The sequence below is a fragment of the Spirosoma oryzae genome, from assembly GCF_003002825.1.
Taxonomy (GTDB): domain Bacteria; phylum Bacteroidota; class Bacteroidia; order Cytophagales; family Spirosomataceae; genus Spirosoma; species Spirosoma oryzae.
Genome location: NZ_PVTE01000007.1, coordinates 1 through 57671, shown reverse-complemented (window position 1 = coordinate 57671; position 57671 = coordinate 1). Strand labels below are relative to the sequence as shown.

Genomic DNA, 57671 nt, shown 5'->3' with positions numbered 1-57671 from the left:
ATGTGTCAAATAGGTCTCATAATGGCTTATAATCGTACCAACCTAGGAATTAGCCCAGCTTAGTCTGGGCTATTTTGTATCCCCACCGCCCCGAACCCCTCGGCGTTGTACCGCCCAATCCCCGCCAGCACGGCCAATTCTAAAATCTCCTTCGGGCCGCTTAACTCGAACGTGAAGCCGAACCAGCCACGCACTTTCGTCTCCGCCCGCGAATCTTCTTTGATCGTGACCAGCCTGGATTTGGGCTCCCGGCTGGGTAGCAGTCGGTAGGTTATTGCCGATGTGACAAAGTCATCGGTGGACGAATCACCCGCTAAAACGGGCCGGGGAATGCTGTTCCACTTCGCCAGCAGGTTGTCGATCAGTAACGGTCCGAACTGTACGTCGGCGGGGTGCAGGTACTGATCCATGCCACGTTCATCCTTTTCGGCAATCACCACGGGTGAGAGCGTACGCAATTGGATGGTGTTTGTGGGAATCTCCACCGGCACGGCTTCGACACGCTCAATGATGAACTCTGCACGATGTCTGGGTGTCGCGATAACGCAGCGCTGGTCCTGAAACAGACCCATGATGAAATGCTGGGCTGCGCTATCGATAAAGAAGCTAACCACCCATTCGATGTGGGGCGTTGTCACCCACAGTCCCCCCGCTCTGGTATCGACGCGCGCGTTCGGGATAATCAGGTCCGAAAACGTGAACAGCTTGAACCGGCGTGTACTCGAATATTCGTAGCCCTGGCCGTGCAGAAACGTCGCGTACTGCTGATCAGCTTCCGCCAATACGGCATAGATGAACGCGCTCAATCGGTAGGCGTAATTGAAGGGTACAAGCGTCTGGCGGGCGACAGGTTTTAAAGTGATTCTGAACTGCATATCTGTTTATCGGCGTGGGTAGCGAAAGGTAAATTGGCGGCTTCGGTTGTTTTACTTGTTTCAACGCCTGTGTTTAGGCAACGGTAGGTAAATCGTGACCCAAAGGTGACTTCTGAAACGGCAATCTATTTGCCTAACCACACTTTTTTATGCCCATCGTTAAAAACCAATACGCACGCCTGAAGAAAATCAATGACTACCTGACTAGCTGGGGCGGCAAACCCAAATCGAAGGCAGACCTGCTTGACCGGTGCGGTTGCTCAGAACGTACGTTTCGCGAAGACATCCGACTCTTACGGGAGGAATATGGGGCACCGATTGCCTATGACTATCGGCAGCAGGGCTATTACTACACGCACCCTTTTGAACTGGCGGCTACCGTAACGCTTACAGACAAAGATCTGGCAACCTTGCATACGGCGCTGGTGACGCTGCAACAATTTCAGCACCTGAGTCTGTTTGATGATCTACGCGGCACGGTCGACAAACTCGACAAAGCCGTTCGGTTTCGCAGTAGTCAGGCCGACGATTTCGGACGATACATTTTCTTTGAATCCGTGCCGTATACCAAGGGGAGCGAATGGGTCGATGCTTTTTTACAGGCGATTCATCAGCGGCAGGTTGTGCAGTTCCAGCATCAGCGCTACGATACCGAGGTCACGAAAACGCACCAGATCTACCCCTACGTGGTCAAGGAACACCGGAATCGGTGGTATGTGGTTGGCTGGCGGCTGGCCGATGAGCAATTACGCGTGTTTGGTCTGGACCGGATTATTGCCGGCTCTATCGAACGGCTGGATACAACCGTAACACCACCGCTGTTCGATGCTGAAGCCTACTTTCGTCAGGCGCTGGGCGTCGCTGTCTACGATGATCCGGCCGAAACGGTTGTGTTATCCTTCACGCGTGAGCAGGGCTTTCGTTTTCGGGCACAACCGTTTTATCCGTTTCAGGACGACGACATACTTGTCGACAGCGACACCGAGTTCCGGGTACAGCTACAGATTATCATCAACGATGAACTAGTTTACGAACTGGCCCGGCTGGGTGGTTCGGTACGGGTTTGTTCGCCCCCGAAGCTACTTGATAAGCTGGTCTATTTTCATCGGTTGGCGCTGTCCCGCTACAGCGATTCGAGCAGTGTCCTGTAAGCAGGTAATTACTTCAGCACCTTAGTAATCTCATTCAGCTTTTCCATTTTCTGGACGAAGTCGCCTTTGAGCTGATTGCGGATGGCCGTCAGGTTGTCCAGCGTTTCCTGTAGGCTGTCGGGCAGAATGTCTTCCAGTACTTCCCGGAAGCGCTTGGCAAAGGTTGGCGACTTGCCATTGGTTGAAATGGCAATTTTCAGGTCGCCTTTCTTGACGACCGAACTCAGGTAAAAGTCGCAGAGGTCGGGTGTATCGGCGACGTTGACCAGAATCCGGCGGGCCTTACAGTCGATCTGCACCTGCCGATTTACGTCCTTGTCGTTGGTCCCGACGATGACCAGGTCTTTGTCGTTCAGATACAGACTTTCGTACGGTTTCTCGATCAGTTCCAGCAGTGGATACTGTTCGGCCATCGCGCGCAGCTCGGCCCGAATCTCGGGGGCTACCAGCGTAACGCGGGCGTCGGGCGAGTTGCCGAGCAGGGCCGTTGCTTTTTCCAGCCCCACGTATCCCCCACCCACGATGAGAATATGCAGGTGATTGGCTTTGACAAAAATCGGGAACAGCGTATTCATAGTCGTTCGGCAGGTTAGGGTACAAAAAAACTGCGTACCGGTCAGTGACAAACTTACGGTACGCAGTTACGCGAATAACAGATGCTATTAAAACTTCACACCCACGTTGACGCTCAGAATCCGGCGCTGGGTGTTGCTGGTATTGGCAATTACGTCCGCAAAACCGTAGTGGTAGGTGAAACCGACCAGCAGCGGACCCGCATCAAAACCGAGGTTCGCAATCCCGTTGATCGTAGCCGCCCGGAAATCGCCCGACTGGAAGTTAAACGCGTTGTTGTTGACGCCCAGCGGAGCGGCATATTCCGCACCAACGGCCAGCCGCACCGCCGAGACACCCCGCTCCGACTGCGCCAGTTTCACCCCGATCAGGGCTGGAATCTGAATGTACTTCTGATCAACGTTCGAGGTAATATCCTTCAAACTGGCCCCGTCGCCGGCCTGGTAGAAATCAGAGCTTGAGGTCATATACTCCGCACCGATCTGACCGTAAACCCGGCCACCACCCCGTACGAAGAAACCAGCCTGATAGCCCAGCCGTCCGGCCAGCCGATTCGATTGGACCGTCTCGCCGGCAAAGCGGGTCGAGTTGGCACCGGCGTAGATACCAAAGGTGAAGTGCTTGTAGTTTTCGCGACGTTCCCGCCGTTCCTCCGCTTCTACGCTCCGCTGCCCGTCTTCGAATCCTTCATCATAAGCCTTGCTCAAATCGCGCTCATCAAACATGCGGCCGTTGTTACGGTCGTCACCCCGACGATCTTCGTACCGGTTATCGTAGCGCCGGTATTCTTCGTTACGCCGGTTGTAGTCGCGACGCGCGTCAATCTCGTCACGCATGCGTCGTTCGTCATCTTCGCGCATCCGGCGTTCATCGCGGGGTGATGGCCGGTCGTTGCGATCGTCGTAGTTGTTGTAGCGTTGCCCGTAGGTGATGCTTGCGCTGCATACGCCAGCAAGCAGCAGACAAAGTTTTGCAGAGTTTTTCATAGTACGTTGACTTGGTTTATGTCCGATGGGACTATCTGTTGTTTAAAACCGACCCGTAGACTGATTGTTTGGCAGTTCTGTTGACCTACCTTTTGTTAGTTACTGAAACGGCCACCCCGTTGAGGGCGGCCGTTTTTACAAAGTGACTGGCCAGTTTAGAACCGGAAACCGAGGTTCAATGCCAGCATACGGCGCTTGGTATCCGCACCATTGTCGAATACATTTTGCAGACCCAGGTTGTAGTTAGCGTCCAGCGTAAGTGGTCCAAGGTTGATACCAACCCCAGCCAGACCGTTCAGGATCGTGCGGTTCAGATCGTCACGACCCAACTGGAAATTATTCTGACCAACTGCAACCAGAGCAGCCAGCTCAGCACCTACCTGCAGGCGAACACCCAGCGCACCACCCAGACGCAAACCTACATAGGCCGGAATGGCTAAGAACGTTTGATCAATCTGACCACTTGTGTTACTTACGGTTGTACCTGAACCAGTGCCTGTACGAATCAGATTCGACGATGAACGACGGAATTCAGCACCGATTTGGCCAAACACGGTACCTGCCGACCGGCCGTACAAACCGACCTGATAGCCCAGCCGGTATGCGTTGTCCTGAACGGGTTCGTTAACAAAGCGCGATGCGTTCACACCGGCGTAGATACCAAACTTACCTTCTTTACCCCAGGGACGATCGTCATCGCTGCGACGTCTGTTTGTCGACATATTGTCATTTCCTGTCGACGTTGTCGTCACGGTTGTCGATCCGTAGGTATTAGTACTCGGTGCCGTTGCTGCGTTGTTGTACGTGCCCGTCATATTGTCGTTCATGTTGGTCGGTGTGTTGACCGTTGTTGAACTGACGTTTGTCGCATCGGTTGCAGATACCGGAGCGGTTGTGTAGTTGTACGACGTTGTGGTTGTTGACGTACTTTCCGTTGTCTGAGCGGTAGCCATGCCTGCTGTCAGCAGAATGACGCCTAGTAGTGTAGCTTGCGTTTTCATACGTTGCTGGTTTCTTTACTGTTTGTACAAAAAAAGGGTGTAATCGAAATTACACCCCATTAACAGGCCACTACCAGGCAATGTTTTAGACTATTCTAATTTTTGCCTGTGCGGGCCAGGCTGCTGTACGACGTATATGGGTCCGTTAAATCGTCCGAAATGCCTTGAATGCATTGATAAGACCATTTGTTGATGCATCGTGACTGTCGATGCTGGTATCATCCTTTAATTCGGGTAAAATACGACTGGCCAGTTGCTTGCCCAGTTCTACGCCCCACTGATCAAAGCTGAAAATATCCCAGATAATCCCCTGGGTATAAATCTTGTGCTCGTACATGGCGATCAGCGCACCGAGCGTACGAGGGGTCAGCTTTTTGAACAGAATCGAGTTGGTCGGGCGGTTACCGGAGAACTCTTTGAACGGCGTCAGGAAGGAAACGTCGTCGGCATCTTTGCCAGCCTTACGCAGTTCATCAGCGACCTCATCGGCCGTTTTTCCGTTCATCAGGGCTTCCGTTTGCGCAAAGAAATTCGCCATCAGGATATTGTGATGCTCGCCAATCGGTCGCTGACTGATGGCCGGTGCCAGAAAATCGCACGGGATCAGCTTGGTTCCCTGGTGAATCAGCTGGTAGAACGCGTGCTGCCCGTTGGTACCGGGTTCGCCCCAGATAATCGGCCCCGTCTGCCACGTTACCGGCTTCCCGTCGCGATCGACCGATTTGCCGTTGCTTTCCATGTCGCCCTGCTGGAAGTAAGCCGCAAAGCGGTGCATGTACTGATCGTAGGGCAGGATGGCCTGGGTCTGCGCGCCGAAAAAGTTGTTGTACCAGATACCGACCAGCGCCAGCATAACGGGCAGGCTCTCCGCCGGGGGCGTATCCCGGAAATGCAGGTCCATCGCATGACCACCGGCCAGCAGCTCTTCAAACTTGTCGAAGCCGATGTACAGCGCGATCGACAGACCGATAGCCGACCACAGCGAATAGCGTCCGCCGACCCAGTCCCAGAACCCAAACATATTGGCCGGGTCAATCCCGAACTTTTCAACAGCCTGCTGATTGGTCGACAGGGCCGCGAAATGCTTGGCGATGTCGGCTTCCGAACCGCCGTTGTCGAGAAACCACTGCCGCGCCGTCTGCGCATTGGTCATAGTTTCCTGCGTCGTGAAGGTTTTCGACGCGATCAGGAACAGCGTATTCTCGGGCTTGACGCGCTGTAGGGTTTCGTAGATATGCACCCCGTCGACGTTCGACACGAAGTGAACACGCAGCTTCTTATCGTCGGCGTATGGTTTCAGGGCTTCCGTCACCATGACCGGACCCAGATCTGACCCACCGATACCAATATTGACGACGTCGGTGATGGTGTCGCCGGTATAGCCTTTCCATTCCCCGGACCGAACACGTTCGGTAAAGGTTTTCATCCGGTCGAGTACGGCATTGATCGCGGGCATCACGTCTTCCCCATCGACCATGATCGGCGTGTTGCTGCGATTGCGCAGGGCGACGTGCAGTACGGCCCGGTCTTCCGTTCGGTTAATTTTATCGCCCGAAAACATACGGCTGATGGCATCGGCAAGGCCAGCCTGATCGGCCAGTTGCAGCAGCAGGTCGAGCGTCTGCTGCGTGATCCGGTTCTTCGAAAAATCGAGCAGAATGTCCTCGAACTGCCGTGTAAACGTAGTAAACCGGTTGGAATCTTCGGCGAACAGGTCGCGCATGTGCCGGTCTTTCAACTGATCGTAGTGCTCCTGTAGCTGCGAGTAAGCGGGCAGCGCGGTAAAGGGGCGGTTGATAAGCATAGGTCGTTCGGGGTCGTTTGTTCGGCGCGAATATCGGAGGATTTGGGGCAACTCCACGCGCTTTTCCCTAGTTTTGCCCCCTTGTTTTATCCAATAGATGTCAAGGTTTATGACAGGATTACAGGATTGACGGGATTTTCTTTAGTTCTGCGCATCAGGTTGATTGACTATAAGAAGCTGACCGCTCTTTGGCAAATTTCCTTACCCCCCACCCCCTGAAGGGGGCTTAGTCGATAGACGAGCAAAGCACCCTTCAGGGGGTGGGGGTAGAGCAGGCCACTAAGTGACACGTACTCATCGTGCGATTAAATCCTGCCAATCCTGTAATCCTGTCCAGTCCCCTTCCTGTTTGCATGAATCAGCGAGTAACGTATTCTGTGGTGTTTGGCGTGGTGGGTGCGCTGTTGTTCATCCCCTTCCTGGGTGGCGTGCGCCTATTCGACTGGGATGAGATCAATTTTGCCGAAGCGGCCCGCGAAATGACCGTGCTGGGCGACTACCTGCGCGTTCACATCGATTTTAAACCTTTCTACGAGAAGCCGCCGTTCTTTTTCTGGTGTCAGGCGCTGCTGATGAATATCTTCGGCGTGGGTGAATTTGCCGCCCGGCTACCCAACGCCATCTGCGGAATCATCACACTGATTTACCTCTATAACCTGGGCCACAAGCTGCATGGTCACCGCTTCGGTATCCTGTGGGCGCTGGCCTACCTCGGTTCGGTAACGCCCCACCTCTACTTCCGATCGGGCATTATCGACCCGTTCTTCAACCTGTTCATTTTCGCATCGCTGGTCAACGTTATCCTGGCGTCGTGGAAACGCGACCGGCAGGCTGGCCCGATGATCGTTCCCAAGCCGGTGACGTCGTATCTGCTGACGGGTGGACTCGTGCTGGGTATCGCCATTCTGACAAAGGGACCGGTAGCGTTTCTGGTCGTCGGGCTCGTACTGGGGGTATACTGGCTGCTGGGGCGCTTTCGATGGTTCATTACCCCCTTGCAGTTCACCGGTTTTGCGCTGATGGCCATGCTGCTGCCGGCGCTCTGGTTTGGCCTGGAAACCTATCTCCATGGCCCCGCTTTCGGACAGGCCTTTCTGGATTACAGCATCCGGCTGCTCAGCACACCCGATGCGGGACACAGTGGGTTTCCGCTTTACCACGTCATCGTATTGCTGGTCGGCTGTTTCCCGGCGTCGATCTTCAGCATTCGCGGGCAGGGTAATCTGTTCCTCGAACGGAGTTACCAGCGCGATTTCCGCCAATGGATGCTGATTCTGTTCTGGGTTGTGCTGATCCTGTTCAGCATCGTACAGTCCAAGATCGTGCATTACTCGTCGCTGTGCTATTTCCCGCTGACCTATCTGGCGGCCCTGACGCTGTCGCAGCTCGAAACGGGGCGTATTGCGTTCAACGGCTGGCTGCTGACGGGGCTGCTGGTCGTGGGAAGCCTTTTCGTCATTGCCTTCACGGGAACGCCCATCCTGGCGCAACACATGGACATTGTGCGCGCCTTCGCGGATAAGGATGCGTTTTCGCAGGGAAATCTGAACGCCAACGTTCGCTGGACATTGTGGGCTACCATCCCCGGCATCTGGCTGGCCATCGTCCTGGGTGTCAGTCTGTGGGGGTATACCCACCGGCAGGCCCGCGCTGCAACGCTGACTCTTTTCGGTGGGACGGCGGTATTCCTGACGTTGGGGCTCTGGTTCTACGTTGGGCGAATCGAAGGAATTTCGCAGGACGCAGCGATGCGCTTTTTCGAGCGGGCACAGGGCAAAGATGTCTACGTCAGCACGTACGACTACCACAGCTACGGCCCTTATTTCTATGCCCGGTCGCAACCGGTACAGAATAAAAATTATTACAACAAAGAATGGCTGTTAACCGGCCCCGTCGATCGGGACGTATGGCTTATACGCAAAGCCTCCGACACCCCTACCCGGCTCGACTCATTGCCCGACGTCCGCAAGACCGGCGAAGAAAACGGCTTTGTTTTCTACCTCCGCAAGCGGAAGCAATAAAAAAGGAGCGGGGACCGACAGTGATGCCGGCCCCCGCTCCTCTTGCGTAAATATACTATTTGTGAGCGTCTTTAACCGAATCGGCTACAGCTTCGCGGTAATCTTTGCGCGCTGAATCCAGTTCTTTTTGCTCTTCGCGCACTTCTGAGGTATCCCCTTCGCGTTGCGCTTCAATTACATCTTCTTTTTGCTCCTGTACTTCTTCCGCTTTGTTTTCTTTTTTCGAATCGCAGCTCGTCAACGATGTTGCGCCGATGAAAGCAAAGCTCAGTGCCAGAATCAGGTGTTTCTTGTTCATGTCAATTGATATGGTTTGTCAGCATGAACGCCTATACGTTTGTATTGTTTAAAAATTGTTAAAAAATTTTCACGGCATACAGATAGTACTCAGTTCGTCTTCGTCCATAACGAAGGCGTTGAAGTCGACAGATCCGCGAATACCGCGTACCGCACCGGCATCGTTATGCTGCCAAAGATACAGATTATCACCTGGATAGGTCCGCAGATGGGCCGCTGAGTAGTCGGCGATCCAAAGCGGATACTCGTCCAGGTTTCCCTTGATGTACCGCTTGTACAAATTTCCGTTCGTGTAAATGATGGGCCGGACGTGGTAATGTTCCTCAACCGTTTCGAGCCACAGCCGCAGGCCGTTGATAATCGTCGAATCCGATTGCCGGTTGACCACCTCGAAGTCGACCACCGGCGCAAAATCACCGGACTGTAATTCGACGCGCCGGATAAAGTTGGTTGCCTGCTTAAGCGGGTCACGTGTGGGGTGGTAGAAGTGATACGCCCCCCGGCGCAGGTTGGCTTTCAGCGCCCCGTCCCAGTTTCGTTCGAAATGCCGGTCAGACAGGGTAGCGCCTTCCGTTGCTTTGATAAACACGAACTGAAGTCGTACGCCGTCCGACTCTACCTGCCGCACCCGCTCCCAGTTGATCCGGTCGTTATGGCGCGATACATCGATCCCGTGAATGGTGTAGCGCATGGGCAGTTGTATGCCAAACGCGCTGACCGGTTTCCAATCCATCTCGGGTTCGCGCCGAACCTTCCGCACAACGGTAATAATCGTCAGCAGCAGCAACAATCCGCCCACCAGCCACAATCCATACCGTTCCAGTACAATACGCAACAGCACCCGTATTCGCATATAACGCTATTCGCTTTTCATCCCGTTTCGGCAAAGGTAACGGACAAACGCCAGTCGGGCGGGGTAATAGCCATTCGACCATCGCCCCGCCCGACCGGCGTTCTAAAAAATGTGCGTGCTTATTCGTTGGTAGCAGGTCCTTCGCTGCCTTCCAGCTTCACGATCTTGTTGTAGAGACCCAGCAGCAGAAACGGTGCTGCCCACTGCCCTACAAACAGGCTGCGATCGCGGTCGCCCTGTGCCTGCAAGTACAGCGAAACGGCCATTGAACCAAGTGCCGACCACAGAAACAAGTCTGAAGGTAGTTTTGAGGTTTGCCGTTCGATTGCTTTGGCTATTGGGCCTTCTTTATCGGATGTTCCATCGTTTTTCGCCATGACGTGAGTTCGTTTAGTTATACGCTGAGGTTAACCGCCCGATCACGCGCAGGGTTTAGAAAAACGTACCACGTCATCCAGTTTCGACCGAAACCTATTTGTTTGGCTGGGGAGTAGTGCGCAGGTAAGGTTTTACGAACGTAACCCCCTTCGGAAACTTGCCTTCCAGTTGATCGTTTGACACGGCCGGCGTGACAATTACATCGTCGCCATCCTGCCAGTCGGCGGGGGTAGCGACCTGATAGTCGGCCGTCAGCTGCAGCGAATCGATCACGCGTAGCAGTTCGTTGAAGTTCCGCCCTGTCGAGGCTGGATAGGTCAGCGTCAGCTTGATTTTCTTGTCGGGTCCAATCACGAATACCGAGCGCACCGTTGCTTTTTCGCTGGCATTCGGGTGAATCATGTCGTACAGGGTCGCCACGTTCCGGTCGGCATCCGCGATGATGGGGAAGTTCACTTCCGTACCCGTTACGTCTTTGATGTCGGGGGTCCAGCGATTGTGCGAGTCCAGATCGTCGACTGAGACAGCGATTACTTTCACGTTCCGCTTGCCGAATTCATCTTTCAACAAGGCCGTGCGGCCCAGCTCGGTGGTGCAGACGGGCGTAAAGTCGGCGGGGTGCGAAAACAGCATACCCCATGAATTGCCCAGCCATTCGTGGAAGTGGATGTGGCCCTGTGTTGTATCGGCTTCAAAGTCGGGAGCAATGTCCCCAAGACGGAGTGACATAGTGTTCAACGGTTTAGTTTACAAACTCGATAAAGTTAATATAGTAACCAAGAAATGTAAAAACCGGCTATTGACCGGTTTCACGGGGTAAACATATGGACAAACGGGGAAAGTTCAAATCAGCTTTTCCTCGACGGCAATCCGCACCAGTTCGGCCGCATTCCGTACCTGTAACCGGCGCATCATGTTGGCGCGATGATTATCGACCGTACGAACGCTCAGTTGCAGCCGCTCGGCGATTTCGCGGCTGCTCATCCCATCGACCAGAAACTGGAGAATCTCCTTTTCCTTGTTCGACAGCCGTGACGGCTGCACGTCGCGCCCCTGCCGGTTGCCTTTTTTCAGCTGCTGCATGTAGCCGTTGAGGATGATCGACGCAACGGGCGAGCTGTAATACTTATCCCCCCCGGCAATCATCCGGATGGCTTTGACCATTTCGTCCGACGATGAATCTTTCAGAATATAGCCATACGCCCCGGCTTCTACGGAGCGCAGAATGTAATCTTCGTTGTTATGCATAGACAGCATCAGCACCCGTACACTCTTGTAGAGCCGGGAGATAACCTGCGTCGTCTGAATACCCGACATACCGGGCAGCGAAATATCCATCAGCACCAGATCAGGCTGGGTATTATTGGCCTGGTGGTTTTTCAGCTTTTCGAGTGCTTCTTCTCCATCGCTTGCTTCGTCGACTATTTCCAGTCCTTCAGCCTGTTCCAACAACAGTCGGATTCCGTCCCGAACGATCGAGTGATCGTCAACGAGCATCAATTTAGTTGGTGTCATACTGCGCAAATTGCATCTGATAGGGTATGCTGACGCGTAAACGCGTGCCTTTACCCGGCGTTGATTGAATGTTAAGTTTTCCTTTGAGTAACTCCGCCCGTTCGCGGATATTGTGTAGCCCCTGCGAGGGTGTTTTGCGCTCGTCAGGCCGATTTATGGGGCTTATAGCGGTGACATCATTAACTACAAAACCACGTCCATCATCGGTTACGATCAGGTGGATATAGTCGTCACGTTCGATTAATTCAACGACGATGTGGCCTGGTTTGCCGTGCCGAAGTGCGTTACTGATGGCTTCCTGTGTCACCCGATAGAGCATAATTTCGACATCTTTGTTGAGTCGAAGGCTGCCTTCCATATGGTGCACACAGCTTGTTTCAAAGGTAACGTCAACGCCACTGTTTCGGTTGCTTTCGGTCAGCATTTTCAGCGCCGGCAGCACCCCGAAATCGCTCAGTACGGTTGGCATCAGGTCGTTGGAGATCGCCCGTATCTCCTGAATCGTCTGCATAACCAGTTGTTTCAGATTAGCCATGTTCCGGTCGTAGCTAACCGTCTGTCCCTCACCGGTCGACAGCTGGGCTTTGTGCTGCCGCTTCATAAGCCCTTCCAGCCCTTCCAGTTGCAGCTTGATCGCCGTCATCATCTGGCCCAGTCCGTCGTGCAGTTCGCGCGACAGCCGCTTTCGTTCTTCCTCCTGCCCCGCGATCAGGTACGACGTACGCATGCGCTGCTCGTCGATTTCCCGTTTGTATTCCTGCCGGGTGGCTTCGAATAATTGCTGCCGGGTTTCCTGCAGCGACTGGTTCGCGGTTCGTAGCTGGTGGTTGGCGGCTTTCGTCCGGCTCTCCGCTTCGACAAGCTGGGCGACGGTTTGCCGGAGTCGGGCCGTAGCGGGCCGGATAATGAGCAGCCCAATCGCCAGTACCATCAGAATCGTGAATCCGTACAGATACAGCTCAATTGTCTGAAGCTGCTGCAAACGGGTGCGCAACTCGCTGTTGTACAGCTGAATAATCGTGTCGACTTTACGCAGAAAAGGGTTTTCGTTCGCCAACAGTAGGTTCAGGCTAGCCTGCGCCTGTGGCGTCTGTATCTCCGCTACGTTCTTCAGCGTCAGCAAGTGCCGGACACCATGCTGAAGCGCCTGAAATTCGGGCTGTATGGCGCGGTAGAGTTGCTGAACGGTGTCGGAATTGGTTAGGCTGATATTCAGGCTAGGGATGGTACCGGACCGACCCTGAATGTGGCTTTTTTCAAATTCATGAAACACAGCCCGCAGTTCGGACTGATTGGCCAGGAAGCGATCTTCTTCGTTGCGGTCGGCCATTTGCAGCGCCTGCTTGACGATCTGCTGGCTCTGGTGCCGCTGAAAAGCCGCATAGCGAATGAACAGCAATTCGTTACGAACTTTGGTTAGCCGCCACTGCGTCACTGTCTGGCCAACCGTCAGCAGTACCGACAGGATGACAAGCAGTGAAACATAAAGCCGAGTGAATCGGAATGGAATTGCCCGCGAGGTTTCCGTGTTATCGTTGAGTAGGTCAGACACAGGCCATTGGATCTGAGTGCTGAAAATTGAGTAAATGTAAAGAAAAATTGTAATTTCACCCCACGTTTGTCCTGGTAACATCTGGTAACATAACGCTCATGAATCGTCTTTTCATTCTTCTGCTGGTCAGCCTGGCCGTTTTTTCGTTCCGTGCACCGATTGCGCCCGTACGGCCTGTCACCAACACTACCCCTGTCGCTGCCGAGCCGGTCAAGCTGTCGTGGGAGTTGCTGCGCGATGTCACGTTCAAGAAAAAATGGTATGCTGAAGAATCGGTTTACATGCTTTACCCAACCTTCGGCCAAGGGGTGCAAAAGCTTAACGGTAAGGCAGTTGAACTAACAGGCTACGTGTTACCCGTCGATCTGGAATCCAACCTGTACGTGCTGTCGGCCTTTCCGTACAGCGCCTGTTTCTTCTGCGGTGGTGCCGGTCCGGAATCGGTCGTGTCGCTGAAGTTCAAGAAAGCGGGTCGCAAGTTCAAAACCGACGAACGCCGGACCTTCCATGGTACGCTGAAACTCAACGCCGACAATATTTACGAGTTGAATTATATTCTGGCTGACGCCGAAATGGTCGAGCAGTAAGCCTGTTTCCTACTATACGTTTTGGCCCCGCTGGTAGACATCAGCGGGGCTATTTTTTTGCCGTATACGCACGGAACCATCCACGCTAAACGTTAGCCACACGGTATGCACTGGTCTGATCTATTACCCATTCCGCCGGGCGCTTTTCCCATGGGGAAGCCCATTGCAGGGCGCACCAAAGCCGCCATTCAGGCCGCTATCGATGCGTCGACCACACCGGGCGAGCGCTTTGTACTCGTCGGCGAATACGATTTCTCGGCCGACCCGGACAAGCCGCTTGTCATTCAGAAAAACGTCGAACTCATCGGCACGGCGGGTACGGTATTCACCGGCAAACGCAGCAGTGGCGCACTGGTCAAGATCCACAGCATCAGCAAGGGGCTGACCCTGCGCAACATCACGTTCGTTTCGCAGGCGCTCACCAGCCCGACGGCTCTGGTCTATTGCAACGAGGAAGGCGACATCAACAACCTGCTTTTCGATACCTGTACGTTCATTGGCCATAAAAACGGCAACTACAATGCGGTGGGTATGAATGCCTGGTCAGCAGTTGGCAACAAAGGCGCTCGTTTTACCAACATCACGTTTCAGCACTGCACAGCCTCCGCCGGCCGGATGGGCTACGAGTTGCTGAGTCATAAAAACGACGGTGACCCGCGCATTACCAAGCTGCGCTTTATTAACTGCCGCGCCGAACAGTGCGGAACGGCCATCGCCGACTACGCCAACACGCATGGCATGGGCTTTTCAATTTCCGGCGACATTGCCGACGTTACGCTAACCAACCCAGTCTGCATCGACACCCTGTTAGGCATCGAACTGGTTGGCACACGCCGGTTCACCGTAGCCAACCCCCGAATCAGCAGTCAGCGCGTAGTCAAAACTACCGACAATCAACTGATCCGGTCGACCGGTATCAGCCTGAGCGACGGGGGCAGCCGGGGACAATCCGCGCAGGACGGGCGCATCACGGGCGGGGCCATCACGGTGTCGGGCCGAGTCATCAACGCCTTCTACGCCGACGCCGTTACCATGGCGGGCGGTACGCACGTTGGCGGGCAGCACGCACAGTTGCAGCACGGTACGGGGCTTCGTTTTCTCAACGTCAACCTGGAATGCACGGGTAGCCATTACGTAGCCGAATTTGGCGATGAGCGAAACGTTGTAATCGATGGCGGCAACTGGTCGCGCAAACGGGCGACAGCCGCCCCCCGCTACGAACCCCTCTCCTTCGACAAAAGCTGCTCGGGCACAGTCCGTAACCTGCATATCTGGACGAACAAAGCCATCAAAAACGGGCAGTCCGACAACTACTTCGGCAACGAACCGTTTACCAAAAACTACCTCTATTCTGCCAGCCCCGCTGTCCGTTGGGGCAATATCGTCTGGAACGGTGCCAAACAACCGGATCATTTGTAGGGTCGTAATCGTGCCAGAGCGACAGTATACAGCGTACGGTATCCGCTTATTGACAGACCTGATCATACGACAGACTATCATGCGTACCACACTTATCAAATGGCTCATCACGGTTGTGATGACACTGGTCATTCCGATCTCCGCTGTCGTTTACTGGGGGGCAACCAACTTGCGGGGAAAACTCTGTATTGCCCTGACGGGACTACTAATCAACGTAGTATTGGCTTTCTGGTACAGTTGGCTCGACCGTCGTCCCAAAAATGTCAGTGATTGGTTGCGGCATTGAGCGTCTCCAATTTGGCAGGTGCCTGTGTTGAACCTGTTACAATTACCGTCTACTTCTATTCATAAACAGCATGGTACCAGACAATGTGGTTTACCCGGTCTTTCCCGGCGGGATGACGGCGCTACAGGACTATATCACAGCCAATAAGCGGGCCGTTCAATCGGCGATACCAAGTGTGTTCGTCGAATTTGTAGTCGATACAGACGGTAAAGTAATTGATAGCCAGTGCGTGATTCTGGCAAGTGGTGGTGCGGAAGCGGATCAGGAAGCCGTACGCCTTGTCACAGAAATGCCTGTCTGGCAACCGGGTACAATAGCCGGGCAGCCTGCGCCGATTAAAATGGTGTTGCCGGTTACTTTTATTCCAGGTGGTCAGTGTGCGATCTGACAAGAGCAGCCAACGTCAGTGAGTCTCCGACAAGAAAGCCCGGTCGATGCGATCGGGCTTTCTTGTTGACTGACAAGGGCTTTTACCGATACGCTGATGCTACAATCGGCCGTACCACGAGTAGTGCAGTCACCAACCTTCAGGAATGATTCTTCTTTCTAGAACGAACATTCATTAGCACAAGGGCATCCCCCCTGTTGACGAGAAGTCATTTAACGATCGCGCCTACCGGCCGGAGCCGCCATCCCTATACTCATTCGGTAGTTTGACCGTTTATGCCCGCTGTTTTGGTCGTAAATGCCCCATTCTGTTTGGTCACACAGCCCTATAATTGTACTGTATCAACAAAAAATTTAACTTATTCGCACAACTAAACCACTTTATCATCATGAAAAGCGCTATTGTATTCGTGGGCTGTTTACTTACTCTGCTAGCCTGTCAGCAGCCGTATGATGCCGTAAAACAGGAAGATGTAACGAAGAACCAAGCCGCTAAGGCGACCGGAGCACGGGCGGGTGTCAATGGAATCGTGGGAGCCAACTGGGCCGATCAGCGTGATAACTTCGCCAATGACAAGTTGGTACTGAGCGGACTAACGGGCTCGGAAACGTACGCAGGTGTGCAAACAACAGCCGACAAGGTACTGGGTGGCTTTCAGAATCTGGGCATCAATACTGTCCGGCTACCATTGAATCCGCAAACGGTATCGACGGCCTGGTGGTCGTCGTATCAGGGCGCAATCGATAAAGCACTGAGCCGCAACATGAACGTTATCCTGGCTGTCTGGGAGAACACATCGTTTGCCGCCAACGGGAAGATCACGGATTACAACCAGTTCTGGAGTCTGTGGCAGACGGTAGTTGCCAAGTACGGCACAACGGCCAATGTTTATTTCGAGCCGATGAACGAACCACACGGCTATAGCGTGACTGAGCTTAAAACGTTTTACAATGATTGGCTAAATCGTTTTTCATCGGTTCCTCGGGGGCGCATCGTGCTGGGCGGGGCTGGTTACTGTACCGACGTAAACAGCATTGGCTCCGATACGCAGTTCGATGGTTGCCTGCTGGGCTACCACAACTATGCCTTTTTCAACACGGGAATTCAAACGGTCAATGGTTGGGATGTTCGCTTCGGACAGGACATAAATTACCCTAGTCGTACGATCATCACCGAATTTGGTTGTCCCATGACAACCGGCAAAAATTACAACGCACTGGCTTCAGACGGTGAAGTGGCGTATCTGCAAGCTATTACCGACCTGATGAACAACCGGGGCGTAGCCGGCGTCTACTGGCCGGGCCTGCGCACCAACGATTCCTACAGCATCACCACGTTCGACGGTACCAGTCTGTCGGTTACGAATGCAACGGGGCTGAACCGGTTGAAATATGGCTGGAGCCTTACTACCAGTTCGGGTGGTCCAACGCCGTCGTTCTCCACAAGCGCCTATTATCGGCTGGTCAACCGCAAGAGCGGTCAGGTGCTCGACGTGAATCAGGCGTCAACGGCCAATGGAGCAGCTATTATTCAATGGCCGTACAACGGGGGTACCAACCAGCAGTGGCAGTTTGGCAGTCTGAACACCAACTTCTCGCTCAAAAACCGCAATAGCGCCAAACTGCTCGACGTCAATCAGGCATCGACGGCGAACGGAACGGGCATCATTCAGTACCAGCAAAACAACGGTGCCAATCAGGAATGGATCATCACCGACGTCGGTACGGGATACTATCGGCTGGTGAACCGCAACAGTGGTCTGGCGCTCGATGTCAACCAGGGGTCGACGGCAAACGGGGCTTCGATCATTCAGTGGCCGTCCAACGGAGGCACCAATCAGCAGTGGCAGATCGTGCAGCAGTAAGTAACGACCAGCCGTTTAGTAACCGATAAACAAGCATTTCTGTCATTCCGACGCCAGGGGGATTCTTCAGTAGCAACCGATTGATTTCCGCTCACTACGGATTCCTCCTGACGTCGGAATAACAAAAAATAGTAGCCTTGTTCCAGTGGTTGATTATGCCGACGTAGAATCGGGTTGGTGCTGCCGGATGTACTCGGAGGGCGATACGCCGTGGAGTTGCTGGAAGGCTTTGCGGAAATGCTTCAAATCTTCCAGGCCGACCAGCTCGCAGACCTCCGACACACGCAGCCCGCCGGTACTCAGCAACTGGGCCGCCCGCTTCATGCGGATGTCGTTGATAAACTCGATAACCGATTGCCCGGTGGTGCTTTTTAGCCGACGGAAAAATACGGACCGGCTCATGCCCATTTCGCGAATCAGCCACTGGGCCGAAAAATCGGGTGTAGTCAGGTTGCTTTCGACCAGACTCATCGCTTTCTCCAGAAACAGGCGGTCGGCGTCGGGAATGACGACGTTGGCCGGTTGCAGCAGCAGGTTTTGCTGGTAGTACTGCCGCAGTTTCAGGCGGTTGGTCAGCAACATGGTCACCCGCGCCACCAGCAGACTAGGGTTGAACGGCTTCCCTACGTAGTCGTCGGCACCCGTTTCCAGTCCTTCCAGTTCGTGCGCAGCCGCCACGCGGGCCGTCAGCAGTACCACCGGGATATGGCTGGTTTTGGGATGCTGCTTGATGAGCCGACACAGGTCCAGCCCATCGCGATGGGGCATCATGATGTCGCTAATGACCAGATCGGGCAGTTGGTGCAGCACCTGCTCCCACCCGGCCTGTCCGTCGTTGGCGGTGATGATGTCGAAGCTGGCCGTGAACAGGCTGACCAGGTAGTGACGCACGTCATCGTTGTCTTCCACGATCAGCAGCCGTTGTGTTGGCAACGGAGCCGGTGCCGGCGTACTCGTCAGTACCGGTTCGGAAGTCGGCTCGTCAACCGGCGGATTATCGGGCGACAGATCAGCGGGTGAGAGGTGCGCCGAGCCGAACGGAAGCTGCACGGTAAAGGTCGTCCCCTGACCGGGTTCGCTTTCTACAGCAATGGTTCCGCCCTGCCGCTCGACAAACTGCTTGACCAGCGACAGCCCGATACCGGAACCCGTCAGCCGGATCGTTTCGGCCTGCGACGCCTGGTAGTAGAGGTCGAAAATACGGTCCAGTTCTTCGGGGGCCATCCCCCGCCCTTCGTCGCAGATGTCGATTTGCAGATAATGGTCCGTCAGCTTCCCCGCTGCGTAGTGGGCCGGCTGGTCGGGACTTCCGCAAACGGTAACCCGCAGACTAACCCGACGCCCCGACGGCGTGTATTTCAGCGCGTTGGCCAGCAGGTTGATAACGATTACTTCCAGCTTGCTGCGGTCGAAAAAGAGCGGAATCGGTAGTTCGTCGCTTGCCGGCTCGCGGTCGTGCATATCCACCCGGATAATTTCGAACGTAAACTGAATCTGCTGTTCCTCCGCTTTGAGCCGAAACATCAGAAATAGCTCGGTCAGAAAGGCCAGCACGTCCTGCTGGGTTACACGCAGCGGAATAGCTGCCGACTCGACCCGCCGAAAATCCAGCAGCTGATTGACCAGCGACAGCAGCCGCCGGGTCTGCTGATGGACCAGCAATACTTTATCTTTTGATTCGGCAAACCGGGCCGCCGACTGCGCCAGTTCTTCCATCGGGCCCAGAATCAGCGTCAGCGGGGTGCGCAGTTCGTGCGATACGTTCGTGAAGAAGCGCAGTTTGAGATCGGTCAGTTCCTTTTCTTTTTCGTACTGGAAATGCTCGAAAGCCACCTTGCTCTTCAGCGCCTGCTGCTGCATCAGGATACGCCGGGCGACCCAGAGCGCGACGCCGATCAGCACGGTGTACAGCAGGTAGGCCCACCAGCTTTTCCACCAGGGCGGCAGAATGCGCAGTTGCAGGGTAGCGGGCTTCACCGCCCAGCGTCCTTCGCCATTGTCGCCTTTTACCATGAACGTATAGTCGCCAGCGGGCAGGTTGGCAAAGGTAGCCGTGCGCTGCCCGTCGGCGGGTCGGACCCAGTCATCGTTGTACCCGACCAGTCGGTACGCGTAGCGGTGCTTGCGGGGGTTGGCGAAGTTCAGTCCGACGAATGAGAGAGAAAAGTCATTTTCACTGTCGCGGATTTCGATGACCTGTGGTTTGTCGAGTGCTTCGGGAATAAGCACCCGCCCCCCAACCATTTCGCCGATGGCAACGGGTTTGTTGGCCAGCGCCAGCCCCGTCAGTCGTACAACCGGCGGGTAGGGATTGGGCTGAATCTGCTGCGGCTGAAAGTAGGTAACCCCGTTGACACCCCCGAAGTACAACGTTCCGTTATTAGCCCGCCAGGCCGCGCCGATCTTAAACGAATTGCTTTGCACCCCGTCGACCACGTCGTAACGCAGGAGCTGCCGCGTGCGCGGGTTAATCTTGAGCAGACCCGACCCACCACACCAGATGTACCCCTGCTGATCTTCAAGCAGACTCTCTATATCGCTATCGGGTAGCCAGTCGGTGCAGGGCCGGACCAGATCGGTGCCGTCTTTTCCCGGAATGATCTGGTGTAAGCCGCCCCCAATGGTACCGACCCAGATCGTACCGCTGCGGTCTTTCAGCAACGGCCAGGCGTAGTTGACCCGCAGACTGCTGGGATTGTGCTCGTCGTGGGCATATTGCCTGAGCAGGTCCAGCCCGTCGGGACGAATGCGCAGTTTCAACACGCCGGCGTCTTTCGTACTGGCCCATAGCACGTCGGTCGTTTTGTCGTAGAGCAAAAACGTAAACCGACCGGTAGGCAGCGGCCCCTTTTCCGGCGTATACTGCGCCAGTACCCGCCCAGTACGATCGATGCGTACCAGCCCATTGTAGAATGTCGCCAGCCATACGGTTCCGAACCGGTCTTCGGTCATGCTCTCGATATGGCGAAACGGCCCCGACGACAGCGGGTAAGCCGTCAGCACGTCGCGTCCCTGCCGCCGACGTAATGCGTACAGCCCATCGTAGCGCGTTCCCATCCACAGCGTACTGTCGGACGCCTGTAGCAGGCACGACCCGTCGATGCCCGTTACGTTGCCGGGCAGCGAATTGCTGAGGTAGTTGCGGTACGTTTTGCGGGTCAGGTCGTAGCGGGAAAACCCATTGCGGGTCGCCATCCAGAGAAGATTTCGCTTTTCTTCCTTGTAGATAGCGTTGACGTAGTTGTTGGGCAGTGTAGGCTGCTGACTGGGTTGCCGGTGCAGGTGCCCGAACGGTTTTTGCCGCAGATCGACCTTATTCAGCCCGTCGGCCGACACCGCCAGCCAAAGCACCTGAAATCGATCTTCCAGAATGGCGTGAATCCGCCCCGAGTTGATTCCATGCGGGTCGTCGTCGTGGGGTTGAAAGGTTGTTACCTTCCCCATGATACGCGGTCCCTGCCCACCCGTTGTTTGCAGCGGCACTACGGTTAGCCCGAAATCCGTACCGACCCAAAGTCGCCCGAACGAGTCGCGGTACAGACAGCCGATACTACGAAACGTATGCGTTACCGTTTCCACCCGGCCGATGGTTGTTCGGTTCAGTTCAGCGCGGGGTACCCAGAGCACTTCATTATTGGTACCCACCCACAGGTCGCCCTGCCGATCGAGGGCCAGTGTCAGCACCTGGTACGATGCCAGCCGTAACGCCAGTGTCGCCACGGGCCGGGACTCGGTAGCCGGTACCCGGTACAAACCCTGATCGAGCGTCGCAATCCAGACCGTGCCTGCCGAATCACGGGTCAGCTCGGTAATTTCGACCTGATCGGATGTCGCTTTCGGTAGCCGCACCTGGGCAACAGCGGCAAGCTGCCCGTCGGGCTGGTGTGTCAGCCGGAACAGGCCCTGTCCGCGCGTACCCACCCACAGATTCCCCCGGCGGTCGCTGCTGATGGTAGTTATTTCCGAGCGGGTCAGTCGTTGGTACACGGTTCGGTCGGCGGCTGGCAACTCGGTCTCATCCAGTCGCACGAAGCGATCCTGGTCGGGGCGATACAGGCTGATACCCCCGCCCTCGGTACCGGCCCAGAAGCCCCCCGCGCTGTCGACGTGCAAGGCCCGGACCCGGTTGTTCGATAAGCCGTTGGCATTGTCGATGGGCAGCAGGTAGGGTTTGATGCGATAGCCGTCGTAGCGATCGACGCCGTTGTTGGTACCGACCCAGATAAAGCCCTGCGTATCCTGCGCGACAGCCATCGCGTCGCTGTGCGACAGCCCATCATTCACCGTAATGTGGTCGAAGCGCAACTGAGCCGGGTCTTGTTGCGCGTAGCTAACCAGGCTGCTCGCCAGCAGGAGCATCGCAACCAGTAACTGGCCGACGAAGCCATTCATCGCATGGCCTGATTTTGCCGCTTTTATCCGTTGATGAAACATATCGAAGTACTAGAAGCCGCTACTGGCTTACCAGCACCCGACAACTAAGACCTATAAAAGTACCAGTTTTTACGGATTCAGTGATAAGGCATTCGGCAAAAGAAAAGGCCTGCTCAACCGTACCTTGGTAACCAGTTGGTCGTTTAGCCCCCCCTATTCGGCCAGTTTCACCCCCGGCTTCTGTGTTATAGCGATTTAGTTTTGCACAAAAACCAGTGGTAGGTATAAACGTCGATCTAATCGCAGTACGACGTCGTGACCTCTATAACCAAATCAAACTATGACTATAAGACTACGCTTAGTCTGGCTCCTGCTGTTGGGAGTGACTAATGCCGCCCTAGCCCAGTCGCTGACGGTACGGGGCAAGATTACGGACGCGCTGAATCAGGGAATTCCCGGTGCCAACGTGCTCGTGAAAGGCACAACCCGGGGCACAACGGCCAATGCTGCCGGTGACTTCACGCTCAACGTCAACAACAACGACGTACTGGTCGTCAGCTACCTCGGCTACACCACGCAGGAAGTAGCAGTCAATGGCCGGACGCAGCTGACGGTGACGCTGGCCGATGATAACAAGACCCTGAACGAAGTCGTCGTGGTGGGGTACGGCACGCAGAAAAAAGCGACGCTGACCGGTTCGGTTTCGGAAGTGAAAGGGGCCGATCTGGTCAAGAGTCCGCAGCCCAACCTGTCGAACTCGTTTGCCGGTCGTTTTTCGGGTATCGTTGCCAACAACCGGGGTGGCGAACCGGGCTACGACGGATCGAACTACACCATCCGGGGCTTCGGCACGACGGGCAACAACGATGTGCTCGTTGTCGTCGACGGTATTCCGGGACAGGTCGGTGGCCTGGATCGTCTGGACCCGAACGATATCGAAAGTGTTTCGGTGTTGAAAGATGCGTCGGCAGCCGTTTACGGTAACCGGGCAGCCAACGGGGTTATTCTGGTGACGACCAAGCGGGGCGGCACGGGCAAACCCGTTATCTCGTACAGCTACAACCAGGGCTTTACCTCGCCGACGCGCCTGCCCAAGCTGGCCGATGCACCCACCTACGCGACGATCCTGAACGAGATCGACTACTACAACAACCCGTCGGGTGGTCTGAACCAGCATTATTCGGCCGACGAAATCGAGAAGTTCCGCAACGGGTCCGACCCGATCAGCTACCCCAACACCGACTGGCAGAAGGCCGCGCTGAAATCGTTTGCGCTGCAAAACCAGCAGAACCTGAACATCAACGGCGGTACGGAAAACGTAAAATACTATGTGTCGCTGGGGACCATCTACCAGGACGGTCTGTACCGCAACGGCGCGACGAAATACAAGCAGTACAACTTCCGCTCGAACGTCGACGCGAACATCACGAAAGACTTCCGGGTGAGCCTGTTGCTGAACGGCCGTCAGGAGAACCGGAACTTCCCGATCTCGTCGGCGGGTAACACCTTCCGCTCAATCTACCGCGCGTTCCCGACGGTACCGGCCCAGTTTCCCAACGGTCTGTACTCAACCGGCGTTGAAAACAGCAACCCGGCCGTACTAGGTACCGACATCGGCGGAACGACCGTGAACCCCACTTCTATCTTCAACGGGATTCTGCGGGCCAGCTATAACTTGCCGTTCGTACAGGGTCTGTCGGTCGACGGTTTCTTCTCAATCGATAAGTCGTTCAATTTCAACAAGTCGTTCAGCATTCCGTACACGCTGTACAACTACGACCGGACGACCAACGCCTACAACGCGGTCCTGACGGGTGGCTCGGCCGGTCTGGCATCGCTGACGCAAAGCCAGACCAACATCTCCAACCTGACGCAGAACATTCGGCTGAATTACCAGCGGCAGTTCGATGCGCACAACGTCAACGCCTTCGTCGCTTACGAGCAGAATCAGCGTAACGAAGTTACGTTTGGTGCCGGCCGGATCAATTTCCCTACGCCGACGACGCCTGAACTCTCGCAGGGTGGGGCCGCTGCGACCGACCGTACCAACTCCGGCAGCAGCTACAATTTTACCCGCCGAAGCGTGATTGGTCGACTGGCGTACAACTACAAAGAGAAGTATCTGGCCGAAGTGCAGGCTCGTCTCGACGGTTCGTCGGTCTTCCCCGAAGGCAATCAGTACGGTTTCTTCCCCTCGATCTCGGCTGGGTACCGCATCTCGGAAGAAGACTGGTTCAAGAACAGTGTCCGCTTCTTCGACGACCTGAAAATTCGGGTGTCGCACGGTACGCTGGGGAACGACAACGTCGGTCAGTTCCAGTACTACAACAACTACTCGTTCAACAACCAGTATGTGCTGGGCAGCAACGTCATCACGCCCGGTATCGACCTGATTAAGCTGGCCAACCCCAACATTACCTGGGAGGTAGCCCGCAAAACCGATATTGGTCTGAACGCGGTATTCCTGAAGCATTTCAACCTTGAGTTGATCTACTTCCAGCAGCAGCGGTATAACATCCTGGCCAACCGCAACGCATCGGTTCCGAACACGTCGGGTATCGTAAACCCCTACGGTTCTGACCCGCTGGTACCAAGCGAAAACATCGGTCGGGTCAACAGCAGCGGTTTCGAGGGAACGCTGGGCTACACCCACGCCGGTACCATTCGCTACAGCCTGTCGGGGAACGTGACCTACGCCAAAAGCAAAATCATCAACATCGATGAAGCGCCCGGTCTGCTGCCGTATCAGCGGCAAACGGGTGGTCCGCTGTATACCTACCTGCTGTACCGGTCGCGGGGCATTTTCCGCACGCAGGCCGATCTCGACGCATACCCCCACCTGCCGGGTGCCCGCACGGGTGACCTGATTCTGGAAGACTACAACGGCGACGGCAAGATCACGGCCGACGATCAGGTACGGACGCCCTACGGCAACGTTCCCCTCCTAACCTACGGTATGACGGCCAACGTCGGTTACGGCCCGTTCGATCTGTCGATGGTTATCGCCGGACAGGGGCTGGTTAGTCAGTACGTACTGCCGGAATCGGGGCAGGTTGGCAACTTCTACAACAGCTGGGCGGCCAATCGCTGGAGCCCGACGAACACCGACGGTAGCTACCCACGGGTGGATACGCGGGCGTCGTCGTCGATCAACGGTGGTCTGTACAACAACACCTTCTGGCTGAACAATGCCTCGTTCGTGCGGCTGAAAAACATCGAGCTTGGCTACACGCTGCCCAAAGCAACCCTGTCGAAGATCAAAATGTCGGGTGTGCGGGTGTACGCCAACGCCTTTAACCTCTTCACCATCACCGGCGTAAAAGACTACGACCCCGAAGGTAACAACGGCAGCGGTCAGTTCTATCCGCAGCAGCGCATCATCAACCTGGGTCTGAACGTCAAGTTTTAAGCCTGCATCCCAACGCCATGAAAGCATTTACCAATCATATACTGACCGCCACCCTGGCGCTGACGCTCGGGCTGACGTCCTGCAACGACAATTTCCTGAACGTCACCCCGACCGACCGGGTATCCGATGCCGCGATTCTGACCGACGCCAATCTGTTCGAAGATTATATCATCAACCGCTACATGGGTGCCCGGCTGACCGACAAGGAAGCCGAGGGTACGCTGCCCGGTTTCGGTCGTGGCTTCGAATACGCGCTGTGGTCGTCGGTAACCGATGAGTCGATCTACAACAACGACGACAACACCTGGCTGATTCAGCGCGGACAGATCGCGCCCGAAAACACGGGTATTGCCGGTACATTCTGGGGGCGTAGTTACCGCAGCATCCGCGAAATCAACTACGCGCTGAACAACATCGGCAAAGTAACCATGAGCGACGCCCGCCGGCAGGTGCTGACGGGTGAGCTGAAGTTCCTGCGTGCTTACCGCTACCATGACCTGATCCGCAACTACGGCCGGGTGGTCCTCGTCGGCGACAACGTGTCGGAACTGGGCGACGACCTGACCAGTCAGGCGCTGTTCACCCGCGCCGATATCAAGTCGGGTATCGACTACGCCGTGGCGCAGCTCGATCAGGCAGCAGCCTTGTTACCGCAGAGCAACGACGGCAACTGGCAACTGGGTCGCGCAACGAAAGGCGCGGCCCTGGCCCTGAAGGCCCGCTTGTTACTCTACGGAGCAAGCCCCCTCTACAACGGCGCGTCGACCTGGACGGCAGCCGCTGCGGCCGCCAAAGCAGTGATGGACCTGAACAAGTATAGTCTTTACACGGGCGGCTATGGCAAGATTTTCACGTCGAACGACAACAACGAAATCATTTTCGGCCGATTGTATGCGCGGGGTGCCCGGCACGTTTGTCTGGAGATTGCCAACGGCCCCAACAGCTACAACGCCTGGGGTGGCAACGTACCGCTGCAAAACATGGTCGACGATTACGAGATGATCGACGGCACCAAAATCAGCGATAGCAACACAAGCTACGACGCCAAGAATCCGTACAAAAACCGCGACCCCCGTTTCTACGCGACGATTCTGTACAACGATGCGACTTACCGCAGCAGCACGATTCAGACCTTCACGCCGGGTGGTAAAGACAGCAAAGACGGCCCCTCGAACTGGAACACCTCGAAGTCGGGCTACTACCTGCGGAAATTCATGGACGACACGCTGCCGATCGACAACCCGTGGGACATCGCCGGTACGCAGACCTGGATTTATATCCGCTACGCCGAAGTACTGCTGAACTACGCGGAAGCGCAGAACGAAGCCGTTGGTCCGGATGCATCGGTCTACGCAGCCGTCAACGCCATCCGGCAGCGGACGGGCGTCGGTATGCCGGCCCTGCCCACCGGCCTGACGCAGGCGCAGATGCGCAGCCGCATTCAGCAGGAGCGCCGGATTGAGCTGGCGTTCGAGGAGCATCGCTTCTACGACGTACGACGCTGGAAGATTGCACCGACTACCGAAAACGTACCGGCCTACGGTGTTGAAATCGGTAAGAATAGCAGCGGAGCGTACACCTACAGTCGCAAGGAAGCCCTGACCGGCCGGAGCTTTACCGACAAGCAGTACTGGCTGCCAATCCCACGAGCCGAGATTCAGGCGTCGAACAACAAACTCGAACAAAACCCCGGTTATTAAATCACCCGTATTTCAGTCCCTGCGCTACGTTCTGGCGCAGGGATTTTTATGTTTGCGGCTCGCTCTATCATCCGCTCATCCTATGGCTATTCCCAGTACCCTTCGCTCGACTCTTCAGCTCCTATTATGCTATCCACTGCTCAGCATGGGCGGCTGTCAACCTAAAACACCCGCCGATAATTCGCCCAAACCCACGCCAACGACGAGCATTACCGTCACGATCGACCCCACCAAAACGTTTCAGACAATCAATCACTTCGGCGCATCGGATGCCTGGAGCTGCCAGTTTGTAGGGCAGTGGCCCGACGCCAAGCGAAACGCCATCGCCGACCTGTTGTTCAGCCGCGACACGTCGGCCGGTGGTCAGCCCAAGGGTATTGGCCTGTCGATGTGGCGGTTCAACATCGGCGCGGGAACGGCCGAACAGGGCAGCAACAGCGGCATCGGCGACGAATGGCGACGGGCCGAATCGTTCCTGAACGCCGACGGTACCTACGACTGGAACAAACAGGCCGGACAGGTGTGGTTTCTACAGGCGGCCAAACAACGGGGTGTTCCCAGCTTTCTGGCCTTTCCGAACAGTCCGCCGGTGCAGTACACGCTGAATGGGAAAGGCTTCGCCAGCAATAAAGTGCCGAACCTGAGTGCCGAAAAATACGATCAGTACGGGCAGTTTATGGCCGAGGTCGTCGCGGGCGTGCGCACCAAAACGGGGATCACCTTCGACTACGTCAGTCCCGTCAACGAGCCGCAGTGGGACTGGAGCGACGGCGGGCAGGAAGGAACGCCGTATTTCAATAATCAGATTGCCGGCATCACCCGGTCGCTGAGCAAAGCCCTGACGAATAAAGGGTTGCCCACCAAAATCAGCATCGCCGAAGCGGGTCAGATCGATTTTCTGTACAGCGACAATGGTCGGCAGGGCAAAGGCACGCAGATCGCCGACTTTTTCGACAGAACGAGCGCCGATTACCTCGGCAACCTGACCAATCTGGTACCCGCCATCGGCTATCACAGCTATTTCACGACCTCCCCGTACGGCGACGCGGTGAAGAAACGGCAGCAGTTGGCCAGTACCGCAGCCGGCCAGTCGAATCTCGGTACCTGGATGTCGGAATACTGCATTCTGGGCGACAACGCCGGAGACATCAATGGGTCGGGCAAAGACTTGGGCATCGATCCCGCTATTTACATCGCCAAAGTCATCCACAACGATCTGGTCAACGCCAACGTTTCGGCCTGGCACTGGTGGATCGCCATTAGTCCTTACGACTACAAAGACGGACTGGTTTACATCGACAAGGCTAAAACAGATGGCTCGTTCCAGCCGTCGAAAATGCTGTGGGCACTGGGTAACTACAGCCGCTTTATTCGCCCCGGTGCCGTCCGCGTCAACGTCGACCAAACGCAGAACAGCGCCGGCCTGCTGGTATCTGCTTACAAGAATACGGATGGTCAACTGGTTACGGTCGTCATCAACGCCGGCAACGTCGCCCAGTCGATTACCCCTTCGGCTTCTACCAGTCAGCCATCGAAACTAACCATGTACACCACGTCGGCAACGGCAGATCTGGCCCGGTCGACAGTCAGTAAAGCGGGCGATGCCGTAACGATTCCCGCCCGAAGTATCGTTACGCTGGTGGGTGATTTGGGCAAATAAATTGGTCAATGATTACCCCCAGCCCCCTAAAGGGGGAGCACTTCGCAAATAAACTTCTCCCCCTTTAGGCCGGGCCGACGTTTCGGGGCTGGGGGGTAAATGGGCCGGAGGAAATTTAGCCACCAGCATCGTCGAATCAAGAACTCAACAGCCCTTTGGGGGTAAAGTAATCGCTATAGCCTAGACATAATGAAGCTTGTCTTGACTGTAAGTGGTACTAAACAGCAACGCGGACGCCCCCAGTCGGGAACGTCCGCGTTGCTGTTTAGTACCGGCATTAGAACGAATACCGCAGGGTAACGCCGTAAGTGCGCGGGTCGCCGATTACAGCCCCGTACTGACCGGCATTGCCCGGCGCGGGCAGCAACTGCTCGAAATAATTCTGGTTCAGCAGGTTGCGACTCCAGATGAATACCGACGTGCCGTTCGACGCCCGGAAACCGACACGCGCGTTGGCCAGCGCGTACCCGTCGATATTCAGGTATTGCGATGGCGACGGACTCGATGAAAACGACGAGCGGTAGTACGTATCGGCGGCAAAGAAGTACCGGCCATCCTGCGCCAGAAACTTACCGGCCCCACTGACCTCACCACCAACCGAACCAGCCCACTTCGAGACGCCCGGCAGCGCACCACCCGAAATATCCTTGAACGCCTGCTCCCCCCCCGTTTCTTCCAGCGGCACCGGCGCGTTGGTAAACGTGATGTATTTAGCGTCGGTATACGCCACCGATCCGTAGAACGACAGCGTATTGCTGAACCGAACGTTTCCGTCGACTTCAACGCCACGTACGCGTACTTTTTCGGCGTTGGCCAGATAGCCCCGGTTTACCCCCGGTTCGGGCGTCTGCACCTGCGTCTGGTAGTCGCGAATGTCGCTGTTGTGGAAGACTACGTTCAATGTCGTGTTCGTCGTCGGGCGGGTCTTCACGCCGATTTCATAGTGGCGCACGGCTTCGGGATTCACCCGCGCCAGTTCCGTCAGCACCCGGCCGTTGGAAGTCGGTAAACCGCCGATGTTGATACCGACCGGCTTGTAACTGACCGAATAGGTAGCAAAGGCGTTCAGTCGATTGCTGGCTTTGTATTGTAGCGTCAGCTGGCCGGAGAAGTTGGTTTCGTCGACGTCGGTATCGAACGCCTGATTGGTATACACCAGATTTTTAAGCGCGAGCAGTGCCGGATCGGTGGTTTGCAGTCCGCCGTAGGTTACCCGGCTGTAATTGGCAATTTTCTTGTCGTAGTTGTAGCGCAGGCCGGGCAGCACGTGCAATTTGTCATTAACCGCCCAGTCGACCTGACCGAATACGGCCGCCGACGTGCTGCGGAGCCGGTTGGTCGTACGAATGCCGAAGCCGTCGAACAGGCCGGGCGTTTTCCAGAGGGCACTCGTCGTGCTTTGGGCAAAACGCCACTGCGCCGAACCGGCTTCCTCCGTCTGCACCGGGTCCGACTGCAAATCCTGGTAGAGATAGTACAGCCCCACTACCCCACTGACGCGCTCGGAAAACGTACCGGCGTAGCGAATCTCCTGCGAATACTGGTTGTGTTTGGAGTTACCCGCCGAGATGGTGAAGACAGGCAGACCGATATAGTCGCGGTCGTTGAGCGGGTCCCACTTCCAGTAGCGCCAGGCCGTCGTGCTGGTCAGCGTACCCGGCCCGAGCTTGATGTCGGCGTTGAGCGAGACACCCCCCAGCTGATTGTTTGCCTTCGAAGGCGTATCCTGATCGGTAATCCGGTCGAACGGATTCGGCGATGGCACGGTATACCCCAGATCGGCGATGATGTTGTTGAACTGCCGGTAGGCCGCCCGCTTCGTCTGAACAACCCCGGCGTATAGCACTGTATAGCCGTTGGGCTTCTGATCGGTATAATCGCCGGTCAGGTTGATGCGTACCCGGTCCGATGGCGTGTAGAGCAGTTGCCCGCGAAAGCCGATGTTGTTCAGCGAGTTGACCAGCTGACTCGAGCGAATATTGGTGATCGTACCGTTACGCTGCGTACCCGAAAACGACGCCCGCGCGGCAAATTTCCGGCTCAGTGGCCCCGTCACCGATGCCTTCGCCTGAATGAAGTTATAATTGCCGTAGCTAACCTCGAAGGTAGCGCCCGGCGTGAAGCTGGGGCCCCGCGTGGTAATGTTGAACGCACCGGCGGTCGTGTTTTTCCCAAACAGCGTTCCCTGCGGTCCGCGCAGTACTTCGATCTGATCGACATCGACAAAGTCGAGTGCTGTCACGGCCGGACGGGCATAGTACACGCCGTCGACATAAAAACCAACGCCGGGGTCAATGCCGTCGTTGGTCAGGCCGAAGGTCGAGCCGAGACCCCGGATGTTGAGGGTCGTATTGCGCGGATTCGAGGAATATAACTGCACCGATGGTACCAGCTCTTTGACGCGGTTGACGTTGAACGCACCCGCATCGTCGACGACCGCCCCGCGCAGGACCGAAATCGGGATGGGTACGTTTTGCGACGACTCCTGCCGACGGCGGGAGGTGATCGTTACGTCGGCAAGCTGACTGGGAGTTTCTTCCAGTTTAATCTCGGCCCCGTCCTGACTCAGTACTGTCTCCTGCGTCTGGTAGCCGATGTACGATACGATGATGGTGAATGGTAGTTTCTGCCCCGTAATCAGCGTAAACTGGCCGTTCTGGTTGGTCGATCCGCCATTCGTGGTTCCCTTGATCGTCACTGTTGCTCCGATCAGGTGATTTCCCGTTCGGGCGTCGATTATGGTACCGGTGACTGTTGCATTGATAACGGGGGCATTCTGAGCGATCAGCCAGTTGGGTGCGGTCAGCAACGCAAGCAGCAGGATCGTAGTAGAAAAAAACTTCATAACAGGTTGTATTGAAAAAAAAACGTAATGAATGCTAGGTGGTAGCGGTTTGTTTAGTGACTCGTATCAACCCCCGGACAAGCTGGAGTCGCCGGTCGATCTGCTCCAGTTGCCGACTGTCGGTTACCTGTACCGTCAATCGCCCGGTCGAGCGCACCCCATCGGCTTCGAACGACAGGTGTGCGATACGGGCCTGCTCCGAGCCGGTAGCAGCCGCCAGCACATCGCTGACGAACTGCACCCGGTCGAAGCCAATGACGTCGAAAAAGACCTGCCCGTAGGGAGAAACAAGTGCGGAGGAATTCATTGGCCTAGTGCGTTACAAAGTGTGGTATGGTCGGTGAAGCCTTCGAAGTTTTCATCCAGAAAGTGGTAGCGAATCTGCTGATTGCCATCGATCACGTACAGCGCCGGAATGTAAACGTCTTCCGAAATACCCGAGATACGATCCCAGATCGGGTCGGTTTCGGCATAGACGCCAAACTGCTGGGCAACAATCTTGTCGGCATCGTATACCAGCGTCATCGGTGCCTGTAGCGCTTTCTGGGGCAGATACCGGGGATGTTCGTTGGCAAAAACGAGCAACTGTCCCCCGGCCCGGTCGACCTGATGCGCCAGGTCAATCAGCGTTGTCAGGAACGGATCGGCGTAGCGGCCCCAGCACGGGCAGTAGAACCCGACGACAACTGGCCGCTGCTTCACCAGTTTGGGCAGCGTCAGTACATTGCCCTGCGCGAAGGCCGGTCGATCGGCCGTGCTCCAGTAGCCACCCACGTTGGCGATAGCGACAAGCGGTGCCGCGTCGGCAGTTTTCAGCGGCTGCACCCGCTCGATTGGCTGACGATCTTTCACAACCCGTACCTGTATGTCGCCCAATTCGTTTACTAATTCCAGTGTCATATGCTCCGTCGTTTTTGTTGTTTCGATTGGTTCGTTTTACGGTGTCTCGGATAAACCCCAGTACTCCCGGTGTTAGATAGACTAATAGTACTTTAAATCTATTGAAGTAGTAGGGTTTGCAAATAAAATGCTAGATTGCCCACGTTTCCAAATGATGAACTATAATTTTTCAGTGAACCATGATATCGAAACGTGCCAAATACGCCATGAAAGCCCTTATCCGACTGACCGAAGAGTATGGCAAAGGGCCGCTGATGATCAGCGAATTAGCTAAGCAAGCGGTAATTCCCCAGCGCTTCCTGGAGGCCATTTTGCTTGATCTGCGCAATCACGGATTATTGCACAGCCAGAAAGGAAAAGGGGGCGGCTACATGCTGCGCGTGGAGCCGGAGCGCGTTAATCTGGCGCAGGTCTTGCGGATTATCGACGGGCCATTAGCGCCTACCCCCTGCGTCTCGAAGAATTTTTACGTGCGCTGCGACGACTGTACGAACGAAGAAACCTGCCGTATCCGCTCGATCATGGTGCAGGTACGGGACGCTAATCTGGCCGTCTACGAAAATGTCACGCTGCGGGATATGGCAACGGCCGTCGCGCCGATTGAGTTATGAACAGCACCGACAGGGTTGGTCGACACTATTTGAAATAGCCCCATACTTCCCGGCTGGTCAGTATCGGTTTGGTAACGACTACGGGGACAACAAATTCACCCAGCAGCGTACGCCCGGCAAGCCGATCATCGGGCAGGCGATTGACGGGAATGTGGGGTTGTCGGCTTTCTTTTTGATTGGTGTAGGTGAAGGCGACGGGCAAGGCGTACGTTCCAGCGAACGTAGGATTTAAGGTGGGTATTTTTTCCAGCCCGGCCCGGACCGCTTCGGCAAAGCCCATCCCGGCATTGTCAGGACTCAGAATCGTTACGTTCCTGACCCTCCCCTGCTGATCGACGTCGAAGCCAGCATATACCCGACTGTATACGGCCTGTATCCAGGCGGCTCCGGGATAGACGATGTGCTGATGAAGGGCCTGGGCAAACACCGGGTCGTTACTGATCGGCACACTACTCGACACGTACGCTACCGAATCTCCCCCCGACCGCATCGCCCGGCTAGCACTGACAGTCATCAGGCTATCGTAGTAGGGTAAAATAGCGACAACGTCGGCTGACGTAAGGCGACGAGCCGGCAACCGGGGTGCCAGCTTATCAGCCTGCTCGTACAGGACAGCCAACAGGGAATTTTTCGTGAGGTTGATGGCTTCGGGCCGCGCATCCCCTTTGCGGATGAAATACTTCTCTTCCAGCGTGTAGCGCCCGTTGATGGTCGTTTCCTTTTCGTAGCCAGTTCGGGCCGACGCAGACGCGTACGGGTCCAGTCGCTTTGTCACGTTCAGGAGCAGCTTCGTTTTGCCGTCGTACAGAACCTTCGCGTATAGTTTGTAATCCGTACCGGCGGTTCTGTTTCGCTGCCGGACGAACTCCTCGTTACCAATGATGAATCGATCGGGCCGGAGGGTCTGCACGGTTGAGTCGCCCGAAAACCGACACAGCACCGCATTCTCGACCAGATTGTACGCAATGTCGCAGGCCATGTATTTGCCCTGCGCATCCAGCTTGACCCGACCCGGTTGCCAGATCGGATATGCCAGAAACGGACTGTCGGCATAAGTCAGCTTCTTGTAACTCGTCGCCGTAATTGTACCCGGCCCGTATTCATCCACGGTTGTGAATACGTATCCGTCTTTGTTCTGAAAGACCGTTAATTGACCATAGCTGCTACGCACAAACAGACAGCTTATACCGAACAGGAGCAAGCAGCGAATCATACGGGTATCGGGGATGAGAACAGCGTCGTTACGCGGCCTAAGTAACACAAAATCTACGTATAGTCATAAAATCTACGAAACACTATTCCCTTACCTACGCTACTGGGCCAGACTTTGTCATAGACAGCATACAGCGATCCTAGCCCTGACTTAACTCGCGCAGATCCAGGCGATCGCCCAGTTCGTAACACTGAATGGCCCGCGCGTAGTTACCCAGCCGGTAATAAGCGGCTCCCATGCTGTAATGCGCTTCGACATACCGGGAATTTAACTGGATTGCCTGCTGATAGCATTCGATTGCCCGGCCGTTGTTTCCCAGACTCCCGTAGGCAAGCCCCATATTATAATGAGCTTCCGCGTACTGATCATTCAACTCGATAGCTTGCAGGTAACACTCTACGGCCTTGGCAAAATTCGCCAACCGATGGTAAGCCAGCCCGATGTGGTAATAAGCAGCCGGTTCATGCGGGTTCAGATCGATGGCCTGCTGGCAACTCTTGACCGCTTTTGTGTAATCGCCGAGTTCGGCGTACTGAAGCCCCACCTGATAATACACGCTGGCGTTGCTGGGGTTTAACGCAATAGCGTGCAGGAACGCATCGACCGCCTTTTGGTGATCCATCATTTTCGCGTGGCACACCCCGAGACTGACGTGCGCTCTGGCGTAGGCTGGCTGAATTGAAATGGCCTGCTGGTACTGATGGACAGCCGGTTCGAATTGTCCCGAAGCCATGTAGGCCAGGCCCAGGTTGTAATACGCTTTGACGTAGCGGGTATTTAACGAAATGGCGGACTGAAATGCGCCGATGGCTTTGGCGTAGTTCGTTACCTCGGCGTACGACAGCCCCATGTTGTAAAAGGCTACCGCATCGTAGGGGTTTGAGGTGACAGCCTGCTGAAACGATTCGATTGCCCTGGCATGATTGCGCATTTCCGCAAACGCTACTCCCGTGTTGCAGTAAGCAGAAGCGTATTGTGGATTCGCGTTGATAGCTTCTTTATATTGATCGATCGCAAGCTGGTATTCTCCCCTATTAAAATGACGATTTCCCTGACTAAAATAGTATTCAGCGTTCGTTACGGACATAGACCTGTGGGATAGATAAGGTTGCAATGCGTCTAGCAAAAACCACACTAACTTTCGCAGCATTCGTTACCATAATTGATGCTACATTTTCTATGGGCATAGCTGATTAAATAGTAAACAAGGCCGTATTCAGCCTATGTCAACTACCGTATCTGTCCGGGCAACCGTACCTTTACCCACTGGTAGCATAGCCGGACGTCTTATGAAAATATTACTGGTTGAAGACGAAGTCAGCCTGGCATCCTTTGTACGAAAAGGGATTGAGAGTGAGGGCTACGAGATTGATCTGGCTTATGACGGGCTGATGGGCAAACGACTGGCAGCCAACAATATGTATTCGGTTATCGTGCTGGATGTCAACCTACCGCACATCAACGGCTTCGACCTGTGTCGATCCATCAAGCGGGAGTCGCCCCGGCAGCCGGTGCTGCTACTGACGGCGCTGGACAGTCTGCCCGATAAAGAAAGCGGTTTCGGTGCCGGAGCCGACGATTATCTGGTGAAGCCCTTCGAGTTTCGCGAATTGCTGCTGCGGATCAAAGCCCTGGCCCGGCGCGATAGTGCGTTTTCGGGTATGAAGACCGTACTGCGCGTGGGCAATCTGGAACTGGACACGGCCGCGCATATGGTCACCCGCGCCGGGCAGCATATCGAACTGACAGCCCGCGAATACGCGCTGTTGGAATACCTGATGATCAACCACGGACGGGTGGTCAGCCGGATCGACATTGCCGAGAAAGTCTGGGATCTCCACTTCGACACGAACACCAACGTTATCGAGGTGTACATCAACTACCTGCGTAAGAAGATCGACAAAGAGTTTAGCCCGAAACTGTTGCATACCGTGAAAGGAATGGGCTACGTGCTGCGGGGCTAGTCATGCAGATCAAACACAAACTCATTCTGTGGTTTTCCTCGCTCGTAGCGGGACTTCTGCTGATCTTTTCGGTCTACGTCTACAGTACTTACGCCAGCTTTCGCCAACGATCAATCGAAGACCGGCTGGAACGGAAAGCCCGCGTGACCGAACAACTGCTGACCCTTCGTGGCTCAGTAGCGGGCAGCGTCATCACGTCGATGCCGGAGCAGGCAGAGTACGTGTTTTCGCCCGCCGACAGTCTGATCTACGAAAGTCAGCAGACCAGCGATTTCGTGGCCTCACCCGCCTTTCGGCAGCGGGTCCGGCGGGAGCGGCTGGTTCGCTTTCAGTACGAGAGCAACGGGCACCTGTATCCCAAAGACGGCGTGGCGCTGACGTATGCCGGGGTATCGCCCGACCCCGCCGGACGGGTGTATGTGGCCGTCGTAACCGCTTACGATCAGGATGGCTACCAACGGCAGCGGAACCTGCGCGACCTGTTCATACTGGGCAATATCGTCGCGATTGGGCTGGTTATACTGGTGGGCTATTTTTTCTCCCGACAGGCGCTCAGGCCGCTCAACAACCTGATCGGGCAGTTGCAGCGCCCCGTCACGAACCAGCCATTCCGACTACAGCCCGATAACCCACGGGATGAGGTAGGCGTACTGGCCCAGGCATTCAACGAGCTATTGACCCGGCAGGAGCGACTGGTCGAGAATCAGCGTTCGTTTATCGCGCAGGCGTCGCACGAGTTGCGCACACCCCTGACAACGATAAAAGGCTGGCTGGAAACGTCCGTCCTGTACGATACCGACATCGACAGTCTCCGGCGGGGCATGACGCAGGCGATTACCGAACTGGACAAGCTGACGGCTTTATCGAACGGCCTGCTACAGCTCGCTCGGATCGACGGCGTCGACGCACAGATCGACCGGCAATCGCTGGAACTGGTCGACATTGTACTGGATGCCGCCGATACGCTGGGACAGCAACGACCGGGGCAGTCGCTGTCGGTCGAACTCAGCGACGGTATGCTCGAACAACCCACGCCCGTCACCGTTTGGGGCAATGCGCAACTTCTCCGAACCGCGCTGCTCAATCTGCTCGATAATGCCGCCAAATATTCCGACAATCGACCCGTTACGCTCTGTCTGGAGATGGATACCGAGGATCGAGCGCGCATCCGCATCGAAGACCGGGGTATCGGGTTAGCCCCCGGCGAAGAAGACCGGGTACTGCTGCCACTGGTGCGTGGTTCGAACGTGCAGACGATTGGCGGTTTCGGTATCGGCCTGACCCTCGCCTATCGCATCATCAGCCTGCACGGCGGTCAGTTACAACTCCGGCCACGACCCGGCGGAGGCACCATCGCCGACATCCTTTTACCAGTTCAATCGGTCTGATTGTGCCGCTGTTAGTTGTTGTGGCAGAATCAAGCCCCGCTAAATCAACCGATTGTGACGAGCTACCCCTAGTCCATCAAACATCGTCCACGGTTCGGCTGTACCGACGACCGGGTCCAGTCAAACTGAGTCGGCTTTTCGCTGTCGCGTAGCGGTTATTTGCCAGGACGGATGGCCATCAGAGAACAGGTAAAACGCACTTCGACTCAATCGGGTAAAGTTCAGCATACACTGTCAGAAACGGGCGTTTTGAGAGCTGACAAACAATTGGCCTATCCTGGAGTTAAAGTCCCCACTTGGGCGAAGCACTAACCAACAACTCGTTCATCGTACTGATAATGAAAATAGGAATCATTGGCGCGGGCTTCATTGGTAGTGCCCTTGCCACTCGGCTTACAAGCCTTGGTCATTCAGTAGCTATTGCCAATTCTCGCGGCCCGGAAACGCTGGGGGAAGTAGCTCAGAAAACCGGCGCGACTCCCGTTACTGCCCCGGAAGCAGCCCACTACGGTGAAATCATTGTGGTGACTATTCCGCTGAAAAACATTCCCGATCTGCCCAAAGACCTGTTCGAGGGCGTACCCGCCGATGTACCCGTCATCGATACCAGCAATTATTATCCGCTGTTGCGTGATGGACACCTCTCTGAACTTGAGCACGGCGAACTCACCGAAAGCGAATGGGTACAGCAGCATCTTGGTCGGCCCGTGGTAAAAGTGTTCAACAATATTATGGCTGAGCACCTTGAAAAATCGGGCAAACCCGCTGGTACCCCCGGCCGTATTGCGCTGCCTGTTGCCGGCGACGACCCCACGGCCAAGCAGAAAGTGATGGCCCTCGTGGACGAGTTGGGCTTTGATGCGGTCGATAATGGTAGCCTGCACGAATCGTGGCGGCAGCAGCCCGGCACACCCACCTACGGAGCGGATCTACCCGCCGGGGAGTTGGCGCAACAGCTGGAGAGCCTGGGCACCACCCGTACCGAACAGCAGCACGCACAGTTTCTGGCCAATCATGCTGCCCTGGAAAAGCAGATGCAGGCTCAGGGCGTCAAACTACAGTAGTAACCGTCGGGTCCGCTACCCCTGATGAAAACGAGCGGTTGTCGCACGACGCCGACTTCCGACAAAAGCCGCGCTCAGTTTCTACGGGCGCGGCTTTCTAGTATCACGACGGGATGGACTGTTATTGATACGTGAGCAGGTTCCATAAAGAATTTGTCTTTAGCCCTTGATGGCTACTTACAAACAGGCAAACCACGAGCCACTACAACTGACAATGCGTCGACCTCAAGAAGGAAGGCAGGAAACAGGTTGACACTGCCCGGACCGCTGGCGTGACGGCGGATCAGCTCGCTCAATTGGCGAGAGAGCCGGTATTTTTTGTCCTGTTTTCGGTCCATCCATCAATCGATGCCTTGTTCGTTTCCGAATGGTACGTCTGATTTTGTAAGATAGATTCTTCGCCGGATGACCGCTGGCCCTTTCTAATCTTAACTAATCTACGGCTAATATTCCCCTAATGGTGCCCCGGTAGCTTTGCCCCTGATCCATTCATTCAGGCATATGTGTAAGGGGATAATCTATTTGTGGGGGCTGCTGACGCTGCTTGACACCGGCGGGGGCAACACGACCCTGGCTCAGTCGACCCAGACCGCCCCAGCCGGGACCGACGTGCTGACGCTGAACAGAGCGCTGGAACTCGCCCGTAGCAACTACCCCAGCCTGCGGGGTAAGCTGGCCAACATCCGGGCGGCCGAAGCCGATGCGCAGGTCACCAACCTGAGCTTCCTGCCACAGGCGGGCCTACAGGCGCAGGCACTCAATGCAACGTCCAATCAGGTGCGGGGAGCGTACGTGTCCAACGGTGGGTTACTGTTACCCATCTCCGGGGTACGTACCGACGGCTTCAACAACCGGGCGGCTTTTACCAGCGGGCTGTCGATGGTCGTCGACTGGGAAGCCGTTACATTCGGGCGTCGGCAGGCCCGGCGCGATCAGGCCCGGCTGGCGGTCGAACAAACACAGGCCGACTACGAAGGTGAACTGTTTACGCATCAGGTGCGGGTGTGCGATGCTTATCTACTGGCACTCAACGCCCAGAAAGCGGTGGCGCTGCAAACAGCCAACCTGCAACGGGCGCAGGAGCTGCAACGCATCATCCGGGCCAGTACGGCCGGTGGCCTTCGGCCCGGCATCGATAGTGCCGTCACCAACGCCGAAGTGGCCCGCGCCCGCCTACAGGTACTGGAAAGTCAGCAACTGGCGCAGCAGCAGGTGCTTCGCCTGACCGAACTGGTTGGCCAGCCCAACCCCACCGCCCGGCTCGATTCACTTGTTTTTTACAATCAACTCCCCCGTCTACCGCTGTCACCCGGCAGCAACCCTACCCTGCATCCCCAATTACGCGTCTACCAGAAAAACGTCGACCTGGGCCGGGCCGGCGAAACGGTACTGCGGGCATCGGCACTGCCGTCGGTCTCGCTGCTGGGTTCGGTACAGGGACGGGGGTCGGGCATCGGCGAACAGGCGCAGGCCGACGGTTCCTTTCGTATCGACCCGTCGCCGGGGGCCGGTCTGCCACTGCGTTCGTTTAACTACATCGTCGGCGTAACGGCGATCTGGCGACCGACCGACCTGTGGCGAACACGGGCCTCCATTGCCGCCCAGCGTGAGCGGGTCAGCGCCAACCAGCAGGCGTATGAACAGCAGGCCCTCAACCTGCAGGCGGCTGGTCAGAATGCGGTACTGCAACTGCAACTGGCCCAGGCCCGCGCCGAACAGGCACCCATTCAACTCGACGCGGCCAAACAGGCATTCATCCAGTCGCAGGCGCGCTACGAATCGGGGCTCGACAATATTCAGGCGCTGACCCAGACGAGCGCCCTGCTGAACCGGGCCGAAGTCGATCAGGCACTGGTAACCAACAGCGTGTGGCGAGCGCTGCTCCTGCGGGCCGCCACCATCGGCGATCTCGATTCCTTTTTCCAACAACTTCCCCGCTAACCGCCATGATTAAAGCTGCGCTTGCCAAACCCATTACCGTGCTCGTTGCCCTGGCGGGGATCGTACTCTTCGCCGTGCTGGCCCTGCTGAACATTCCGGTCGATATTTTCCCCCGGCTCAACCTACCCACGATCTACATTGCCCAGCCGTACGGTGGGATGACCTCCGCCCAGATGGAAGGCTTCATTGCTACCCGCTACCAGAATCAGCTGCTGTACGTGTCGGGTATCAAATCCGTGGAAGTAAAAAATATTCAGGGACTTTGCCTGGTCAAGTGCTCCTTCTACGAAGACGTCAATATGGCGCAGGTGTCGGGGGAAGTGGCCAACCAGGTCAGCCGGGTGATGAACTACCTGCCACCGGGTACCGTACCGCCCACCGTCGTGCGTTTCGATGCGTCGAGTTTACCCGTCGGGCAATTGGTATTCAGTAGCCGACGGGCTTCGCTGGGGGAAATGCAGGACCTGGCCTCGACCCGTATCCGGCCCCTGTTCTCCCAGATTCCCGGCGCATCGGCTCCCCCACCCTTCGGTGGTAACGAGCGTACCGTCGTTGTCAAAGTCAATCCGGAACGGATGCGCAGCTACGAGCTGACGCCCGACGACATTGTGCAGGCCGTTGTAAAAAACAACCAGATTTCACCCGCCGGCAGCGTACAGATGGGCGACTACACCGTCATGACGCCCAGCAACACGGTCCTCGACAAGGTACCGGAATTCCTGAATATTCCGCTACGCAAAGGCGTCGGCCCGACCGTTTTCCTGCGCGACGTGGCTTCCGTGGAAGATGGTACCGACATTACCGTGGGCTACGCGCTGGTCAACGGCAAGCGGTCGGTCTATATCCCCGTCACCAAAGGCGCGGACGCCAGCACGATGAGTGTCGTCAGCGCGCTGAAGGCCAAACTACCGGAGATGAAGGCGCTGCTGCCCGACGACGTGCAGCTTACCTACGAATTCGACCAGTCGGTCTACGTTACGCAGGCAGTGCACAGTCTGGCGGTCGAGGGTGGTCTTGGTGCGATCCTGACGGGACTGATGGTCCTTCTCTTCCTGGGCGACTGGCGCAGTTCGTTGATTGTTATCCTGACTATTCCCGTCTCGATCCTAAGCGCGATTTTACTGCTGAACCTGACCGGTCAGACCATCAACATCATGACCCTGTCGGGACTGGCGCTGGCTATTGGTATCCTGGTCGATCAGGCGACGGTCGTAATCGAAAACATCCACCAGCATTTTGAAATGGGTAAGGCAAAGTCCCGCGCCATTCTGGATGCCTGTCAGGAAATGTCGTTTCCGCTACTGCTCATCACGCTCTGTATCCTGGCTGTTTTTGCCCCGGCTTTTATGATGAGTGGCGTACCGCGTGGCATGTTTCTTCCCCTGTCACTGTCGGTTGGCTTTTCAATCATTGCGTCGTACTTCCTGTCACAAACCTTCGTTCCGGTGGTAGCCAACTGGTGGATGAACGCGCATACGCACGCCCAGCCCCACGCGGAAAGCATTCTGCCCGATCTTAGCGCATCGACCGAACAGCAACAGGAAGCCTACGAAGATAAACACCCGGATACAGTAAGTGCTTTCGAGCGGTTCAAACTGGGCTATCTCAACCTGCTCGACAAACTACTGGGCCGCCGGGCACTGGTCATCAGCGTATACGGACTGATTTGCGCTCTTTTGATTGGTATCGGCTTCACGCAGATCGGGCAGGATATGATGCCCCGGCAAAATCACGCGCGCCAGTTTCAGGTTCGTATCGTGGGTCCGCAGGGCCTGCGTATCGAGCGGACCGAAGAGTTGACCAAGCGCGTCATCAAACAGATCGGTGCCATTGTCGGGGCGCAGCATGTGGCCATCTCATCAGCCTTTGTCGGTACGACCCCGTCCAGTTACGGGACCAGCGCGCTGTACGTATTCAACGCCGGCCCGCACGAAGCCGTCCTGCAGGTCAATCTGTCTGACGACTATGACGTCGAATCGCTCGACGCGCTCAAAGAGCAGATTCGACGGCGGGTGCATCAGAAAATGCCGGACGTACAGCTTTCCTTCGAACCAATCGACCTGACGGATAAGATTATGAGCCAGGGGGCCCAAACGCCCATCGAAATTCTGGTTGGCGGCAAAGACCTGACCGAAGGGCAACGCTACGCCAACCGCCTGCTGGGTCAGTTGCGAACGATTCCCTACCTGCGCGACCTGCGGATCAACCAGCCCCTGAGCTATCCGACGGTGTCGATTCAGATTGACCGTGAACGAGCGGCACAGCTGGGACTGAGCACCGACGAGATTGCCAAGTCGCTGGTAGCTGCGACTTCGTCGAGCCGTTTTACGGCCAAGAACCTGTGGCTCGATCAGGCGAAAGGGTTTGCCTACCAGGTGCAGATTCAGCTGGAGCAGGATCAGATGAAGTCCATCGCTGACATTCAGGCCATACCGCTGGTAAAAGGACAGCTCCGCCCGACACTGGGCGATATTGCGACCGTCACGCCCACCACCGTGCCCGGCGAATACGACCGGATTGGTCCCCGACGCATCATTACCGTATCGGCCAATATCAACAACAAAGACCTGGGCACCGCTACCCGCGACGTACAGCACGCCATAGCAGCCGCCGGCGATCCACCCAAAGGATCGGTCGTTGAACTACGTGGCCTGGCCCAGTTGCTTCAGGAAACGCTGAACAGTCTGCAATTCGGGCTAGGGCTGGCCATCGTCGTGATTTTCCTGCTGCTGGCGGCCAATTATCAGTCGTTCAAGGTAGCGTCTGTCGTGCTGGTCAGCATTCCGGCGGTGCTGGCGGGTTCACTGACACTCTTGCTGCTGACAGGCCAGACGCTCAACCTGCAATCGTACATGGGCATCATCATGTCGGTGGGCGTATCGGTGGCCAACGCGCTGCTGCTGGTAACCAATGCCGAATCGCTGCGCATTCGGTACCGCGATGCCCGGACGGCGGCACGGGTCGCCGGTGCCGCCCGTCTCCGCCCCATCCTGATGACCGCACTGGCCATGATTGCCGGGATGATTCCAATGGCGAGTGGACTGGGGGAATCGGGCGAACAAACGGCTCCACTGGGCCGGGCTGTCATCGGCGGGCTCCTCTTTTCAACCGTAGCCGCGCTGCTGATTCTGCCCGTCGTATTTGCCGCCGTTCAGCGCAAAACAACCTTCGATTCGCCCTCCCTCGACCCCGACGATCCGGGCAGTACGGCCTACGACGGTAATCAGCCAACGCGTACCGAACCGGCCACCCTCACCTACTAACTCGCTATCACTATGCCTGCATCCATCAATCTTCGCACCGGATTACCCGCGCTGCTCCTGACCGGCCTGGGCTTTCTGTTCAGTCAGTGCAGCAGCTCGCCCGCCGAAAAAAACGACATGGCCGAGACGCCAGTTAACGAAGAAATTCGCTACGAGACGGTTCGGGTTACGGCTTCCCGCCCTACAACGGAACTGAGCCTGCCCGGCGAGCTGGAAAGTTATTACGAAACCGACCTGTACCCCCGCGTCAGCAGCTACGTCAAGGCGCTGCATGCCGACATTGGCGATCAGGTACGCAAGGGTCAGTTATTGGCCGAACTTGAAGCGCCCGAACTGACCGCTAACCTGACGGAAGCCTATTCGAAGGTGAAAGCTGCCGAAGCGCAGTTTGAAGGAAGCCGGGGCATTTTCCAGCGAGTGTTGCGTACCAGCCGTACGCTGGGGGCCATCTCGCCCGCCGATCTGCAAACGGCCCGCACCAAAGCCATCTCCGATAGTCTGGGCATCGTAGCGGCTAACGCGCATTACCGGTCGGTGCAACAACTGGTCAGCTACCTGAAAATCACCGCCCCCTTTACGGGCGTTATCACCGACCGTCGGCTGTCGCCGGGCGCTTTTGTCGGACCGGGCGGTCAGAACGGTATCCCGATTCTGAAAATCAAGCAACTCGACCGACTCCGGCTCCGCATCGCCGTACCGGAAACGTATCTAGGCGATATTCGTACGGGCGCACCGGTGCAGTTTTCGGTCCGCAGTTTTCGTAATCAGACGTTTACCGGTAAGATCAGCCGAGTGTCGAACAACGTCCGGCCCGAAACCCGCTCAGAGATGGTCGAGATCGACTTTCCCAACCCCGGCGGCAAGCTAAAGCCCGGCATGTTTGCGTCGGTGCGTCTACCCGTCAGTTCGTCGGGCAAGGGCAGTTTATACGTCCCGAAATCAGCCGTCACCAGTACAATGGACCGGACATTCGTGCAGAAAATCGTGAACGGCAAAGCTGAGCGCGTAACGGTACAGAAAGGCGATGATGCCGTTGGCCAAACGCAGGTATTCGGCAACCTCAAAGCCGGCGACATCATTCTAAAAACGGCCAGCGACGATCTCGCCGACGGCACCGCCATCAATACCCAGCTGGTAGGGCAGTGATTGCTTAATCTTGCGGCTTTCTGATAGACCTAAAAGGTTTTGAAACCTTTTAGGTCTGCTAGACGAGCTAATCGCGGCTTCCTTACCGCTTCTTTTTCCCGGACCAGTTTTTCGAGTAGTTCGGTCTGCCACCCTGCGCTTTCTTCTGACTACCAACCAGCCGTTCGAGTAGGTCGGGGCGATTGAGTTTGGTCAGGCGATTGCGAATCCAGTCCTTATACTCGGGTTTATACCAGAAGAAATAACGGTTCTGCGCCTGCTTTTCTTCGCGCGTTTTCGCCGTCTTGACCGGCTTCAGCGTGTATGGATGAACCCCCGAATAATAGATCACCTCGGCGACGGTCATGGGCGTCGGCGTAAAATCCTGCACCTGTTCGAGCTGAAAACCCAGGTCTTTCGTTTCGGCCGCCAGATTCGCCATGTCCTGCTCTTCGCAACCGGGGTGCGACGAGATAAAGTACGGAATCAGCGGTTGACGCAGGTTGTGCTTGTCCGAAATGTCGTCGTACTTTTTCTTGAACGACTTAAAGTATTTGAACGACGGTTTCCGCATAATGCGCAGCGTATCGTCGGACGTGTGTTCAGGAGCGACTTTCAACCGACCCGACACGTGCCGCGTGATGAGCTGCTCCATGTACTCGTCGTGGTTGCCGTCCTGGTTATTTTTGTTGAAGTCATCGACCAGCAGATCGTATCGAACGCCTGAGCCAACGAACGCTTTCTTGATCGCCGGATTCGCGTCGACTTTCTGGTAAATCTCCGTCAGCGGCTTGTGCGAGGTATCGAGGTTCGAGCAGATGACCGGGTGGATACAACTCGGGCTCTGACAACGGGCGCAGATCGATTCATCCTTACCCTTCATCTTGTACATATTGGCCGACGGGCCACCCAAGTCAGAAATGTACCCTTTGAATTCCGGGTGCTTTGTGATCTCATCGACTTCTTTCAGCACCGACTCCTGACTCCGCGACGCAATGAACTTACCCTGGTGCGCGGAGATGGTACAGAAACTACAACCGCCAAAGCAGCCCCGGTGCATGTTCACCGAGAACTTGATCATCTCGTAGGCCGGAATCGGTCCCCGCTTTTTGTACTTCGGGTGTGGCAACCGCGTATACGGCAGATCGAACGACTTGTCGATTTCGGCTTCTTCCATCGTCTTGAACGGCGGATTGATGACCAGCACCTGATCGCCCACGCGCTGCGTGATCCGGTTAGCCTGCCATTTATTCGATTCGACTTCGACGATCTTGAAGTTAGCTGCGTACTTGATCTTGTCGGTCAGGCACTCTTCGTGACTCGTCAGCTCGACCGTGTCCCAGTCGTTGTAGTCGCGCAGATCGCCCGTATTGGTATCGTGCAGAAACGCAACCTGATTAACGTTCCGCATCGAAGAAAACGGTACACCCTTCAACGCCAGCTTCAGAATTTCGCGCAGGGGTTGTTCACCCATACCGTACACCAGCATATCCGCCTGCGCATCGACCAGAATCGACGGCATCAGCCGGTCCTGCCAGTAATCATAGTGCGTCACCCGGCGAAGCGACGCTTCAATACCGCCGATCAGTACAGGGACGTCGGGGTACAGCTGTTTCAGAATATTGGTGTAAACGGTCGTCGCGTAGTCGGGTCGGAAACCGGCTTCACCACCCGGCGTATACGAGTCGTTGGACCGCAGCCGTTTGTTAGCCGTGTAGTGGTTCACCATCGAATCCATGCAGCCCGCCGTAACGCCAAAAAAATACTTGGGTCGACCGAATTTCTTGAAGTCCCGCAGGTCGTCTTTCCAGTTCGGCTGGGCAATGACGGCGACGCGGAAGCCCTCGCTTTCCATGATACGACCGATTACGGCAGTGCCGAAAGCCGGGTGATCGACGTAAGCATCGCCGGAAACCAGCACAATGTCGACTTCGTCCCAGCCGCGTTTGTCAACTTCGGCTTTTGTCAGCGGTAACCAGTCGGTAATGGGTCGTTCAATCATGAGTTTGCGTACGAGTAACTGTCAGTAAAACAGTCAAACGGGGAAATAATTCCCCCATCAGTCCAATAGCCCGCTAGATTAATCCGCAACAGATTCTGCTCAGGCGACAAACGGGCAAGGGGCAGCACCCACCTCCGTGAATGCTACCCCTTGCCTGTTTGAAGTCGGCTACGCTAGAGTTCACTAGACCGATAGCGTACGGCCAGTCACGTAACGTATAGTTGTACTTTTGACGCTACATAACCAGATACTGCTACGTACAGCTGTCTCGTGATCCAGCAACGCGTTATTTTCCGATGCAAAATTTACTAAAAATGGAGTCGAGCAGATCGTCGGTTGTGATCTGACCGGTTAGTTCACCGAGGTGTTGCAGGGCCACCCGCAGGTCCATCGCCAGCCAGTCGGGGGTCACGCCAGCATCCAGTCCGGCAAGGGCGCGGGCCAGTGCATTGTCAGTTCCCGTCAGGTGATCGTGGTGACGAACGTTGGTCACGACGGCGCTGCCGATCTGCACCGCTGCATCGGTACGCACCCGGTCCGACAGAGCCGCCCGCAACGCATCCAGGTTTGTCTGTTGAGCGGCCGAAATCCAGTGTATTTCCTCATCGGCAATGGTTGTCAGCTGCCGCTGCTTCGCATCATCCAGCGCGTCGACTTTATTACCGACCAATAGATACGGCTTACCCGACTCACGCACCTCCGTCAATGCGGTCTGCCATTCATCAGCGCTGATCAAAGCCGCATCAAACAGGTAGATAACCAGTGCAGCATCCCGCATTTTCTGCTGCGTCCGTTCGATACCGATGGCTTCAATCTTATCCGTTGCCGACCGTAAGCCGGCCGTATCAATAAGCCGAAAGCGGATACCGTCGATAAACAGTTCATCCTCGATCACGTCGCGGGTCGTGCCGGGGATGTCGGAAACAATGGCTTTCTCTTCATTCAGCAGCGCGTTCAGCAACGTCGACTTACCCGCGTTGGGCTTGCCGACAATGACGGTAGCCACCCCGTTTTTGATCACGTTACCGGCCGCAAACGACTCGATCAGTGGGTGCAGCACCCGCCGAATACTAAGCATCAGTTGCCGCAGTTGATCGCGGTGCGCAAACTCCACGTCTTCTTCGCCGAAGTCAAGTTCCAGTTCGACCAGCGCCACGAAGTCGATCAGTTGCTGCCGCAGGTCGATTAGTTGTTTGGAAAAACCGCCCCGCAGTTGGGTCAGAGCCGCGCGGTGACTGGCGTCCGAGTCAGACGCAATCAGATCCGCCACAGCTTCAGCCTGCACCAGATCAAACTGCCCGTTCAGAAACGCCCGCTGCGTAAACTCACCGGGCCGGGCCAGTCGAACGCCCTCTGCCACCAGCCGTTGCAAAATCTGGCGAACGATGAATTCGGAGCCGTGGCAGGAAATCTCGACGACATCTTCTTTGGTAAACGAACGGGGAGCCCGAAACACGGTAGCCAACACTTCGTCGATGATAGTGTCGTCGGAATTACGGAGCGTACCAAAATGCGCGGTATGACTGGGTTGTTGTGTGAGGTCTTTTCCCCGGAAAAAGCGGTTAGTGATCGCAATCGCGTCGTCGCCCGACACGCGGATGACAGCGATGGCACCAATACCGGGCGCCGTAGCCAGCGCAGCAATGGGTTCTGAATGAAGCAAGGTACAGGTCGTCTTTGTCAGTTGTAATGGCAGTCAGCATCTTGCCTACCGACCAATCAGGAAGGCAGGAAATTACCGAAGATCGGTAGCTGACTGAACACGCCGACCAGCCGCTTTTCCAGGGGCACGCTGGGGATACCCAATAGGTCGGCATACTGATCGCCGAGGAAGAAACGCATTTCGCCGGCCGCGAGGTTCCGAACCGTATCGACCCGGCCCGACGCCCGACCCGCCGTTTCGGCAATGGCATCGAGCAGCGACTTAGTCAGTCCTGTGCCAGCTTCCGACGGCGCGAACTGCCGCTTGCCAATGGCCTGTCCCAGCCGGTACGCTTCACGCATATTCTGCGGCAACAATTGACGATCCAGCCCGTTCAGCCAGCCGACGACATTGATGTGGTGCAGGTAATCGCTTTCCTCCTGCTCCGTGACCGTCACGCCCGCCCGACGCAGGCCCAGCAGTACGACGTACGAAAAGGCCAGGTTCGTACCGGCCATGTCTTCCTGATTGACGGGCGTCCCCCAGGCCGTGTTCCAGCGACTGCTATGACCGGCAAACCACCGCCCCCCCGCATGCAACAGCCGTACTTTCAGCGTTCGGTTGATGGCGTCGGGCACGGCCCCGTCGCGCGACTGCCAGCTTTTGGCGTTATTGACCGCGAAAACCCATTCCCCGGTTTCCTGCAACCGCCGGGCGGTGTCGTTCTTTATGCGTTCCGTCAGCCAAAGTACCTGCGCCCCGTCGGCCCCCAGATAACAGTACGGGAGTGAGTAACAGCCCAGAATCAGGCCGATAGCACCGGCATGACGCTTGAAAAAAGCCATGCCCCGGGCCATGCACGTTGTGTCAGCCCAGTTGGGCAAGTGCGCGTATTCAGTCCAGAAGCGGCTGACGGCAGCGGGTTGATCGGTTAGAGAAAACGACTGTGTGTTGCCCAGCCACTGCATGAGTGTGCGTAACGCAGCGGGTCCACCTTCGGCAATGACTGACGCAATAACTGCATCGGCGGGGGCATCGCCTTGTTGCCGAAACCGACTCAGTAAGGCATCAGAAAATAGACGGGTTGGCTGAATACGAACAGACGGAAAGGCTTTCATACCTGCCTAACGCTTCGTCTATCCGATAGGTTTGGGTAGATGAAGCCTATCCGGCCTTCTTTTTAAAGCCTGATTTTGAGCGTGTCGTATCCAAGCCGAATGTTGGCGGGCAGTTCGGCTTCGACCTCGCGGTGTAGCCCCAGCTTATGGCTGATGTGCGTGAAATAGGTCATCTCAGCGCCGATCCGTTTGGCCAGCGCCACCGACTGATCGAGCGTGAAATGCGACAGATGCGGCTCCCGTTGCAGGGCGTCGAGTACCAGCACTTTCGTACCCATCACCTTTTCCAGCTCCGTTTCGCTGATATAATTCAGGTCGGTCAGGTACGTAAAATCGCCGATGCGATAGCCGTAGACGGGGAGTTTGTGGTGCATCACCTCAATCGGAATGATGCGAATGCCCTGTACGTCGAACGGCTGATTCTGAATGGAATTGACCTGCACACGGGGTATACCGGGGTATTTCTTTTCGGCAAAGATGTAGGCAAACTCCTGCGTTAGCTGCGTCAGTACCGACGGCCGCCCGTAGACGGGCATATCACGGCCGGAGCGAAAATTGAACGCGCGGACTTCGTCAAGCCCGGCCGTATGGTCTTTATGCTCGTGGGTGTACAGCACGGCGTCGAGCTGTTGCAAATCCATCCGCAACACCTGCTGTCGGAAGTCAGGACCGGTATCAACAACGAAGCTGCGCCCATCAACCGCGATGTGTATCGACGAGCGAAGCCGTTTGTCGCGGAAATCGACGGAACGACAAACCGCACAGGTACAACCGATCTGCGGTACTCCCGACGACGTCCCCGTACCCAGCAGTGTGACGAGCATAATGAGTGAATGAGCGAATGCTGAATGATTGAATGACTGTAACGAACGCTGATTCAATCACTCAATCATTCAGCAACTCAATCATTATTTATCCGTTAGTTGATTGACGACTTCGACAAGGCGGTCGAAGTTGAGGGGTTTCACCAGTACGTCGTTGAAACCGGCCGTCTTGAACTCTTCTTCGGTGTAGTTTTTGGCGTTGCCCGTGATGGCGACAATGGGGACAGACGCCTTTTCTTTGTCCGGCATGGCCCGTACCCGCCGAACGCACTCCATACCATCCATGATAGGCATGTTGATATCGAGCAGCAGGATGCTGAACTCTTCTTTCTCCAGAATCTGCATCACCTGCTCCCCGTTTTTAACGGCGGTGATGTCGTAGTTCTGAAACTCAAGTATTTTACGGGCCAGATTCTGAATGACAGAACTGTCTTCGGCAATCAGAACACGCTTGGAGGCTGACATAGATTCGGGGAGAATGTGCAGTTTATGGTTGTGAAATTAGCCATTAAATCGGCAAACACAAAAAGGCAACAACCTCGTTGATTTTACCGATTCGCCGGTTCTATACGGCCACAGGGGCTTTTATAGCCGGATGCGGATTGTAGTTTTCCAGCGTAAAATCGTCGTAGGTAAAGTCAAAAATCGACGTCACGGCGGGGTTCAGTTTCATCGTCGGCAGCGGACGGAACTCGCGCGACAGTTGCGTCTCGACCTGTTCCAGATGGTTCAGGTACAGATGCGTGTCGCCCCCGGTCCAGATAAACTCCCAAGGCTCGTAGCCACACTCCTGGGCAACCATCATTGTCAGCAATGCGTACGACGCGATGTTGAACGGAACGCCCAGAAACACATCGGCACTCCGCTGATACAGTTGACACGACAATTTACCATCGGCCACGTAGAACTGAAACAGCGCGTGGCAGGGGGGCAGCGCCATGTTCGGCACGTCGGCCGGGTTCCAGGCCGACACCATCATCCGGCGCGAATCAGGTTTGTGCTTGAGCTGATTCAGTACGTCCTGCAACTGATCGATGACCCGACCATCCGGGGCGGCCCAGCTACGCCACTGCTTTCCGTAGACGTCACCCAGATCGCCGTTTTCGTCGGCCCATTCGTTCCAGATCGTTACCCCGTTGTCGGTCAGGTATTTGATATTCGTTTCACCCCGGATAAACCACAGTAATTCGTGGATGATCGATTTGGTGTGTACTTTCTTCGTCGTCAGCAGCGGAAAGCCGTCCTGTAGGTTAAAACGCATCTGATAGCCAAATACGCTAAGGGTACCCGTACCGGTACGGTCCGTTTTCGTTGCACCGGTCGCCAGAATATGCCGGAGCAGGTCGTGATATTGCTGCATGAATCAGTTGGATCTATAGGCGGTCAAAAATCGGCAGTTGGCAGTCGGGAAACAACCGTACGGCTAAAATAGCCTCTGCTTTTTCCGAACGGGTCCGACATGTTCTTACGAATGAGCCTGCCCGTTGATCTCAAACGAGTACGTAATCGTCGCCGACGGGCGAAGCTGTGCCGTCGCCGAGCAGTATTTGTCCATCGACAGATCGATCGCCCGCTTTACGCGGTCGGGATTCAGCTCACCGGTAAGCCGGTACGTAATGTGTATCTGCTGAAATGGGGCTGGTGTCGCGCCTTTCTCCCGAAAGCCATCAACCGATAGTTTGAAATCGTCGATGGTCTGCTTTTGCTTTTGCAGAATCAGAATCACGTCGATTGCCGAGCAACCCGCCAGTCCCATCAGCAGCATTTCCATGGGCCGGGCACCGGCATTGTGGCCGCCAATGTCGGTAGCCGCGTCGAGGTGCTGCGGTACCCCCGACAAACCGGAGGCTTCGAAGTGGAAAGCATCGTCTACCCGGACGAGTTCGACAGTCATCTTATTAAGGGCAGGGGTTTCGGCAACCATTTGTGAATCAAGCATGTTATTTGTGTTTTTGTACGAGTCTTTGTAGCTTCACCAACTTAAAAAAATCGGTACACGGTATGTCAGAGAAATTCAGCGATGATCTGTTCGACCTAAAAAACGACCGGCGGCTGAGTGTTTATCTCTACCGGGCCGGTTTCGGTTGCTGGCTACTCTACATTCTGTCGGGCGCGCGCTTTATGCAGTCGGTTCACACGTACCGAACAGATTTTGGGGTGTTCGCGTTCTTTCTGATGGTCATGGGCCTGTCGGCGTCGATGATCTACGACTATTACCACCATCCCATCGAGTTCGATCAGAAAAAGAAGTGGCTGGCGATCAGCTATCTTGTCCTTGCCGGGCTAATCTACTTCCTTATCCTCAACAAAGAGCCCATTGCCCTCCCCCACGTTCGCGGGTTGTTCTAATGTCGTGTTGGGGAGTTGAAAGGTACTGGTAGCGCAGTTAACTTTGTATTGACCGCCAAGCGGCTTGGCAAGATGCAATGTAATGACTACCACTGACCGACTACCAATGGGCTGCAATATCGCCTTTTTTCAATCTTAGACGCAAACGCAGCCACGACTTGCGTAAGATTCTCGACTGTTTTTTATAGCTACTGCGCACCGGCAGTCAATAGCGTAACATCCATCCCGACTGGTTACCCTGGCAAGCCGTCTACCGCGCGGGCGGCCCCGTACTATTTTGACCAGTGGAAGCGGTCTGGTCTCTTCGAGCAAATAAATGCAATCTTGAACCAACTCGATCGTCAGCAACAAGGCCGGGAACCATTCCCCTCCGTACTATGAAGTTGTTACCTATGAGTTGTGAATATCGAGGACTGGATGCGCACAAGCGGGTAAACGGACGAAAACGTACTTTTGTCGTTGATACGCAAGGACGCTTATGGCTCGCTGATGTAGACGCGGCCAATCGGGCTGATGGCAACTTGGGCGTTGCGCTTGTAATCAGCATGTTGTGGCGATGCGGGGCGCGGCTGGAAAAGCTCTTCGGCGATCAGTCGAATAATGGGGTGTTTGGTATGGTCGTGCTGAATCGGACAGCATTCTTGCGTAACTTCCCTCATTATGGCAAGTCCCAACAAACCAACTACTTCTCAGCGCAAGTTCGATAAAGCCTTCAAAGCAGAAGCACTACGGATGCTCGATGAAGGGCAATCGGTGGCTCAGGTCGCTAAAAGTCTCAATGTGAGCGACCAACTGCTCCATACATGGAAACACGCCCACAAAAAGCAAATACAAAAACAGGCGAGTAACGGCGAACTGCTGGCCGAAAATGAACGACTCAAAGCCCAACTTAAACGGGCTGAGATGGAGCGCGACATATTAAAAAAAGCATAACGATCTTCACTCAACCGACCTAAAGGCTATATATCGCTTCATTCAAGACCAGAGCCAGTACTATCCTGTGCAGGTGCTTTGCCAGACGCTGAGCGTTAACCGTAGTGGTTATTACGACTGGCGCAAACCAACCAATGCACCACCACTACCAGGCAGTGATGCACTGTCTGCCAAGGCCAACAACACTCAGCAGGTCAAAGACCTCTTTGACTTACACCGGCGTCGATATGGTAGCCGTCGCCTGGTCAGTGAGATGAAAGATCGGGGGCTGACTGTGAGCCGGGACTTCGTAAGGTGCTGAAAGAGCATCAGCTAAGACCCATTCAACCGCGTAGCTTCGTGCCTCGAACGACTGATAGCCGCCACACGATGGGCTATTCGCCTAACCTGTTGTTAGATCGTCCCCGCCCTACTGGTCCCAACCAGGTATGGGTCTCGGACATCACGGCACGGGCCGCCCCGCTACATCCCCCTGGCTACGGGCAAATGGCTGTATCTGGCTGTGTGGATAGATTTGTGGTCACGACGCGTAGTAGGTTGGTGGCTGGCTGATCACATGCGCGATGAGTTAGTAATTACGGCTTTACGGCGGGCGTTACTAGGTCGACAACCGGCCGACGGACTGGTCCTGCATTCAGACCGTGGCGGCCAGTACGCTTCCAAAGGCTTTCGTAAACTACTGGCCGGCCAGGACTTGCAAAGTATGAGTCGGGCTGGTGAGTGTTATGACAATGCTGTTGCTGAATCCTTCTGGTCACGACTTAAAGCCGAAGTTATGGAATCGGGTGTATTTTTGAGTTTAGAAGACGCCCGTGCTGCGATCGGCGACTACATCGACAACTACTACAATGTGATGCGCAAGCACTCCAATTTACATCCTATTCAATTCGAGTCTAAACATATCTCGCAGAGCTAACAAGAGACTGTCCGCCAATACCCGACCTCCCCAGTTTGCTGCTGAGCTAGCCAACTGGGGCATCACTTTTGAGAAAGCTTCCCGACCTGAATCCGCCCGGGGATTTGTGCCGGTTGCCGAGCGGTGGGTCGTTGAACGGCTGATTGCCTAGACTAATTTCTTCCGTCGACTCGTCAAAGATTACGAATATACAGTATCATCTTCGGCGAGTTGGCTTTATTTGGCTAACATTCAACTCATGCTTCAGCGAATCTAGCTCTGTTGCAAAATATAATCCACCAACACGTTCTAATCGCCGACGGCGGCATTCATGTCTGCATTACCAGACCCCGGCCCAACAAGAGTACTATTTTTACATCTCTCCGATGGCTACCTGAAAAAATCTCCAGTGTACTGTTGCAAGTCCACTGTGCCGATTTATTGGACCATCTCAAACAAGGAAACCCAGACGCATCGCCTGGGTTTCCTTGTTTGAGATGTGGACTATTACTTTTTAATTAAGCGAATCGATTGACTTCTATCTCCCCCCTCAACTCGGTAAAAGTAGACCCCAGTTTTTAGATATAAACCATCGATCTGTACCTGACGATCGGTCTCTGATGGGTCGACAGCTTCAGTGTGCTGTTGAATTATTTTACCTTGCTCGTCAGTCAATGTATGTTTAACCGATGAAGTCATGGGTAAAGAATAACGGATAATAGCCCGGCTAACAAATGGGTTAGGATAAGCATCAATCCGTACGTTAGTTACTTCCTGAATCTTACCAATGGAGTTAATTGAAGAGATTGTCGCCTCAAATACAGACCCAGCATAAGCCGTGAAACCAGGCTGTAGGGTTATTGAGTTTCCTGCGCTATATTGTGCTACAGCACCCTTTGATACAGTCTGACTAATGGTGATACTATTAATAACTTTCTGATCTACCAGTTCTCCTACACTGATGGCTTTTGTGAAGGTAGCCTTATGGGGATACTCTTGAGCAAAAAGATGTTCCCCTTCAAACAGTATAGGTATAGTGAGTAAAAAGATATATCGATTCATCGTAGTAGTGTTATCTGTTAATGGTTGCCTCCAGAGTAGAAAATTTTTCCTTCAGTCGTTTATTTTCTTGACGAACCTGCTCAATTACATTATGTTGGTTAATCATATATAAAGTGAGTTCCTCTATTTTTTCCAACAATTTTGCATTCATTTTGGCTACATCAAGCCCCTTGGTGACCATTTCGTCAGATGTAGGTATACCTGGTAAATGCTTATTGAGTTTGATGAATTGCTCTAACTCAGGTAGGCTTTTCAACCGGTACGTGTCTGCGAATACATAGTCTGCCCAATCACCCGAACTCTTAATGGCAACCTTTACCTTTTCCGAAAGAATACCTCCTGCTACGTACAGCCGGTAACCTGCTGGAAAGGAAGTAATACCAGTACCAATAGCAACTGCGTTATCAGATACGGTCTGAACAACCTGATTATTAAGTGACCATATATCCGTATTTACATTAGTACCGAGACCTAAACCGAGGCCTAAACTCACTTTTAACAAACTAGAATTAACATTCCGTAGTACTACGTTGCCTGATGCATCTACCGATAAGAATTTGTTACCTGATTCATCAATTGTAGAGGCTGCACTTGTCAGATTGGTAAATCGTAACCCTGAATTCCCACTAGTACCTTCTGTGATCTCTAATTTATTCTGTGGCGCAGAATTACCGATACCTACTCGAACAGCAGGGCTGCCTAGAATTAAACTATTGTTCTGAGATACCAGTGCATTGGCTCCGAATGCAGAAGCATTTGTCAAATTTCCAGAAGTACTACCTGCCTGATCGCCAATAAATGTGTTCTTTGCACCAACCGTGTTGTTTGTACCGACATCGTTACCAATCATTACATTACTGCCACCGGTTGTAGTATTAAAGCCAGCATGCGTACCAATCATCAGGTTGTTGTTAGCTACAGTAGAAGCGTAGCCAGCTCCATCACCTATATACGTGTTGGCTCGACCGATCGTGTTGTTGCCGCCCGCGACATTCCCGATGAAAGTGTTGTACTGACCTGATGTCGTATTACCTCCAGCAGAGTTACCAAGGAAGAGATTGAATGAACCAGTGCTTATACTGTAACCGGCGTAAGCACCAATAGCCACATTATTCAAGGCCGTTGCTCCTTTTGATCCAGTGCCTGCGTGTCCACCAATATATACATTAGTAGTTGCTGTGGTGTTATTTGCTCCCGCACTATCCCCGATGGCTACGTTATACCCTCCTCCTTGGGTCATATTAGCACCCGCTCCTGGACCAACCAGAGTGTTCCTAAGTCCTGGCGTTGGTACGAAGGAATTTGTAACAACAATATTCTGCTGAGCAACAGCAACCGTTAATGTACATGCGACGCATGCTGCCGAGATTAGTATTAACTTTTTCATAATAATTGTATGGATTTGTTTGACAATAATTACAAAATATTAACATTCAGTGTTAAAAAAATCGATTATTATATACTTTATTTTTAGTAAAAGGCAATATTTATACATCAAAGAGGTTTTTTTAGTTACAAAAATAGTTGCTGTTATAATGATGCGTTGTTGAATTATGGAGACAAAACATAGCCCAACAGCGTACCGTAGACGCACGCATCTCATCGATCCACTAGAAAGTTAATCTTATGTTTGTTCTAGATAATTCACAAACGTGCGCCCCATCACTTAACAGAAGGCATAAAATTACCAGTAGATTTGTCCTGATCCCCTGAAAGTGAGCGAGTGAAAAGTAGAGTAAAAAACTTGACCTCCCCCCAAATACTGGACCGCTCAGCGATTGAGGATCGGACGGTCATTTGTTCTCTTTTCACTGCCCTTTCCGACCTCATCAGGCGTTA

48 protein-coding genes and 1 pseudogene are annotated in these 57671 nt (G+C 55.1%); 22 read left to right on the top strand and 27 right to left on the bottom strand.

Translation table 11 applies throughout. From position 1 onward, the window contains the following. Positions 1 to 59 precede the first annotated feature (59 nt). Positions 60 to 875: a CRISPR-associated endoribonuclease Cas6 gene (cas6, locus tag CLV58_RS09660; RefSeq protein ID WP_106137594.1), complete on the bottom strand. Its 816-nt coding sequence runs from the start codon at positions 873 to 875 to the stop codon at positions 60 to 62. Positions 876 to 1024: 149 nt separating this feature from the next. On the opposite strand from cas6, the gene CLV58_RS09655 reads away from it, so the two are divergent. Continuing rightward, a complete protein-coding gene (locus CLV58_RS09655) occupies positions 1025 to 2026 on the top strand; it encodes a helix-turn-helix transcriptional regulator (RefSeq protein WP_106137593.1) in 1002 nt (333 codons plus the stop codon). A gap of 8 nt (positions 2027 to 2034) precedes the next feature. Here CLV58_RS09655 and CLV58_RS09650 read toward each other — a convergent pair whose 3' ends face one another. The 4 genes from CLV58_RS09650 to pgi form a co-directional block, all read right to left on the bottom strand. After that, entirely contained in the window at positions 2035 to 2601 is a 567-nt protein-coding gene (locus CLV58_RS09650; RefSeq protein WP_106137784.1) for a precorrin-2 dehydrogenase/sirohydrochlorin ferrochelatase family protein, read from the bottom strand. Between the two features lie 87 nt (positions 2602 to 2688). After that, entirely contained in the window at positions 2689 to 3585 is an 897-nt protein-coding gene (locus CLV58_RS09645; RefSeq protein ID WP_106137592.1) for a hypothetical protein, read from the bottom strand. Positions 3586 to 3740: 155 nt separating this feature from the next. Next, a complete protein-coding gene (locus tag CLV58_RS09640; protein ID WP_106137591.1) occupies positions 3741 to 4586 on the bottom strand; it encodes a porin family protein in 846 nt (281 codons plus the stop codon). Between the two features lie 145 nt (positions 4587 to 4731). Continuing rightward, the gene (gene pgi / locus CLV58_RS09635; protein WP_106137590.1) at positions 4732 to 6390 is read right to left on the bottom strand and encodes a glucose-6-phosphate isomerase; all 1659 of its coding nucleotides are present in this window, start codon (positions 6388 to 6390) and stop codon (positions 4732 to 4734) included. 353 nt (positions 6391 to 6743) lie between these two features. Here pgi and CLV58_RS09630 point away from each other — a divergent pair, with 353 nt between their 5' ends. Beyond that, positions 6744 to 8411 carry an ArnT family glycosyltransferase gene (locus CLV58_RS09630; protein WP_106137589.1) on the top strand — a complete coding sequence of 556 codons (1668 nt, stop codon included), beginning with the start codon at positions 6744 to 6746 and terminating at the stop codon, positions 8409 to 8411. Between the two features lie 55 nt (positions 8412 to 8466). Here the strand turns inward: CLV58_RS09630 and CLV58_RS09625 are convergent, their stop codons facing one another. The 6 genes from CLV58_RS09625 to CLV58_RS09600 form a co-directional block, all read right to left on the bottom strand. Further along, positions 8467 to 8709 carry a hypothetical protein gene (locus tag CLV58_RS09625; protein ID WP_106137588.1) on the bottom strand — a complete coding sequence of 81 codons (243 nt, stop codon included), beginning with the start codon at positions 8707 to 8709 and terminating at the stop codon, positions 8467 to 8469. A gap of 69 nt (positions 8710 to 8778) precedes the next feature. Next, positions 8779 to 9561 (bottom strand): glycoside hydrolase family 25 protein, encoded by a 783-nt coding sequence (locus CLV58_RS09620; protein WP_211300836.1) that lies wholly within the window; start codon positions 9559 to 9561, stop codon positions 8779 to 8781. A gap of 119 nt (positions 9562 to 9680) precedes the next feature. Further along, the gene (locus tag CLV58_RS09615) at positions 9681 to 9938 is read right to left on the bottom strand and encodes a hypothetical protein (protein ID WP_106137587.1); all 258 of its coding nucleotides are present in this window, start codon (positions 9936 to 9938) and stop codon (positions 9681 to 9683) included. Positions 9939 to 10032: 94 nt separating this feature from the next. Continuing rightward, entirely contained in the window at positions 10033 to 10668 is a 636-nt protein-coding gene (locus tag CLV58_RS09610) for a peroxiredoxin (RefSeq protein ID WP_106137586.1), read from the bottom strand. 114 nt (positions 10669 to 10782) lie between these two features. Continuing rightward, positions 10783 to 11454 carry a response regulator transcription factor gene (locus tag CLV58_RS09605; RefSeq protein ID WP_483881772.1) on the bottom strand — a complete coding sequence of 224 codons (672 nt, stop codon included), beginning with the start codon at positions 11452 to 11454 and terminating at the stop codon, positions 10783 to 10785. After that, entirely contained in the window at positions 11441 to 13006 is a 1566-nt protein-coding gene (locus CLV58_RS09600; RefSeq protein ID WP_106137782.1) for a sensor histidine kinase, read from the bottom strand. The genes CLV58_RS09605 and CLV58_RS09600 overlap by 14 nt, the downstream gene beginning before the upstream one ends. A 98-nt stretch (positions 13007 to 13104) precedes the next feature. Between CLV58_RS09600 and CLV58_RS09595 the strand changes: the two genes are divergently transcribed. The 5 genes from CLV58_RS09595 (at position 13105) to CLV58_RS09575 (ending at position 17550) form a co-directional block, all read left to right on the top strand. Then, on the top strand, positions 13105 to 13593 hold the full coding sequence (locus CLV58_RS09595; protein ID WP_106137584.1) for a DUF3299 domain-containing protein: 489 nt from the start codon (positions 13105 to 13107) through the stop codon (positions 13591 to 13593). A gap of 105 nt (positions 13594 to 13698) precedes the next feature. Continuing rightward, positions 13699 to 15012 carry a hypothetical protein gene (locus CLV58_RS09590; protein ID WP_146141402.1) on the top strand — a complete coding sequence of 438 codons (1314 nt, stop codon included), beginning with the start codon at positions 13699 to 13701 and terminating at the stop codon, positions 15010 to 15012. Positions 15013 to 15091: 79 nt separating this feature from the next. Continuing rightward, a complete protein-coding gene (locus CLV58_RS09585) occupies positions 15092 to 15298 on the top strand; it encodes a hypothetical protein (protein ID WP_106137582.1) in 207 nt (68 codons plus the stop codon). 70 nt (positions 15299 to 15368) lie between these two features. After that, positions 15369 to 15686: a TonB family protein gene (locus CLV58_RS09580; protein ID WP_106137581.1), complete on the top strand. Its 318-nt coding sequence runs from the start codon at positions 15369 to 15371 to the stop codon at positions 15684 to 15686. 388 nt (positions 15687 to 16074) lie between these two features. Then, the gene (locus CLV58_RS09575) at positions 16075 to 17550 is read left to right on the top strand and encodes an RICIN domain-containing protein (protein WP_106137580.1); all 1476 of its coding nucleotides are present in this window, start codon (positions 16075 to 16077) and stop codon (positions 17548 to 17550) included. A gap of 153 nt (positions 17551 to 17703) precedes the next feature. On the opposite strand, the gene CLV58_RS09570 is transcribed toward CLV58_RS09575, so the two are convergent. Then, positions 17704 to 21984 carry a hybrid sensor histidine kinase/response regulator transcription factor gene (locus tag CLV58_RS09570; RefSeq protein WP_245882287.1) on the bottom strand — a complete coding sequence of 1427 codons (4281 nt, stop codon included), beginning with the start codon at positions 21982 to 21984 and terminating at the stop codon, positions 17704 to 17706. 280 nt (positions 21985 to 22264) lie between these two features. Between CLV58_RS09570 and CLV58_RS09565 the strand changes: the two genes are divergently transcribed. The 3 genes from CLV58_RS09565 (at position 22265) to CLV58_RS09555 (ending at position 28693) form a co-directional block, all read left to right on the top strand. Then, positions 22265 to 25333, top strand: a complete 3069-nt coding sequence (locus CLV58_RS09565; protein ID WP_106137578.1) for a SusC/RagA family TonB-linked outer membrane protein — start codon at positions 22265 to 22267, stop codon at positions 25331 to 25333. A 17-nt stretch (positions 25334 to 25350) separates the two neighbouring features. Continuing rightward, complete coding sequence (locus tag CLV58_RS09560; RefSeq protein WP_106137577.1) at positions 25351 to 27033, top strand: RagB/SusD family nutrient uptake outer membrane protein; 1683 nt, start codon at positions 25351 to 25353, stop codon at positions 27031 to 27033. 82 nt (positions 27034 to 27115) lie between these two features. After that, on the top strand, positions 27116 to 28693 hold the full coding sequence (locus tag CLV58_RS09555; RefSeq protein ID WP_245882286.1) for a glycoside hydrolase family 30 protein: 1578 nt from the start codon (positions 27116 to 27118) through the stop codon (positions 28691 to 28693). Between the two features lie 277 nt (positions 28694 to 28970). Here CLV58_RS09555 and CLV58_RS09550 read toward each other — a convergent pair whose 3' ends face one another. Genes CLV58_RS09550 through CLV58_RS09540 form a run of 3 tightly spaced genes read right to left on the bottom strand, consistent with a single transcriptional unit; the run spans position 28971 to position 32438 of the window. Then, positions 28971 to 31538: a TonB-dependent receptor gene (locus CLV58_RS09550; protein ID WP_106137575.1), complete on the bottom strand. Its 2568-nt coding sequence runs from the start codon at positions 31536 to 31538 to the stop codon at positions 28971 to 28973. A gap of 34 nt (positions 31539 to 31572) precedes the next feature. Then, a complete protein-coding gene (locus CLV58_RS09545; protein ID WP_106137574.1) occupies positions 31573 to 31845 on the bottom strand; it encodes an ACT domain-containing protein in 273 nt (90 codons plus the stop codon). After that, the gene (locus CLV58_RS09540) at positions 31842 to 32438 is read right to left on the bottom strand and encodes a redoxin domain-containing protein (RefSeq protein ID WP_106137573.1); all 597 of its coding nucleotides are present in this window, start codon (positions 32436 to 32438) and stop codon (positions 31842 to 31844) included. The genes CLV58_RS09545 and CLV58_RS09540 overlap by 4 nt, the downstream gene beginning before the upstream one ends. 179 nt (positions 32439 to 32617) lie before the next feature. Here CLV58_RS09540 and CLV58_RS09535 point away from each other — a divergent pair, with 179 nt between their 5' ends. Then, positions 32618 to 33049 (top strand): RrF2 family transcriptional regulator, encoded by a 432-nt coding sequence (locus CLV58_RS09535; RefSeq protein ID WP_106137572.1) that lies wholly within the window; start codon positions 32618 to 32620, stop codon positions 33047 to 33049. A 25-nt stretch (positions 33050 to 33074) separates the two neighbouring features. Here CLV58_RS09535 and CLV58_RS09530 read toward each other — a convergent pair whose 3' ends face one another. Continuing rightward, a complete protein-coding gene (locus CLV58_RS09530; RefSeq protein ID WP_106137571.1) occupies positions 33075 to 34262 on the bottom strand; it encodes a hypothetical protein in 1188 nt (395 codons plus the stop codon). Positions 34263 to 34401: 139 nt separating this feature from the next. Then, positions 34402 to 35349, bottom strand: coding sequence for a tetratricopeptide repeat protein (locus CLV58_RS09525; protein ID WP_170108673.1), 948 nt, complete (start codon positions 35347 to 35349; stop codon positions 34402 to 34404). 202 nt (positions 35350 to 35551) lie between these two features. Here CLV58_RS09525 and CLV58_RS09520 point away from each other — a divergent pair, with 202 nt between their 5' ends. From CLV58_RS09520 to CLV58_RS09495, 6 genes are all read left to right on the top strand, one after another. Next, a complete protein-coding gene (locus CLV58_RS09520; protein WP_106137569.1) occupies positions 35552 to 36226 on the top strand; it encodes a response regulator transcription factor in 675 nt (224 codons plus the stop codon). 2 nt (positions 36227 to 36228) lie between these two features. Further along, a complete protein-coding gene (locus CLV58_RS09515) occupies positions 36229 to 37614 on the top strand; it encodes a sensor histidine kinase (RefSeq protein WP_106137568.1) in 1386 nt (461 codons plus the stop codon). 338 nt (positions 37615 to 37952) lie between these two features. After that, positions 37953 to 38678, top strand: a complete 726-nt coding sequence (locus CLV58_RS09510) for an NADPH-dependent F420 reductase (protein ID WP_106137781.1) — start codon at positions 37953 to 37955, stop codon at positions 38676 to 38678. 501 nt (positions 38679 to 39179) lie between these two features. Then, entirely contained in the window at positions 39180 to 40619 is a 1440-nt protein-coding gene (locus tag CLV58_RS09505; RefSeq protein WP_106137567.1) for a TolC family protein, read from the top strand. A 5-nt stretch (positions 40620 to 40624) separates the two neighbouring features. Then, the gene (locus CLV58_RS09500) at positions 40625 to 43882 is read left to right on the top strand and encodes an efflux RND transporter permease subunit (RefSeq protein ID WP_106137566.1); all 3258 of its coding nucleotides are present in this window, start codon (positions 40625 to 40627) and stop codon (positions 43880 to 43882) included. Positions 43883 to 43894: 12 nt separating this feature from the next. Further along, positions 43895 to 45028 carry an efflux RND transporter periplasmic adaptor subunit gene (locus CLV58_RS09495; RefSeq protein ID WP_106137565.1) on the top strand — a complete coding sequence of 378 codons (1134 nt, stop codon included), beginning with the start codon at positions 43895 to 43897 and terminating at the stop codon, positions 45026 to 45028. Between the two features lie 82 nt (positions 45029 to 45110). Here CLV58_RS09495 and CLV58_RS09490 read toward each other — a convergent pair whose 3' ends face one another. From CLV58_RS09490 to CLV58_RS09460, 7 genes are all read right to left on the bottom strand, one after another. Next, a complete protein-coding gene (locus tag CLV58_RS09490; RefSeq protein ID WP_106137564.1) occupies positions 45111 to 47009 on the bottom strand; it encodes a YgiQ family radical SAM protein in 1899 nt (632 codons plus the stop codon). 286 nt (positions 47010 to 47295) lie between these two features. Beyond that, a complete protein-coding gene (gene mnmE / locus CLV58_RS09485) occupies positions 47296 to 48672 on the bottom strand; it encodes a tRNA uridine-5-carboxymethylaminomethyl(34) synthesis GTPase MnmE (protein WP_106137563.1) in 1377 nt (458 codons plus the stop codon). Between the two features lie 56 nt (positions 48673 to 48728). Continuing rightward, positions 48729 to 49769 (bottom strand): oxygenase MpaB family protein, encoded by a 1041-nt coding sequence (locus CLV58_RS09480; protein ID WP_106137562.1) that lies wholly within the window; start codon positions 49767 to 49769, stop codon positions 48729 to 48731. Between the two features lie 62 nt (positions 49770 to 49831). Beyond that, positions 49832 to 50593: an MBL fold metallo-hydrolase gene (locus tag CLV58_RS09475; protein ID WP_106137561.1), complete on the bottom strand. Its 762-nt coding sequence runs from the start codon at positions 50591 to 50593 to the stop codon at positions 49832 to 49834. Between the two features lie 84 nt (positions 50594 to 50677). Continuing rightward, the gene (locus CLV58_RS09470) at positions 50678 to 51058 is read right to left on the bottom strand and encodes a response regulator (RefSeq protein ID WP_106137560.1); all 381 of its coding nucleotides are present in this window, start codon (positions 51056 to 51058) and stop codon (positions 50678 to 50680) included. A gap of 100 nt (positions 51059 to 51158) precedes the next feature. Then, positions 51159 to 51953 carry a thymidylate synthase gene (locus CLV58_RS09465; RefSeq protein ID WP_106137559.1) on the bottom strand — a complete coding sequence of 265 codons (795 nt, stop codon included), beginning with the start codon at positions 51951 to 51953 and terminating at the stop codon, positions 51159 to 51161. 105 nt (positions 51954 to 52058) lie between these two features. Then, entirely contained in the window at positions 52059 to 52532 is a 474-nt protein-coding gene (locus tag CLV58_RS09460) for an OsmC family protein (RefSeq protein ID WP_245882285.1), read from the bottom strand. 62 nt (positions 52533 to 52594) lie between these two features. On the opposite strand from CLV58_RS09460, the gene CLV58_RS09455 reads away from it, so the two are divergent. Next, positions 52595 to 52942, top strand: a complete 348-nt coding sequence (locus CLV58_RS09455) for a hypothetical protein (protein WP_106137558.1) — start codon at positions 52595 to 52597, stop codon at positions 52940 to 52942. A gap of 476 nt (positions 52943 to 53418) precedes the next feature. Here CLV58_RS09455 and CLV58_RS28315 read toward each other — a convergent pair whose 3' ends face one another. Then, a complete protein-coding gene (locus CLV58_RS28315) occupies positions 53419 to 53601 on the bottom strand; it encodes a hypothetical protein (protein WP_170108672.1) in 183 nt (60 codons plus the stop codon). A gap of 1 nt (position 53602) precedes the next feature. Between CLV58_RS28315 and CLV58_RS09445 the strand changes: the two genes are divergently transcribed. The 4 genes and pseudogenes from CLV58_RS09445 to CLV58_RS29120 form a co-directional block, all read left to right on the top strand. Beyond that, positions 53603 to 53875 (top strand): transposase, encoded by a 273-nt coding sequence (locus CLV58_RS09445; protein ID WP_106137557.1) that lies wholly within the window; start codon positions 53603 to 53605, stop codon positions 53873 to 53875. Positions 53876 to 53942: 67 nt separating this feature from the next. Next, positions 53943 to 54176 (top strand): IS3 family transposase, encoded by a 234-nt coding sequence (locus tag CLV58_RS29125; protein WP_425443505.1) that lies wholly within the window; start codon positions 53943 to 53945, stop codon positions 54174 to 54176. A gap of 96 nt (positions 54177 to 54272) precedes the next feature. Continuing rightward, complete coding sequence (locus CLV58_RS09440) at positions 54273 to 54791, top strand: DDE-type integrase/transposase/recombinase (RefSeq protein WP_106137556.1); 519 nt, start codon at positions 54273 to 54275, stop codon at positions 54789 to 54791. Positions 54792 to 54825: 34 nt separating this feature from the next. Continuing rightward, positions 54826 to 55047 (top strand): annotated as a pseudogene (locus CLV58_RS29120) (IS5 family transposase); the annotation flags it as partial. Between the two features lie 230 nt (positions 55048 to 55277). Here CLV58_RS29120 and CLV58_RS09430 read toward each other — a convergent pair. Continuing rightward, positions 55278 to 55832 (bottom strand): T9SS type A sorting domain-containing protein, encoded by a 555-nt coding sequence (locus tag CLV58_RS09430; RefSeq protein WP_106137555.1) that lies wholly within the window; start codon positions 55830 to 55832, stop codon positions 55278 to 55280. A gap of 10 nt (positions 55833 to 55842) precedes the next feature. Further along, complete coding sequence (locus CLV58_RS09425; protein ID WP_106137554.1) at positions 55843 to 57219, bottom strand: hypothetical protein; 1377 nt, start codon at positions 57217 to 57219, stop codon at positions 55843 to 55845. Positions 57220 to 57671: the final 452 nt, after the last annotated feature.

What these genes read in the sequence shown, in the direction of transcription:
- CLV58_RS09535 (WP_106137572.1), top strand. Translation starts at nt 32,618, where the DNA reads ATGATATCGAAACGTGCCAAATACGCCATGAAAGCCCTTATCCGACTG.
- CLV58_RS09615 (WP_106137587.1), bottom strand. Translation starts at nt 9,938, where the DNA reads ATGGCGAAAAACGATGGAACATCCGATAAAGAAGGCCCAATAGCCAAA.
- CLV58_RS09595 (WP_106137584.1), top strand. Translation starts at nt 13,105, where the DNA reads ATGAATCGTCTTTTCATTCTTCTGCTGGTCAGCCTGGCCGTTTTTTCG.
- CLV58_RS09475 (WP_106137561.1), bottom strand. Translation starts at nt 50,593, where the DNA reads ATGCTCGTCACACTGCTGGGTACGGGGACGTCGTCGGGAGTACCGCAG.
- CLV58_RS09645 (WP_106137592.1), bottom strand. Translation starts at nt 3,585, where the DNA reads ATGAAAAACTCTGCAAAACTTTGTCTGCTGCTTGCTGGCGTATGCAGC.
- CLV58_RS09425 (WP_106137554.1), bottom strand. Translation starts at nt 57,219, where the DNA reads ATGAAAAAGTTAATACTAATCTCGGCAGCATGCGTCGCATGTACATTA.
- CLV58_RS09460 (WP_245882285.1), bottom strand. Translation starts at nt 52,532, where the DNA reads ATGCTTGATTCACAAATGGTTGCCGAAACCCCTGCCCTTAATAAGATG.
- CLV58_RS09470 (WP_106137560.1), bottom strand. Translation starts at nt 51,058, where the DNA reads ATGTCAGCCTCCAAGCGTGTTCTGATTGCCGAAGACAGTTCTGTCATT.
- CLV58_RS09530 (WP_106137571.1), bottom strand. Translation starts at nt 34,262, where the DNA reads ATGATTCGCTGCTTGCTCCTGTTCGGTATAAGCTGTCTGTTTGTGCGT.
- CLV58_RS09520 (WP_106137569.1), top strand. Translation starts at nt 35,552, where the DNA reads ATGAAAATATTACTGGTTGAAGACGAAGTCAGCCTGGCATCCTTTGTA.
- CLV58_RS09640 (WP_106137591.1), bottom strand. Translation starts at nt 4,586, where the DNA reads ATGAAAACGCAAGCTACACTACTAGGCGTCATTCTGCTGACAGCAGGC.
- pgi (WP_106137590.1), bottom strand. Translation starts at nt 6,390, where the DNA reads ATGCTTATCAACCGCCCCTTTACCGCGCTGCCCGCTTACTCGCAGCTA.
- CLV58_RS09555 (WP_245882286.1), top strand. Translation starts at nt 27,116, where the DNA reads ATGGCTATTCCCAGTACCCTTCGCTCGACTCTTCAGCTCCTATTATGC.
- CLV58_RS09565 (WP_106137578.1), top strand. Translation starts at nt 22,265, where the DNA reads ATGACTATAAGACTACGCTTAGTCTGGCTCCTGCTGTTGGGAGTGACT.
- CLV58_RS09650 (WP_106137784.1), bottom strand. Translation starts at nt 2,601, where the DNA reads ATGAATACGCTGTTCCCGATTTTTGTCAAAGCCAATCACCTGCATATT.
- CLV58_RS09525 (WP_170108673.1), bottom strand. Translation starts at nt 35,349, where the DNA reads ATGTCCGTAACGAACGCTGAATACTATTTTAGTCAGGGAAATCGTCAT.
- CLV58_RS09465 (WP_106137559.1), bottom strand. Translation starts at nt 51,953, where the DNA reads ATGCAGCAATATCACGACCTGCTCCGGCATATTCTGGCGACCGGTGCA.
- CLV58_RS09585 (WP_106137582.1), top strand. Translation starts at nt 15,092, where the DNA reads ATGCGTACCACACTTATCAAATGGCTCATCACGGTTGTGATGACACTG.
- CLV58_RS09630 (WP_106137589.1), top strand. Translation starts at nt 6,744, where the DNA reads ATGAATCAGCGAGTAACGTATTCTGTGGTGTTTGGCGTGGTGGGTGCG.
- CLV58_RS09455 (WP_106137558.1), top strand. Translation starts at nt 52,595, where the DNA reads ATGTCAGAGAAATTCAGCGATGATCTGTTCGACCTAAAAAACGACCGG.
- CLV58_RS09560 (WP_106137577.1), top strand. Translation starts at nt 25,351, where the DNA reads ATGAAAGCATTTACCAATCATATACTGACCGCCACCCTGGCGCTGACG.
- CLV58_RS28315 (WP_170108672.1), bottom strand. Translation starts at nt 53,601, where the DNA reads ATGAGGGAAGTTACGCAAGAATGCTGTCCGATTCAGCACGACCATACC.
- CLV58_RS09545 (WP_106137574.1), bottom strand. Translation starts at nt 31,845, where the DNA reads ATGAATTCCTCCGCACTTGTTTCTCCCTACGGGCAGGTCTTTTTCGAC.
- CLV58_RS09605 (WP_483881772.1), bottom strand. Translation starts at nt 11,454, where the DNA reads ATGACACCAACTAAATTGATGCTCGTTGACGATCACTCGATCGTTCGG.
- CLV58_RS09430 (WP_106137555.1), bottom strand. Translation starts at nt 55,832, where the DNA reads ATGAATCGATATATCTTTTTACTCACTATACCTATACTGTTTGAAGGG.
- CLV58_RS09505 (WP_106137567.1), top strand. Translation starts at nt 39,180, where the DNA reads ATGTGTAAGGGGATAATCTATTTGTGGGGGCTGCTGACGCTGCTTGAC.
- CLV58_RS09610 (WP_106137586.1), bottom strand. Translation starts at nt 10,668, where the DNA reads ATGTCACTCCGTCTTGGGGACATTGCTCCCGACTTTGAAGCCGATACA.
- CLV58_RS09625 (WP_106137588.1), bottom strand. Translation starts at nt 8,709, where the DNA reads ATGAACAAGAAACACCTGATTCTGGCACTGAGCTTTGCTTTCATCGGC.
- CLV58_RS09490 (WP_106137564.1), bottom strand. Translation starts at nt 47,009, where the DNA reads ATGATTGAACGACCCATTACCGACTGGTTACCGCTGACAAAAGCCGAA.
- CLV58_RS09550 (WP_106137575.1), bottom strand. Translation starts at nt 31,538, where the DNA reads ATGAAGTTTTTTTCTACTACGATCCTGCTGCTTGCGTTGCTGACCGCA.
- CLV58_RS09540 (WP_106137573.1), bottom strand. Translation starts at nt 32,438, where the DNA reads ATGACACTGGAATTAGTAAACGAATTGGGCGACATACAGGTACGGGTT.
- CLV58_RS09575 (WP_106137580.1), top strand. Translation starts at nt 16,075, where the DNA reads ATGAAAAGCGCTATTGTATTCGTGGGCTGTTTACTTACTCTGCTAGCC.
- CLV58_RS09445 (WP_106137557.1), top strand. Translation starts at nt 53,603, where the DNA reads ATGGCAAGTCCCAACAAACCAACTACTTCTCAGCGCAAGTTCGATAAA.
- CLV58_RS09580 (WP_106137581.1), top strand. Translation starts at nt 15,369, where the DNA reads ATGGTACCAGACAATGTGGTTTACCCGGTCTTTCCCGGCGGGATGACG.
- CLV58_RS09620 (WP_211300836.1), bottom strand. Translation starts at nt 9,561, where the DNA reads ATGCGAATACGGGTGCTGTTGCGTATTGTACTGGAACGGTATGGATTG.
- CLV58_RS09500 (WP_106137566.1), top strand. Translation starts at nt 40,625, where the DNA reads ATGATTAAAGCTGCGCTTGCCAAACCCATTACCGTGCTCGTTGCCCTG.
- CLV58_RS09655 (WP_106137593.1), top strand. Translation starts at nt 1,025, where the DNA reads ATGCCCATCGTTAAAAACCAATACGCACGCCTGAAGAAAATCAATGAC.
- CLV58_RS09590 (WP_146141402.1), top strand. Translation starts at nt 13,699, where the DNA reads ATGCACTGGTCTGATCTATTACCCATTCCGCCGGGCGCTTTTCCCATG.
- CLV58_RS09515 (WP_106137568.1), top strand. Translation starts at nt 36,229, where the DNA reads ATGCAGATCAAACACAAACTCATTCTGTGGTTTTCCTCGCTCGTAGCG.
- cas6 (WP_106137594.1), bottom strand. Translation starts at nt 875, where the DNA reads ATGCAGTTCAGAATCACTTTAAAACCTGTCGCCCGCCAGACGCTTGTA.
- CLV58_RS09495 (WP_106137565.1), top strand. Translation starts at nt 43,895, where the DNA reads ATGCCTGCATCCATCAATCTTCGCACCGGATTACCCGCGCTGCTCCTG.
- CLV58_RS09480 (WP_106137562.1), bottom strand. Translation starts at nt 49,769, where the DNA reads ATGAAAGCCTTTCCGTCTGTTCGTATTCAGCCAACCCGTCTATTTTCT.
- CLV58_RS09510 (WP_106137781.1), top strand. Translation starts at nt 37,953, where the DNA reads ATGAAAATAGGAATCATTGGCGCGGGCTTCATTGGTAGTGCCCTTGCC.
- CLV58_RS09570 (WP_245882287.1), bottom strand. Translation starts at nt 21,984, where the DNA reads ATGTTTCATCAACGGATAAAAGCGGCAAAATCAGGCCATGCGATGAAT.